This is a genomic window from Leptospiraceae bacterium, assembly GCA_024233835.1.
Classification (GTDB): Bacteria; Spirochaetota; Leptospiria; order Leptospirales; family Leptospiraceae; genus JACKPC01.
Window position 1 is genome coordinate 1 of the sequence record JACKPC010000004.1, and the last position, 55,000, is coordinate 55,000.

Consider the following 55,000-nt stretch of genomic DNA (forward strand, 5'->3'; position numbering starts at 1 on the left):
ATTCTGGTTTGCGGTAGTTATATTTCTGGTTTATACAACTTGTGCTGAGCGACTGCTAAGCAGGAGCCGAAGCATAGCGAATTAGGAAAGGGGGATAAGAGGGGGATAGGTAAAGACCTTTCAGGGTTCCCCGGCCGGAAAGGCCACAAGACGAAAGCCGATAGCGCTGTTGCCCTGGAGGTCCGAACTGGAGTCGCCCCGACTGGATGCGGCAAGGGAATCATCAAAGTCGACCCAGGAACCACCACGCAGAACTCGACTACATCTTTTCTGACCTCTATTGACCGGGTCTACCGACAATTCACCTCCTGTTTTTGCATAAAAATCTTTATCATAACAGTCCTCCACCCACTCCCAGACATTGCCCGCCATGTCATAGAGACCGAAAGCATTGGGTCTTTTTTTTCCTACGGGATGAGTTTTACTACTAGAATTTTCATAATACCAGGCATAATTCTCGGCTTTTTCAGCTTCATTTCCCCAGTAGTAGGTTGTTGTAGTACCTGCCCGGTAGGCATACTCCCACTCGGCTTCCGTAGGCAGGCAGTACTGGTACCTCGGTCGGGAAGGGTCGCTTACGTTTAGTTTTTTAATAAACTCCTGTATATCATCATAGCTTACGCGTTCTACGGGATGATCTTGTGAATCACAGTAGATCCAGAAAATACAGTCTCCGCGGAAATTAGAAGGATTTTTTCCCATGACCTCCTGCCACTGTTTCTGGCTCACCTCGAAGCGACTCAGGTAAAAGGGTTTCGAGATTTTCACCGGGTAACGACCCAGCATTTTAAACTCTCCTGCGGGGATCTCCACGAACTGCATTCCGAGAGAGTTCGTAATCACCTTTCCGCCGTGGGGAGGAGACGGGTATTTCTTTCTCGGACTACAGGCAAGTAAAACAGCGAAAAGAAAGAGAAGAAACTTTTTCAAAAGATTCTCACTTCTTAGCCGGTACAAAAACCGGTAGTCCGTTTTCCGCTTGAAGAAAAGCAGGAACAATGCTCTTCTCCTCAATGCCGCGCATTTTCAATTCCTGCACCAGGTCAAGATCTGTATTGTTACACTGTATCCAGATTTTATTTTCCACGATTTCAAAATGAATATTACAATCATGAACTCGAGTTTCTTTTTCCCATCCAATATCTATCAGCATATAATTTCTACTTTCCCTATCCACGATAACACTCGGTTTTACATCAGGACTGTTTATCGCCGGTGTTCTTCCATAATAACGAAGAAGCTCGATAAGAATGCTTTCCTGTTCTTTTGTTATTTCCATTTTAACCTTATACATTTTCTTCCAACCATTGAGCCGCTTTTCCGCTCGCATGTAATTCTCCGAAGTCTGTTGTAAAAATCAGGTACTCAGCCCGGCTATTTGTCAGATAAAATTCATCAATAGAAAACTCATCTAAGAACTCGCAGACGGACATGCCGGAAGAAAACCGGTAAAAGTTCGTATCTCTATACTTCTCAAAGAAAAGAATAACATCTTCTTTTCCCGTAAAAACATCTATCCAGCTCCAATCTTCACCTGTGTATGAAACCGAATCTACCCTATCCCAGAGAAAATTTCCGCCATTAAGTTTTTCTTCCCATCCGGAATGTAAAGGGTCGACAAATTTCTCCCGAATAGAAGTTCTCAGAGCTTCCCCTTCTTTTTCAGAAAAAACTTCTAATGTACAATGAAGCTTCTCTGCAATACCCAGTATCTTATCTTTCCATTTCATCTGTTCAACTCTCATGTCTGGAACTCCCGGATGATTGATTGGCTGATGTCGCGGAAGTAGAGTATCTGCAAGTTCGTTCGGCTGAGTTTTTGCAGGATGTCCACGGCACAGGCATCTAAGGCCGGGGAGTTTAGCTTCGGGATATGCTCATAATATGACATTCCCACCACGAGGGCGTTCTTTTCCGAGACCGGCATAGCAGGTTAAATGTAATTAGAATGGCAATCCTGTCAAATGATTTCTTCTTCGTTTAGGCTGATGCAATGACTCCTCTCTGAGATGCAAAGTTCCCTCTCCGGGATGCAAAGTTCCCTCTCCGAGATGCAAATAAAACTAATCCTCTCCGGCTTTTGAAGAAAACTTAATTCTGTTTGTCAAGCATGGCCTCTATCTCATTAAGAACATCTTCTTCATCTATCAAAGAATTCTTTGCGAACTCCTGTAACGCTTCTTCTTTTCTCTTTAGGAGTTCTTCTTTGGATTCTGTAGAAAAAGCCTGCATGAGCCTATCATACAGTTTTTCGGATTACATACAAGCTCTTTTTCTATTAGCTCAAAAGAGAAAACCTCCACCTCCCTCTTTCCTTTCAGGAGAGAGGGAACGAGGGAGAGAGGTAAAAAAAGCAGGGTTTAGACAAAAGATTGGTTAAGGTTTACATAAACCTCAACTCGATGCAGGTAAAACTAAAAATACTTGCTTTTTATTTGTTTAGTTTCGATTAATGAAAAATACGCAAAAATGAAAAGTAGTCAGATAAACTTCTATTTTTTACCGGAAGATATAAAGGAATTAGAAACCTACATTACCGAACGTCAATTCTATATCTATAATTCTAAGTTTTGTGAAGATGCACTACTGTCCGGGCATGAAAAAGAAGATGATGATGGTATCAAATACTTACTTCATTCTTTTCATAAAGAAACAATCATTAAATCTTTTTTGAAGAGGGAAAAACAGTTTTCTACGGAAGCTATAAACTCCCCCCTTATAGAGTTTCTCTATCCTATATTTCCTTATAACGGTAATAAACTACTTTCAGGAAGACTGTATTATGTAAAAGATATATTTGATAATACAGGGAAACTTATACCAAAAGATGAAAGCTTCCTTTCAGAAGCCGAAAACCTTTTTCGCTGGGTAAAGAAACACTTTAAAACCGAAATCTTTCCCGGCTTTGAGGGCTATTTAGTATCAAAGCGCAGCAAAAACTGGGTTCAAGCAGGGAAAGGAGAATTAGTCCTGAACAACGTATTATAACACCTTCCCTTAACCCATAACTTAAGTTGTGGGTTAAGAAAGAAAACCCTCCACCTCCCTCTTTCCTTTCAGGAGAGAGGGAACGAGGGAGAGAGCTAAAAAACGCATGACATAAAAAGCAGGTTCTGATAGAATATAGCTACTACGGTAAAGGAAACCACATGAAAGAATTAACGAGTCCGCAGAAAAGTTAGAGAAGTTTATCCTCTGGCTCTGGGGGGTATACACACCGGTAATCGGTCTCGGTTCAGGCTTTATTCAATATTTCACTTCTCTAAAATTCCCTTTCTATGCCTACCTTGTTCTTTCCTTACCCGTATTCAGTCTCATCTGGGTCTACCGCTATACGGTTCTCGCCAAATCGTCTGTTGAAGGAAAGCTCTACCCGGAAGTTGCAGAGAAGATAAAAGAGTTTTACGAAAATACAAAAGACAAGAAGTCTGAGTATTTACACAAAGCCAACCGGCTCGTATTCGCTTCCTGCATCCTGGTTCCTCTCTGCCTATTTGGCTCTCAAGTTTTCGTTCAGAAGAAGTCAGAGTCTGTAGACTTTACGGCAAAGCTTGAAAAACTAAAAACCGAAACCTCAGAGGAAAAGAAGCGTATCTCTATAGAAGGAAGCTTTCCCCCGGATACGAAGATACAATTTTTACTCTTCTCGGATCCCAATAAAGCCCCGAACCAAAAAGTCATTACTTCCGGGAAAAATGGCTCTGTACAGTATGATTATGAAATAAACACAAATAGCCGCTGGCTTTTGATTCAGGCCAAGTGGCTACAAAAAGAGGGAAAGAAAACCTTACTAAAAGTAGTGGAGGAATAAGCCTTAACAAACTCTACCTCAGTTCCCCTTCTCGCTTCTTTTAGCTTGAAAGGAAACTGTAACTTAAAAAAGTCCCGTTCCAAAAAAAGAAGACTTCCTTCCCGGGCTTAAGGATACACTATCCGGGAATCTCCCCTTATAAAACTCGATTCTTAAGAAATTTTTCATCTTCCTTATTCGGAAAAGTTTCATAGATAAAGTTTTCAAAAACATCCATCATATAAACATCCGTTAGAAAAAAGTAAACATTCCCATCCATACTCTTTAAGCCTACAATTAACTCATTCACCCCTTTCATTTCAAAGAAATAATGCGTCTTGAATACGGAAGCAACCTCCATACTTTTTAAATAACCCCTGGGAACAATAAAAACCAAATCTTCATTATACTCTATAGCTTTTTTGATTTGCACTTTCATTTCTTCCCACATTTCGATTCCTATCTTCTCATAAAAGTATTTATCTTTCAAGCTTCCTGCTTTAACTCTTTCCGCATCCACTAAAATTTCATAATCATCAAAATCATCATTTTCAAACATACACTTTTCTCCTTAACTAAGTTTGGAATAGTTTAAGATACAGGCAAATAAAAAATATATTTTACTACGTTTGCTTTGCTCTAAAAAGTGGATATTTTCCCTAATTATTTGAAAAAAATGAAAGAAAAACCGGAATTTTCTCTCGCTTAAAGTCTGATTACTTGCCCATTCTTTTGCTCGGCTTCCAATTGTAGGATTAACAAATCGTGCATTTGCCAGAGCATCTCCGTATCCGGCTTTTCACTTAATAGGCTGAGGTATATATAACCTATTAACTGAGAAACCATGGTTCGGGAAAGCCTGGGTTCCAGCTTTAAATGCTTTTGAAATATACGGTAAAGTCGCTTTTGCCAGAGTAGCAAATATTTCTTTGATAGATTACTCCGAAATACATCCCAACTCAATAAGATATTTAAACGGGTGGCTTCACATTGCTCGGCCAGTATCGAATAAAACTTATGGATTTTTTCTTTTTGGTCTCTTACACTACATATTCCCTTTACCAGTTCATATATGGATTTTTGAGAAATCCATTCAAAGAGTTCCAATAGGAATTCATCCTTATTTCGAAAGTAATGGTATAGCTTTCCGGTAGTAACACCTAAGTTGGAAGCAATGTCTCTCATTGACATTTCCAAAAACCCCTGCTTTTTTATCATTCGGCTACTTTTATAAAGCAGGTCTTCCCTAATTTTATCAAAGTCTACTACCTTTGGCATCGAATCTTCTCTAAGAGTTCCATTCCCATAACTATGCTCTCTATAATCACTTTTAAATAACATTTGTTATCTATCAAGAAAAAAACTATGGATTTTCACTTGATTCCCCAAAAACCTAAAGCTAAATGGTCATACAGGAGAAGTGCTTGCAAGAGAATATAGATTCAAAACCTCATTATACCTGCGAACAATGCAACTACAGCCGTGATAATGATGGTATACAAAAAATTTTTCAACATAGTGTATGGGGTTATATAGCCCTGGGCTGGGGCATAACATTACAACCCAAGAAAATCACCTTTTTCTGCCAGAAATGCAGAAAGAACGTAGACGAAACTACTGATCCGGAAGAAATTAAGAAATTCACCATATAACATGATAAAAATATTCAAAGACATACTTGAGGAATCCCTGGAAACTTTTTTCTTCATAGGCTACAACCGCCCGGGTTATTTGGTACGCAGAAATTTCTGGGAATTTCCCGAAATCAATTTCTCCATGAAAGGTAAAATTTGTCTGGTGACAGGTGGAAATTCAGGCATAGGGAAAGCAAGCGTACAGGGACTTGCCGGTCTGGGTGCAGATGTTATTTTTCTTTGCCGCGATAAAGAAAAGGCAGAAGAAACAATTCGAGAAACACAGCTTATTCATCCTTCCGCTTCCGTACAATACGAAGAAGTAGATTTAAGCCTTCGTTCCTCTATAAAGAAATTTACAGATGTGTTCATTAAGAAGTATTCACATTTAGATGTACTGGTAAACAACGCAGGTGTTTTTCTGGAGGATAAGAAAATCAGTCCGGAAGGTTTAGAGACCACATTTGCTACGAACACCCTTGCCTATCACCTATTGAGTCGATACTTAGAACCTCTTTTAAGAGGCAATGGCAATGCAAGGATCATTAATGTTACCTCAGGTGGGATGTATTTAACTCGCCTCGACGTTAACAACCTTCAGTTCTTAAACGGAAATTATAGCGGTCTCAAGGCCTATGCGCAAAGCAAACGTGCTGAAGTAGATTTAAGCTTACTCTGGTCTAAATACTATGCCAAAAAAGGTGTCACTGTAAATATGGTTCATCCCGGTTGGGTTGACACTCCGAGTCTTTCTCAAGCCCTGCCCTATTTCTACACCTTCATGAAACCTTTTTTAAGAACTCCTAAGGAAGGTGCAGATACAATTATTTGGATGGCTTCCAAACCCGATTGGGTTCCCTGGGATACCAGTAAATTATACTTCGATAGAGAAGAAAGAAAGTTAAATATATTACCTAATACAAATACACCGAATGGAGAAAAACAAATTCTCTGGGACTATCTTGAAGCCCTTGTGATATAAAAGAGATATAGTTTTTAGATGGGATAGTAAATGCTCGGTAAAGATTTCAAGGTCGATTTAAACCATTACCTGGAAAATCTTTTTTCCATCCACATCATTCCACTCATTGGTGAATTCTTTATTTTTGTTAAAGTTGAATACAACCAGATAACCTAGGTTATGACCTTTGCTATTTAGATAAGATGCCAGCTGTTCGAGTCCCTCAGTATGATACTCCCTGCCACGCCAAATTTTTAACTCAAGGATATATTCTTTTTTATTAAAGGCAATTATCATGTCGGAGCGTTTTTCGTAGCTATGCTGGCTTTCTACATAGTAAAAGCCCGTGCCATTTATAATGGGTTTGACGAAGGCGATTAATAATAAACGTCCCTGTCTTTCGTAAAAAACCTCGTCTTTATTGGAATACGTTTCCTTTACAAATTGCTGGAACTTTAAAAGAACTTTCTCCATCTCCAAATCGCCATTTTTATCTAGGAAGTTAGGTTGAAATACATTTCCGGTAACTTTACTATTTTCTCGATCCAGCTTTGCAATGATATGATTGTATAGAACAATTTCAAATATTTTGTTATGAATTTGAACTAACTTATTTTTATCGGATTTAAAAATTCCAAACATAGTTCCATAGGAAATGATTTTATCTGAGTGAACATAAGATATTTTATCATTTTCAATAAGTAAGCGTTTAACAAAAGATTCCAAATCATTATTATTTTCTATATTCTTTATTAAATCGTCCACTATCGTAGATTGAGTTTCAATGATTTCTGTTACTGCATCTTGAATTCCTTCTGTCGTCCAGTTTTTATTTAGTTTTTCATCAATCACCTTACATATCTTACTAGCTAAAAAGGGATAGCCATTAGTAAATTTATAGATTTCATTTGACATAAGAGGAATATCCATTCCGGTTTGCAGATCCTTTTCGTAGTCCATAAGCATGGTAGCAATTTCTTCCGGATGAAAAGATAAGTCCACATCAAATTCCGTAGCTATATTCCAGGGACTGTTAAATTGTTTTTCATCCTCGGGTCTGAGTTTTAGTTTGATATTTTTTATATCGTGGACTCCGGCAAGAATGACGCTGTGAAAGGTGAAATCCTTGCCGGTATCTCTTTTTAAGTATTTATTTCTAAGTATACCTAAGAAGTTTAAAAAGAGTCTGTAGTTACCGGCTTTGTCTACTTCATCAATTAAAAGAACAATTTTTTTTTCTGATTTCTTCACCAAATCGGAAATGAAATTTCCCAGCTCCAGTAGGGTTTCGGGTTGAGGAGCTTTTTTTATAGATTCAATCAGGACTTGTTCATTTATTATTTCCAGAGATTCTTTTATTAGAGAGATAAAAACTTTGGAAAGAGTGTTTTCATCCTGAAAAGATGAGTCACCAATTCCCTCAAAACTGGTTGAAATCAAAAGATAATCGTTTTCCAGTGCTTTTTCCAGGAGATAAAGTGTTGTCGTTTTTCCGAATTGTCTCGGGCGATTGATGGTGAAATATTTTCCTTTTTTAATTAGTTCGGTTATTTCTCCAATTTTTTTACCTGTATCAACCATATAATGCAGGTGAGGAATGCAGGTGCCCGTGATATTAAACTCTTTCATGATTATTTGATTAAAAATAGGATAAAATTATTTGTCAATAAACAAACATAAATCTCTAAGCACGCATTGTAATATGTACCTGTGAACCTGAAGAGAGTTCTTTACTTCTCCCTGGACATGAGGATTTCATTTACGAGTGCATCCATCTGATATACTTTCTCCAGACTTTCTATAATGGCTTTCGCATGAACGGAAATCGCCCGACCCCGTTTCATTGAGAATACATAATCCCAGGAATGACTGTAAGCATTTCCATCAAAGATAAGGGCCGAGTATTCAAGGTTTTTATTAAATACCGGACTTCCGGAATTACCACCGGTTATATCATTGGTACTTACAATATTTAAAGGAGTTTTAAGTTCCAGATCTTTTAAATTCTTCTTTATAAGCGGAGAAAGTTGAAACGGTGGTTCTTCCTCAAAAGATAAAGCCCTATCTACAAGACCGTAAAATGTTGTTTTATAGGGAAGTTTTCCGGTTCTATCCCTGTAGCCTTTTACAGTTCCGTAACTAAGTCTGAGTGAAAAGTTGGCATCCGGATATAATCTTTTACCGTATTTATAATACTTTAGTTTTCCATAAGCAAGATTCTCTTTTTCCAGTATATCACTCACTCTAAATTCATACCATTGACGAAACTTTCTCTTATAGGGTTCTAACTTTCGTACCCAGAGAAGCAAAGGATCTTTAGACTTCAATATAGATTCTCTTTTTCCCTCTAATAAGTTCTTACGAAAATTTGAATCTTGAAATGAAGTAGATTCTATAAGCCTTTTAGCAAGATTTTCAGGTTTTTCTTTTCCGAGAAGAATTCGAATCCACTCATGCTTTCTGCCAAGTTGATTTCTACTTTCTTCGAGGGATTTGGCAAAGGTAAATATTTCCAAATCTTTATAGATGGGTGCTTGAGACAGGAGATAAAACTTTAAGGAAGCAAGTCTGGACTCTCGGTATTCCGGATAACGTATAGAATCAGGTTTAGCGGTTTCTATTGCATATAAATAAAACATCATGGCATACGAAACTAATTTTGACTCAGGCAATGAAGTATAAAAGATTTCTTTTTTCTTCTTTCTCTTTTCATTCAGGGCTTTATCGATGCGGTAATAAAAAGGTCCCAGCTCTTTTTTATAGTTCCTATGCTTCTGTAAGAAATATTTTAGTTCTTTATCTTCTTTCTCTTTTTTTTGCATTACAGACTTTGAAAGAAGACCTTTCCACTTTCCATGAATCGCTTTCAAGCCATTCGAGATACGATAAATCTTATCCTGCACTTCTCTTTCTTTTTCCCTGGATTGAACTGCATACTGATGATAATTTTTCAGCTTTTTCTTCAGCATTTGAATTAGTTCCGGAAAGGCCTGGTCTCGTTCATAAACCAATTCAGAATAAGTTTTTCCCCTTTCGGTCTTTCCGGGATGTCCGGAAACAAATACAAGTTCTCCTTCCTTCAATTCCTCTTTCGCCCAACGAAAATAATATTTACTTTCAATAGGTTTATTATTCTCGTATATTCTAAAAAACGCATAATCCAGAGCAAAGCGAGGATAGTTAAAATTATCATAATCCCCTCCAAAAAAAGCAGCCTGCAATTCCGGAGCCATAACCAGTCGAACATCAGTATATTTTTTATACATATATATCCAGTGTTCGGCATGATTGTATAGGCTTACAATATCGGAACGATAACCCGTCTTCTCTTCGGCCTCACGGCTTAGACGAGAAAGAATTTCTTTCAGCCTTTTTTTTCTCTCTCCGGCGGTTTTTACCCCTCTTAGATACGCATCTACTTCAGGACTAATATTTTCATAGGCAAGAAGAACATTTATCTCCAGATCCGGACATTTTATTTCATCAGTTCTTTTTCTGGCAAAAAAACCGTCTTTCACAAAATTATTTTTGGCAGTTGATAGCTTCTGAACCTGACCTAAAGCAACATGATGATTGGTAATCACCAGCCCTTCGTCTGAAACAAAGGCACCCGAGCCTCCATCATTAAAACGAACTGAAGAAAGCCTTGCTTTTCTTAACCAGGCTTCCGTCAATGTAAAACCATATTTTCTTTTTATTTGCTCAACAGGTGGATTATCAAAAGACCACATCCCCTCATCTGCAAAAATGGGAAAATTAAAAAGAAATAGGAAAATGAAAATTTTCAATATTCACTTCCGATAATAGAGCGTTCTTCTTTCGGTACTAATTTTCTATTATGAAACCATGAATCCTCTCGTTTCAAATCCTGAAGGTCTTTTCCTTTCATGGCTTTCTCCTCAAGTGCCAGACTCGATTTGGAAATAATATAACTATCATAGATACCATCAAAGTTTGTATCTACCTCAGCCCGGGTACTCCAAAAAGTTCTATCTGCTTTTCCATCAAAATTCGTATCCACCTCTTTACGAACTTTATTTTTTAGAAAATTATAATATACAGTTGTTTCAAAATATCCATCCTTATCTTTATCTTCCTGGCTCATAGCGATAAAGTTATTTGGAAGCAACCACTTAATGGTATCAATTTTACCATCCAAATCTGTATCTTCTTCTTCATGAACTTTCACCGGGTCTTTGACTTTTTGGCCTTTTTTAGTAGCTGAACTTAATCCGGCCCAGATAAACGTATCTGATAAACCATCCAGATTTCTATCCATTTCCTGATATACAATACGATAATTATCGGGGTCATTCACCACATAAGCCATGGTATCCACTTTTTTATCATCATTTGTATCCTGCCGGCTTGAAATCATTTCATTACCAAAACGAAAGTTTTTCCCGGAAAATTCTTTCTTTTTACAGAAAGAAAGAAAAATGGAAAGAAATAGTATTAGCAATATATTGTGTAACATAATTCTCCTTATGAAAATTTATTTATAATACTTTCTAATTCTTGAATCGGAAGAGGACGACTGAAGTAAAAACCCTGAAATTCATCACAATGCAAATCCTGCAAGAAACGAAGTTGCTCTTCAGTTTCAATTCCTTCCGCAGTAACAGTTAAATTCAAGTTATGAGCCAGATCTATAATTGAACGAACAATCGCACTCGAATCTTTCTTATCCGGAACATCAACGATAAAAGAACGATCGATCTTTAAGTTGTCTATAGGTAAATTTTTTAAATAAGCAAAAGAGGAATATCCCGTTCCAAAGTCATCTATTGAAACTTTCAAGCCCGCCTGTTTCATCATCATGATCTTCTTAATATTTTCCTCCGTTTTTTCCATCAAAGTACTTTCGGTAAACTCAATCTGCAAGTGCTCCGCATTTATACCGGAGGACTGAATTTTCTGTAGTAAGATTTCAACAAAGTCTGCGCGACTAAATTGTATCCCGGAAACATTAAAAGCAAGGGAATATTCAGGATTCGTAGGAAGAAAAAATGTTTTTAGATCTCGCAAAACATAGTCTATAACAATTTGTCCTGCTTGAATAATTAAACCGGTTTCTTCCAATAAGGGTATAAAATAGACAGGGGATATGATTCCCTCATTCGGTTCATTCCAACGAAGCAAAGCTTCCCAACCACATATTTTCCCTGTTCTCAGAGAAATTTTAGGTTGATAAACAAGGAAAAACTCTCCATTCTGCAAAGCTTTTCGAAGCTTCAGTTCTAAGCTAAGGCGATTGTAAGTTTTTAAATTTAAGCCGGGGGAATAAAAATGAACAATGCTTTGCTGAGAAGGGCTATGTTTTGCCTGTAGTCTGGCCGTTTCAGCATTGGCAATCAAAGATTCCAAATTGCGGGTATCTTCCGGGTATACACTAATTCCCGCACTGATAGGTATATATAAAGACTCATTTTCAACCAGGAAAGGAGTGTTAAACTTTTCTATTAAACTTTCACAGATCAAAGAAAGAAAATTCAGATCAGATAAATCGCTCAAGATGATAGCAAATTCATCTCCGCTGATGCGGGAAATACTATGAGCTTTAGGTAAAAAACTTCTCAAACGGGAAGGAACTTCTTTTAAACAGAGATCTCCAATTCTATGGCCAAATTTATCATTGATGTAATGAAAATTTTTAAGGTCGATAACAATCAATACAAGAAACATCCCCTTTTGCAAGTCAGCGATTTCCTGTTGTAAAATTTCTCGAAATAAAAAACGATTATTCAAACCGGTTAGAGGATCCTTATGCAACAAAAAGTTAATTTCTTCTTCCTGTTTTTTCGAACGAGAAATATCTGAAAATATAGCTATATAATAAAGTATTTTAGTTTGAGAATAATCCTTTATAGAAGTAATGGTTAACCACTTTAGATATATCTCACCACTTTTTTTCCGATCCCAAACCTCTCCCTGCCATTGTCCTTTTTCAATTAATCCCCCCCACATGTCTTTATAGAAATTTTGATCATGCTTTCCCGATTTCATAACTCTTGGATTCTTACCGACGATATCAACCGGAATGTAACCTGTAATATTAGAAAATGCTTGATTTACACAAATAATGTTGCCTTCGATTCCGGTTATCATGATGGCTTCATTCGAACTATTGAAGATTTTCTGCAACATATCTATCTTTACATAAGCATCTTTGAGAGCATCTCCACTCTCATTATTCTGATAATGGCTTATGACTGTTTCTATCAGTCGATGGGTATGTAAAAAAAAAGGACTCATGAACTGGTATCGATTTTTTTTCTTATGGCAACAAGAGTAATATCATCCTGCTGTTCTGAATTTCCCATAAACTGAAGTATCTCTTTATTAATATGTTCTAACATAGCTTTAATACCCAGATGCTTCCATTTCTTAAAAGCATCCAATAATCTGTATTCTTCAAATAGTTCTCCTCTACGATTCATTGCTTCAGTAGCTCCATCTGTGTACATTAGAAGAATATCACCTTCTCCTAATTTAACAAAGGATTCATTAAAAAAGGAGCTTATATCGCTTTCTATACCGAGAATGATACCACCGGTAGAAACAAGCTCAACCTGATCTTCCTTGTAGCGATATACCGCAATATTTCCATGCCCCGCCCCGCTGAAAACAATTTCACTTGTCTCGTATTGTAAATGAAAAATAATCAGAGACATGAATCTTAAAATAACCGAATTTTTATAGTTATAATGCAGAAAGGTATTTACAGCTTTGATTATTTCCCAGGTAGAAGCTTCTTTTCGAACAATCGAATGTATTACAGTTCGAGCTGTAGCCATAACCATCCCTGCCGGTATCCCCTTTCCTGAAACATCTCCAATAGCCACAATGATATCCTTTTTATCAGGTGAGACAATAATGTCATAGTAGTCTCCACCGATTTCTCTTGCCGGTTTCATGAAACCGGCAAATTCATAATGATTATTTTCCGGCATAAATTGGGGTAATAAATTCAGTTGTATATCACTGGCAATTTGAACTTCTTTCTCCAGTCTTTCCTTTATGGCCATTTTTTGAGTTAGAAAAGAATTTTCGATAGTGATTTTAACCTGATTATAATAGTCTCTTAATAGTGCGATTTCATCTTCACTGAAATGCCTTCTCGTATTCCAGCCCATTAAAAAAACAAATTCTTTCCCATCTATGATAAAAGGAGGTAAAACAAGAACTTCAGCTCTTTTATATCCAAAACTAAATAAACAGGGATTATCCTTAATATGTAAAAGCCTTGCATCTTCATTCCGAAATAGTTTTTCAAAACTCTCCAATGAATTTGTTATTTCTAATTTATCTAAATCTAAAGATTCTAAGGTTCTTTGTAAACGATGAGCTGTTATCAGTTTTGCATCTCTGTCATATTCCAGTAAGATATTAATCCGTGTATTAATAAAACCTGAAATAGAAAGCAAGGTCATCTTAATAATTTCTGTACTATTATTTAAGTATAACTTATTTAAAAGCAGGCAAGCAGAATTTAGATTCACGTAATCGATATAACGTTTATTCGCTTTTGCATAACTAATTGCATTCTGGAGAGCAATTCCAAATTGGTGCAGGATAGGAGTAACAAGATGTGTATGCTGGAGAATTTTTTTAGCCTGTCCTATATCTTTGAAATCCAGTGAAACAAGTCCCAGTGCTTCTCCATTTGAAAAAACGGGTAGGATAATGCTATACTGGGTTCCGGTAATTCTCCTATAGAGTTCATCATAACGATTCCCTTTATGGACACTATGAAACACAACATCTCTTTTTTCGATACAGGTAGAATAAATATTATCAGGTTCTTCGTAGGCATACCTTAATTTCTGAGCCTTTCTCTGCATCTTTTTTTCTGAAGTATAATATCTCACGAGTTCATAGCTTTTAGAAAGATCATTTTTTAATATAATAGCAGACTGCTCAACTTCCAGCCTGGCATTGAATATCGATAAAAGCCTGGTATAAATTTCTTCAGCTTTTAAACCTGAATCAAAAATTGTAATAAATTCATTTAGAAGAGCGGAATCATCTGCGGTCCGAAAAAAGCTACTGATACGTTTTTTTTTCCGTTTCTCCAGAATCCACTCTTTACCGCAGGTGGAACAGAAAAATCTACCATTGCTTGTCTCTCCGTCAGGAATCCTGGATTCCTCACAGAGTAAACAGACCATATCATTGGAAGCGATGTTTTGCACTGAGAAAAGCATAAGAATGACAATCTTTTTTCGCAACCATTTATTTTCTATGGATTAAAGAAATAAGATACTTCTCCATCACCTTAATAAAAGCTTGTATTGAAGTTTTATATCGAGACTCCGATACTTTTAAAATAAGAACAGGATTCTGGAATGGATGAAGAAGTTAGAAAAAAGTTTGAAACCTACCAAAAAAGCAAGGAAAACAGTAATAGAATCGTTATTTTTACCATAATTGCTGTATTTTTAGGCCTGGCGGCCTTTTTTTACTATTTACAAAAAAAGGATCTGGTAGTCGAAGAAGAAAACTATGAAAAAAAAGCGATTGTTCAGAAACTCAAACTTCAAAAGGAATACCTTAGAGAAGAAAAACTCCTGGAAATCGATTCAAGCCCGGTCCTTGAATACTTTCGCCGAAGAATGCTTTACTACCACCAGGTAGCCCCCAAACGAGCAGAAGATCTATTGGTTCTGGACTTACAACGTGATTTTCCCGGAGAAAAAGGAAAAGTTCTTTCTGAATTATTGAAGCTTTACAACGAATATATAAAATATCTGGACCAAATCGATAAAGATGAAAAGTTAGATAGGTATCAAAAAATTATAGAAAAAGAGAAAGTAAAAAAAGTTGTCTGGGGGGAAGAATTGAGTAAGTTATTCTTTCCACCAAAAGATTACGATACCATTGAAAAATTCTATGCATACACAGAAAGATATTTGAAGAAAAATGCAGACAAAGATAGTAAAACAAAATCGAACCATATCCAAAAGGCCAGGCAGGAAATTTATGGAGATAATTACAAAAAACTATATACCTATGAGCCTTTCAGCCAACAGCTTAAACTGGAAATAAAAATTCATGAAAGAGAAATGAGTATCATGGATGAAAAAGAAAAAACGGTCTTAATCAACGATTTAAAACAGAGGCTTCGAGAAGCCTCTTATCAACAATAATTTAAAGACTCTCTTAATTTTTTATATACGCTTTCGAACCGGGTGGAACCTGATCTAATTCACAGGAAAAGGTTTTCACTTCGGATATGTTTCCGAGATTATCGATAGCCCTGTAGAAAATCTTATACTCCCCTGAATTTCCACTTACCCGGATCTTACCGGGATAGCGTTTCCAACCCCCATTGGCTGTAAGACTATATTCAATCTTGAATATTCCGGTTTCGTTATCTTCTGCACGTAAAAGAACTTCGGTATTATTTAAACAATAATTTTTTCCATTGAATTCACGAGTTACCGGGTTGGAACGAGCTTCCAAAATAGATGGTCCTTTTGCATCCACAAAAAATTCGACTTCTTTCTTTTTTGAAAGGTTTATAACTTTATCAAAGGCACGAATATAAAGTGTATACTTTCCGTGTTCAAAGAATTCTTTCTGGCTATCACGATAAGGTAAATTTCCCTGACCTTTATATTTCTGCTCTCCCTTCTTCCTTTCTTTGTCTTCTATGTTTACCAGTATTTCATAAACACCTGAAACCTTATCTGTAGCTTTCACAAACAGTTTCACACCGGGTTTATAATAAAGTCTGGTTTCCCCCATAAATGAAGGACCTTCAAGTGTATAATAAACTTCAGGAGGAGTTCTATCCACAGTAATATCATAAGACTTTTCCTCTTCAACATTTCCCAGTTTATCAAAGCCCTTATAATCCAGCCTGTATCTTCCTTCTTCCGAAAGAGAAATCGGGTAGGTATAAGCCTGGGTAGAATTTCCATTTATACTGTATTCGATATGAGAAAAAAGTTTTTCCGTCTCTTTCTTATCTTCTAAAAGTTTAAATTTATAACGTCCGTTCGTATAATAACGACCCAGTTCGTCTCTTTGTAAAACACCTTCTTTGAAAGAAGCTTTCATTAACTTCACAATTTCCGCATGAAAATCTTCTCGTTTCAATTTTTGCAATTCTTCCTGAGTTTTGATACTCAGCTTAGAATCTTCGAGGATTTGCTTTTCTTCGGAAAAAAGTGCATTCAAACCCAGAACAAATGAAAAGACAAACAATAGTTTTATTAGTTTCTTCAAATTAATCTCCCTTTTTCTACTCTTCTAAATCAATAAAGAAGAAGCTTCAAGTAATTTTTAGTCTTCGGTGGATAACTCAAGAAAAATATGCAAAACTACGCTTCAGTTTGAATAAATTCTGCCGGTAAAAATACATAAAATGTGGTTCCATTTGAATTGGATTCAAATTCTATTTTACCACTGTGTTTCTCAAGAATTCTCTGAACAATCCCGAGGCCGAGGCCACTCCCTTCTCCCTGTTCCTTAGTTGTAAAAAAAGGATCGAAAATTTTTCCCTGTATATTCTCCGGAATACCGGGTCCATTGTCCTTAATTCCTACAATAACATATTCGGCTTCTCTGTGTATACGAATATGGATACAACCTTTAAATTTCATCGCTTGAATTGCATTATGAACCAGATTAGTCCATACCTGGAGCAAATCATCCGGAAAACAATATAGCATAGGAAGTTCTTCATAGTCTTTTATAACCTCAATTCCCTTTTTTATATAATTGTAATACAACGTTAAAACGGTTTCAATATTTTCATGGAGTTGAACCAACTTTTTCTCCGTAGAAGTTTCAAAGCGTGAAAAGTTCTTTAAGGCATAGAGTATCTTGGAAGCCCTATCAACAGCAATCTGGATTGTTCTTGTATTTCTTTTTAAATTTATCTGTAAAAGAATAAAATCAATTAATGTAGATGCTTGTGGATGTAAAAAAACTTCAGGATATTTTTTTATAGCTTCGGATATACCGAAATCTACCATTGTATCTGCGATGATAAAGGCGTTTTCAAGGCCCATAGAATTTAATTCTTCTGTTAATTCTTTTTTCCGTTTCCTATATATGGATCCACTAAAATGTTCATTACTCTTATAGCCATCTTCAATTAGTTCATTTACTTTCCGAAGTTCTTGTTCTGAGAGACTATAAATCACAGGGAGCAGATCGGGAAAAATGTTTTGAATTTTCTCCAGACAATTTTCGCTGAGTTGATTGGATGCCAAAATGGCACCGATAGGATTATTTATTTCATGTGCAATCCCTGCAATTAACTGCCCCAGGGATGCCATTTTTTCTGTTTGAATTAACTTATCACGAGTATTCTGTAAGCGTTTTATTGTATGTTGTAACTCTTCTTTTTGTTCCTCAATCAAACGATTCCTAAGTAATATTGTTTTATTGGCTTCCTTTAACTTTTCAGCATATTTGTATTCACTAATGTCCTGTATATTTCCTAATATTTCTTTTGGCTTTCCATCAGGATCCCTCGAAAAAATAGTATCAATTTCCCGAAACCATATATATTTACCAGCATTATTCTTCAGTCTATATTCAATCGTAATCGATACACCATCTGCTAAATGACTATAGGATGCAATATGCTGTTTAATTTTAGTAATATCTTCAATATGCAGAATACTAAAAAAAAATCCTGGCGTATCTTCGATGAAATTTCTATCATAACCTAAAGATCTAAAAATACTCCGGTTCACATATATATTTTTATGTGTGTTAATATCACTTACATATACAATTGCAGGTACCGTATCTACAACTCTTTGTATGAATAACTTATTCTTCTCATTACCATCAATTAGGGACCTCATTTCCTTTTCTAGAGATTTTAATTTTTTCTCATTTTCTAAAAGCAAGTTCCATACTTCTTCTTTAGATAAGCTGTTATAATCCAAATCCATCTCTACACCTTTTCTAAGTATTCACGAAAAATAAGCTTAAGTCAAGGAAGTTCTGTAAGTTTTGAAAGATTAGGAAGAAAAAAGGAATAAACAAACCTTTATCGGTAAGCCCCCCTGAGAAAAATAGGCAGCTTCGCGTATGCAGGTTTCAGGAAGATGGGAATCAAAGGCCTTATAGCTGTCTTCATCCGGACAAAAAATAAAACCATAGAGCAAGTCTTTTCTTTTGTTCTGAATGGAAACCAGTTTCTTTGCGATCCGGGAATAGTTTTCACTTATCCTGCCCGCAGACAACATTCTCTTTCCATAAGGTGGATTTAATGGTACAAATAATTCTCCCACAAGTTCTGCTTCGAAATTTCCTTCCGAAAAAAAATCAGCTTTATATAAGGAAAATAGATTTCTTTCCGAAGTTCCTGTTTTCGAAAAAAGAGAAAGAAATTTTTGAATATTCGATTCAGCCACCTGCAAAGCTTCCGAATGAATATCAAGACCAATTATCTGTTTCGGTAAATAATTAATTCTTGATAGTAATAAATGGTTTTTTAGAAATTCATAATGCTCTTTTTGAAAAAAAGTTAGGGAAACAAGAGAAAACTCTCTTGTGAATTGTAAATTACTAACAGAATTAATAAAATTTAAAAATTCAATTCCGAAAGTCATAGAACCACAAAATGGAATAAAGACCCGTTCAGGCAAAAACTTAAGTCCATTTTTATCTAAAAAGGTTTTCATTCTTTGCATAGAGAGAATAGCTATATCTTCCCTGATGGGTGCGCTTTTAGAAAGAGTTATGCGGTACTGTCTTTTGTATAGTTTTTGACCGGCAAGAGACAGATATGCTGATATATACTTTTTATCCGCTTCGAGATAAATAGGAATTCCTCCTTCCTCTTCACGAATTTTAAGTTTATCTCCCAAAGCCCTTAGAAATAAAGATTTTAACTCCAGCATGTTGATATGCGAAAAAGAAGCAATGCGTGTATGAAGATGAATGCAGCTATGATTGTTTAGTATATATTCATACTCATAATTACCAAATTTTTTATCCAAAATAGATGGATGATTGGGGAAGCGATATAATAATAATCGAACATCTGCTAGAAAATTCGCTTTTAAAAGAAACTCTACATAAGAATAATAATGAAGATTTTTTATACGGATACGATTTCCATCCAGCAATATCTCAGGTGAAAAACGATGCTCTCGAAGAGAATTTACTAAACTTAATTTACAAAGTTCCAGGGTTTCCTCTAAAAACCCGGGTGCATATTCAAGGTATATTTCTTTTGGTTTAGACAAAAACTTTTGCTTTATTTTTCTAAGGGGTATTGCTTCCATATCCAGGTAATAGTATTCAGGAGGCCTCAATGGATGAAAGTCTTTTTCAAAATAATATCAGTCCTTTAGCTGCAAGGCTACGCCCGACACAATTTTCAGAAGTAATCGGACAAACCGGGGCCATTCACTTATTACAAAACCTCTACAAACCCACTTCTTTACTCCTATACGGCCCTCCCGGAAGCGGAAAAACCACTCTTGCTTTACTTCTAAGCAAAAAATGGAACATACCCCATGTTCATCTGAGTGCGATTTCCTCCGGGGTCAAGGAAATCAAAGAGCTTATCCAAAAAGCCAAAAAGACAGGCAGCATTGCCCTTTTTCTGGATGAAATACATCGCTTTTCCAGTTCCCAACAGGACAGCCTCCTCGATGCAGTAGAAAAAGGGGAAATCATATTGATCGGGGCAAGCACCGAAAATCCGGCTTTCCGTATTAATCGTCCTCTCCTATCCAGGATGAGAATTTATAAACTCGAAGCCCTGAACAAAGAAGCACTAAACCAAATTTTTGATAGAGGTCTAAAAGACTTATCTTTATCAGTCAAATTTGAATCGGAAGTCAGAGATTATTTGATTAGTTTAGCAGGAGGTGATGCCAGAAAACTTCTGGGGCTTTTAGAAGCCGTAGCTGAAAGCTGTTCCGAAGAGGATAAAAACATTTCTCTCTTTTCGATAAAAGAAAAGCTATCTTCCAAAGTATTAATCTATGATAGAAGTGGTGAAAATCATTATGACTTCATTTCCGCATTTATAAAATCCATTCGGGGAAGTGATCCGGACGCAGCCCTATATTATCTCGCCTGCATGTTAGAAGGCGGAGAAGACCCTGTTTTCATCATGAGAAGAATGGTAATCCTTGCCAGTGAAGATATTGGGAATGCATCTCTTTATGCTCTTCCTCTGGCCACATCGGCACTTAATGCTGTAGAAAGAATCGGAATGCCGGAAGCAAGAATTATTATGGCACATGTTTGCACCTACTTAGCGTCCTGCCCCAAGTCCAATTCGGCATATAATGGAATTGAAAAAGCACTTGCTTATGTTAGAAAAAATGGTCCTTCCATTACCATCCCCCTTCATCTCCGAAACGCTCCCACCTTTCTTCATAAAAAAGAAGGTGCCGGAAAAGACTATAGGTATCCCCATGAATATCCCAATCACTTTATAGAAGAATCTTATTTCCCGGAAGAGCTGAAAGAAGAGTCTCCTCAATTTTATTATCCTTCGGATCTTGGAGGAGAGAAGAAATTAAAAGAATGGTTACATTTTTTATGGAAAGATAAAAAAGAATATTTATAAAAATCTCCTATATTCGGGAATTCGAGTAATTATTTTTTTATTATATAGAGATAAAATATTTAAAATTTTATTGCATAATTTGTTAAAATTAAAAAACATTTTGTTAGCTCGAAAAATTGACTTTTATTTAGAGGTATTAGATGATCCTGGTTGTTGACGATTCTGAATTTATGCGAGAAACTGTTACTGCAGCTCTGTCTATTTTTAATTATGAAGCCATGTCGGCAAGCGATGGTCTGGATGCACTTAAAAAATATGAGAGCGGAGAATTTGAATTAATTATTACCGACATTAATATGCCTGAATTAGATGGAATCGGTCTAATAAAGGAAATCCGTAAAAAAAATCAGGATATACCCATTATAGTCCTAACTACAGAATCAGAAGATGATATTAAAACAGAAGCTTTAGAGATAGGCGCCGATGGTTGGCTCGTCAAACCCTTCCAACCTCCTCAACTACTTTCTATGATTCGGGAACTCCTTTAAAATGCTGAATAAAAAAGAAATAGACATTCTGATAGTAGACAACGATGAAACCATTTTAAAAAACTATAAAGCCTTTCTGGAAAAAGAAAACTACAGAGTCGATACGGCAAGTAGTATTTCTCAAGCCAGTCTGATTATCATTGAAACCGAACCTCATGTAGTCATTATTGATGCTGAAAATATCGGGATAGGAAACAATTTTCTCCGCTCCCTTCAAAAAATAGATATACATTCCCAGGTGATCATCAACTCTAATAGTATATCCAAAGATATTCAGTACAAACTTCAAACCGGTCTATGTTATGCCTGTGTAGTGAAACAAAATATGGTATCAGAAGAGTTGTTACAATATATCAAGCAGGCAGAGGAACTTTATCTCAAAGTTAAAAATATTTCAAGGGAACTAAATGAGAGAGATCAACCTTACAAGAAAGATATAGATTGGATTATCTGGCAATTAAGAAAAAAGCAGGATTCTCAGTATATCATGGGAATAGCCATTTTAGAAACTCTCGTCCATACTGTGTTTCAGGGTATGGGACTGGGTTCAACAATTTCTGTTTTAGACCTTATTCATATGAGTAAACAGGAGGATGGACAAAATACAATTATCAAAACCAATTTGATGAATCTCTTATTGAAAAACTCAGATCCTATGAGAAATATCAAAAGTAACCTTGATAATTTAATTCATTATTTAAAGTGTGAATATGATAAAGAAATAGTCACGGCTGCTGATATTGAGAATATAATTGATGAATCTCTCAAGAAAACAGATTGTTTCAGGGCAATAAAAGAGCAAAATGTGGTTCGAAGTCGAATCAGTTTCCCGGACACTCTTATTTCCAATAAGAAATTTTTAGGTGTATGCTTTAGGGAATTATTCACAAACAGTTATAAATACTCGCCACCTAATTCCAAGATTTTATTGACCCAGGGTTATTCTGATATAGGTCTATCGATTATTCTGATTAATTCGATTCAAAAATTATCCAAGGGTATTAGCGGAATTCCAAAAGAATATGAAAACCAGGTTTTTGAACCTTTTTTTAGAATTAACAAAATTTATGACGAGCGATTTAACTTAGAAGAGCTGGGCTTTGGTGTTGGATTGGCTATTTTAAAAAAGGGTTTTAGTTCTCTCGGAGGAAAGATATACATATACGAAGCAATGGATCATATTTCTTCATTTGAGCCTCAAAGAATCATTATTACCGAAATTATATTTCGGAGGACGGAAAAATAATCTTCATTTTACAAGCCATAAATTTGGAATATTCAGAATCATAACCATGCCTTCTTTGATATCAAATACTTTTGAGATATATTCTAACTCTAAAGAGTCAAGATAATCTTCAGCATCTTTTAAATTTTCTTTTTCTATTGCCATTACTTCCGGAAGGGTATCTGAGCTTATTGCAATAGATTTATCTTCATGTTGAAACCGAATCACTACATCCCTTATTCTTCCCTGTATTTTTTTTTTGTAAATGAGCGTCGGAAGTTCAAGCACCGTAATAACATCTCCTCGAAAATTAGCAACACCGGAAATGTAGCTTTGTGCATATGGTATTTTTAATATTTCAATATTTTTTTGCGTCTCTATACAATACTTAATTTCAGCACCATAGTATCGATCATCAATTTTCCAGTATACGATCTGCATTTTTTTATTTTTTTTCATACAGAAGCAAACTCCATTTTACTCATATTATCTTCGATATACTTTAATATTCTGGAAAAAAGTTTTTCTGAATCAATTAAAATAGTAAGCTTTTCATTTATATACGCATAACCAAGGGAAAATTCAGCTAATCGATTATCTGATTGAAAGATTTCAAGACTTTGAGTTATATCTACAATCTCATGAGCTATGATTCCAAAAGTAATCTCTTGGTATATTACAATTATAGTATATATGAATTCTTCTTTAAACTCAATATTTTTTTGACTATAGAAGGTTTTTAGCTCTACCAGGGGGATTACTTTATTCTCAAATTTCATTACTTTATTATTACCAATGCTCTGTATATCTTCAGGTAGCATTTTTATAACTGTATAAATGACTGAAAGAGAAATTGTAAACTGCTGACCTGATGCTCTAAAGACAAATTGGCTAAATTTGTTATCTTCCTTTACAGTTTCTTCTTCATTTAAATTAAAATTTTCTATGGTATAATGTATTTTTGAATGTTCCGCTATAGCAAATACATTTAAAACCAGGATCAATTTACCATCTCCTAAGACAGCTACACCATCATAAAGATTTATCTTTTTTAAATGCTCTCCGAGGGTTTTAATAACAATTTCTTCAATACCGATTAATTCATCAAATAAAATTCCAAATAAATAGTCTTCTGCCTGTATGATTGCTATATATTTCGGAGAAATATTATTTTCTTCCAGTAAAAGTAAAGTAGAAACATTTACCAGGGGAATCGTAGAATCTCTTAATTTATAAAATTTATGCTCTCCTGATTCATAGTAATAATCAGAATCTATATCAATTATTTCTAATATATCTTTTTGATAAATTGCCAACTTCATATTTTTTGCTGCAATGATCAAGGAAGAAAACACCGTTACATTTTGTGGAATCGTTGCAATAATAGCCAGCCCCTTTCCTTCTTCGTTCTTAATACTTACAGAGCCTCCTAATTTATTAAAATTAGTTTGCACAACATCCATGCCAACACCGCGTCCGGAAATCTCATTGATATTGGCTGCCGTAGAAAATCCCGGTAAAAAAATTAATTTTTCAATTTCAGAGTCAGTCATTTCCGAAATTTGCTCTGTTGTCAGTAATTTTTTCTCCAATACTTTTTCTTTGATCTTTTGTAAAGATAAGCCTCTTCCATCATCTTTAATTTGAATCTGAACATTACCGCTTTTTAAAGAAGCTTTAAGGTATAAATTTCCGGATTCCGGTTTTCCAAGACGAAGTCTTTCTTCAGTAGGTTCGATGCCATGATCTACAGAATTTTTTATAATGTGAATCATAGATTCACTGATGGAATTAATGATGGATTTATCAAGTTCTACGTCACCACCACTAAAATGAACTTTAATTTTTTTATCCAGTACCCGTGATGAGTCCCTGATTACCCGATGGATCTTACCAAATGTTGATTCAAGCTGTTGAAGGCGAACTTTTTTTATTTGATTATGTAATGATGTAATTAAACTACTTAAGCGGGTTAATCTGAGTTCTTCTTCTGAATCTTCTTCAATAGATAAACTCTCTACCAACTGATTCCTGGCTATAATTGTCTCACTCGAAAGATTATTAATAATATCTAATAAATTATTATCTACTTTTAGAAAAACCGGAGATTGTATTTTTTCATTATCCAGCTTTGTTTCGATTTCATTTGTATTTTCCGGAGAATAAAGTCTTTTTTGATAAATTGGCCGGATGAGCTTTTCTTTAAATATCGCTTCTGGATCCTGTGCTGTCAAAAATAATATGGTATAAAAAAAATTTGAACCTTTCTCCTGATTCTCAAAATCGGGTAACTTATCATACAAAAATTTCTCAAATAGAATAAAACCTCGAATACTATTTTTAAAGTGAACTATATCAGAAAGTGTTAAATCCGGATATCGATTGTAGTCAAGAACAATATACTCTAAATATTGTTGTTTTTCCACGGCCATTTGAATAAATTTGTTCACCTCTTCAGTTGATATTTCTATTTTTTTATGGTCAGGGACTTCTTTTGCTTCGCTGTTCTTTCTCTCGGTTACCGGTTTATCTTGCTTTCCTAATAAAAAATTATTCACTTTTTCAATTAATTTTTTGGGAATAAATTCAGCCTCTTTATCAACATTATTTAATAGTTCTTTAATAATATCCAGAGATTGAAACAAGAAATCTAACATTTCTCCTGATAAATCTATTATATTTCCTCTAAGCTTATCTAAAAGATTTTCCAGGCTATGAGTAAAATCACCAATATTATTAAATCCAATCATATAGGAATTTCCTTTTAAAGTATGGAAATCTCTAAAAACAGAATTAATTATATCACGATTAAAACCTTTTTCTAGTGAGATTAATTGAGACTCTAACCTTTCTGTTATTTCACTTCCTTCATATATATATTGGTTTAAAAACTTTTTTGTTAGTTCTTCCTCTTTCATTGCATAGTCTCCGATTTACACTCAATATCAGTAAAAAACTCAAAAAACTGAACATGATGAAATAATTCTTTGAGTGGTTCCGAAAGAATCAAAGTAACCTTACTATCTCGCTTCTTTATCTTTTGTATAAAACGCACGAATAATTGATAAATACTTATAGAAATTGTATCCTTATTGGAAATTTTAATTTCAACTTCAAACCCTTCCTGTATCATAGGAAGTATATTAGAAAGATTATTATATATTTTCTCTCCGGTAACAAAATCACCTTCATCAAGGAATATCTTAATAAATGCTTTATTTCTTTTCTTTACTATATTCATTTTTGTTTTCGTCTATTTCTCGTTATCATAATCCTGAGTTCTATGTTTTTAAGTTTTTAAAATATTAAAGATTCCCTTCTAACGATTTTATATTTTCTATTAATTGTTGCATTTGATTTTTCATATCTATTATTTTATCACTTTTATCTTTTTTATTTATTATAAAAAAGCTTACTACATCTAATAGGTTCTTTGCCTGGCTTTCCAACTCAATTCCACTTGCTGAAAGTTCTTCTGCTGAAGCAGAGTTTTGTAATGTAACGGAATTTATTTGTTGCACAGAAGCATTAATTTGGTTTATACTGGAATTTTGTTCTGAGCTACTATAAGAAATTTCTTGCAACAAATCCGTTATCTTTTGAAAATCTAAAACAATCTCCTTGATCTGTTTTTGAAAAGAAGTAATATTTTTTGTATTAGCACTTATTAATTCATTAATTACAATTGCAGCCTTCTGGCTTGTTACAGCTAATTTTCTCACTTCTGTGGCTACAACCGCAAAACCCGTACCGAATTCATCTGCGCGGGCAGCTTCTATAGCCGCATTTACTGCCAGTAAGTTTGTTTTATCAGCAATGCCATTTATCATAGATATTTTGCCTTCTACTTCTTTCATATCTAATACAAGTTTATTCAAAGACTCCTGCCCCAATAAAATTGATCCTGTAGTTTTCCTGGCAATATTTTCTGTTAGTTTCGCACTATTTGTAGTTTGATTTATAGAACTGGCCATTTGATCGATAGCAGCAGCAATTTGCTCTACTGCCGCGGCCTGTTCCACAGAACTCTGTGAAGTATTTTCTGCTGAAGCTGCGATAGCAGAACTTGCTGTTGTTAATTCTGAGGAACTTAATCTTATGCTTTCAATCATTTTCCTCAATTTTGAAATCATGTTTTCATAAGCAGCATAAACAGAAGCTATTTCATCTTTTCCTTTTGATTCGATCTGAAGCCATAAATTCCCCTCAGCTATTTGATTCGAAGAATTAACTAAGTCCTGTAGCGGGACAGTAATGCTTCTTGTTATAAAAAAGCCACTGAAAGAAATCACGAGTAAAAATAGAACACAAATACCCATAGTAGCAGAGAAAACCTTTAAAACTATTTTTATCACATATTCATGATCAGCTTTAGCACTTGCCGACAACAATTCAGTCGATTGATTCATGGCTTCCCGCATTATTTCAAAATGTTTCTTGTATTCAGTATCATAAATAGTTAAAGATTCGCGTAATTTCCCTTCCTTCAGTAGTTTTACTACTTCTACAGTAAGGACTTTAAATTGTTCGTAATGAGTTTGAAAAATTCTATCCTGCTCGATGAATTTATCTGTCCTGCTTACATTATAAATTTTTGCATACTTAGAATATCTGGTTAAGATTTGTTCCAGGTTTTCAATTACATCAGCTTCATATATTTTTCTCTGTTCGGCCGAATTGCTATGAATACTCTGGTAAAGAGCCAACCTGGACTGATAGGCATCTCTATCTGCTTCGAGTAAAAAACCAATGGCTTTTAGGTTCTTATTGAATAAATTAGAATTCAATTCTTTAATCGTACGAATATTATATAAAATAAACCCGGTTCCAATAAACACAATAAATGTAATCAAAGAAAAAGCCAAAAAAAGTCTTTTTCCTATACTAATATTTTGTAAATTCACATCCCTGAACTTCATGAATGGCTCCATTAACTCGAATTACTTTTCTGCTAAATTTTTTTAATTTATAATAGGGATTCATACACTCTTTTTTTTCAAGTGTTAAATATAAAAATATTTTTTTGAGTGGTTCCTTATATATAGTATACCTAATATTTTATTTGAATTAGATACTCCCCCATACTATTTTTAGTTGTAAGAATTGTATATCCTTAAAACAGTACGTGCGGATTTTTCTCTATTAAGCGTATGTCGTTTAGTGCATATTTTTCAAAAAGTCCGAAAAAAAATTTTATTAGCTCCCTGACAAGTGCCGAATATAATGCTAAAGGTCACGGATGACCACTATTTTTACTCGGATCATGGAGGAACCGAATGATAATCAATCACAACCTTAGTTCAATTAACTCTCACAGAGTGCTCAAGTTCAACAACGAATCTATGAGCAAGGATATGGAAAAGCTTTCTTCCGGCATGAGAATCAACAGAGCCGGTGACGATGCTTCCGGACTCGCTGTTTCTGAAAAAATGAGAGCTCAGGTAAATGGTCTCAGAAGAGCAGAAATGAACGCTGAAGATGGCATTTCTTTAATCCAAACTACTGAAGGTTGGTTACAAGAAACACAGGAAATCGTACAGAGAATCAGGGTACTTTCTGTTCAGGCTGCCAACGGTATCTATACCGAAGAAGACAGACAACAGATCCAGGTGGAAGTTTCTCAGTTAATCGATGAAATCGACAGAATCGCTTCTCAAGCTGAGTTCAACAAAATGAAACTCCTTACCGGAGCTTTCGGAAGAATGAACCCATCTGCCAGTATGTGGTTCCATATCGGTGCTAACCAGCATCAGAGAGAAAGAGTTTATATCCAAACTATGAACTCCGCTGCTCTGGGACTGAGAAACCCGACTGTATTAACCTTCATTTCTCTTTCAACTGCTGCAAGAGCTAACTCTGTAATCGGTTTAGCTGACGATGCTCTGAAAATCATTTCCAAGCAAAGAGCTGACCTCGGTGCATACCAGAACAGATTAGAGCATGCAACTAAAGGTTTAATGAATGCTTATGAAAACATCCAGGCTGCTGAGTCCAGAATTAGAGATACTGACATGGCAGAGCAAATGACCAGTTTAACCAGGTTCCAGGTACTGACTCAAGCCGGAACTGCAATGCTGGCTCAAGCAAACTCAAGACCTCAAAACGTGCTGCAACTCTTAAGATAAGAAAGCAGTTCGAACGGATAAATCTCCGTGCTATCGTATTAAGCCACAGTTTGCTGTGGCTTTTTTTGTTTTATAACCTTCGCTTATTCACAATTCGCTTAACTTTCTAAAATAAGTTTGCAAAAATCTCCTTTATAATTAATCTAAAATCGTTTTTATGAAATCCATCTTCGAAGAAAAAAAAGGAGAACTCAAATATACCTTCTATAAAGAAGGAGAGAACCTTTTATTAAAGCTACAGGGACCTTTAAATCATAAGACCATTTCAATGGCCTGGGGACCTATTTTAGCTAAAATACAGGAAGAGTTATATTATAAAATTCTTCGAATTAATTTTTCAGAACTGAAAGAACTGGATGGTTCCGGCATCGGTTTAATTTTTCAAATTCAACAGCTCTGTAAAGCAAAGGAAGTCTCGGTAGAACTTCAGGAATTGAATCCGGACTACCAAAAACTCCTCTCCTATTATCCGGCAGATGCATTTAAGGATTCTCCCTCTCCGGATTTAAAAAAAGCGAGTCGAGTCGAACGCATTGGAAGAAAAACAGATGAAGTTCTTGACAACCTGAAAGATTCCATAGAATTTTTAGGTGAGTCCTTTCTTACCTTCTATGAGACTCTAAAAAGACCTAAAAGCATCCGTTGGAGAGAGGTTTTATTTTTATCCGAACGTGCCGGGGTAGATGCTTTTCCCATTATTGCCCTGATAGGTTTTTTAATGGGCTTAATTACTTCTTTTCAATCGGCCATTCCCATGCAAAGATTTGGTGCTGTCATTTTTGTAGCCAACTTACTGGGTCTTTCTCTCTTCCGAGAACTGGGTCCTCTTTTAACAGCTGTTATTATGGCAGGTCGAACCAGTTCTGCTTTTGCTGCCGAATTGGGAACGATGAAAGTCAACGAAGAAATAGACGCGTTTACAACTATGGGTCTAAATCCGATACGCTTTCTTGTAATTCCGAGACTAATTGCAGCTATTTTTGTAACACCTTTTTTAACGATTTTCTTTAATATTTTCGGGCTATTCGGGGGAGCTATCGTTCTTTATACCTTTGATTATCCTTTTGCTACCTATATACGCCAGGTCTTTAAAATGGTACACTACTCGGATTTTTTCGGAGGACTTTTTAAAGCTACTATCTTCGGAGTTTTAGTAGCCGGTATCGGTTGTTTTCAGGGTCTGCGCACCGGAACTGGGGCCAGTGCAGTCGGGGAATCAACAACCGCTGCTGTTGTGCAGGGAATTATTTTTATAGCCATCACAGATGGAATTTTTTCCGTCTTATTCTTTATTCTTGGAATTTAAAATGTCTCGCGAAATCATTCGAGTAGAAGGAATTAAGGTGGTTTTGGGTGGAAACACCATCCTCGATGGAATTGATTTTTCAGTTCAGGCCGGGGAAATTTTTGTGATCTTAGGGGGTTCCGGTTGCGGAAAAAGTACCTTATTAAAGCATATGATAGGTCTGATGACTCCCCTGGAAGGAAAAGTCTTTATAGACGGAGAAGATATGGTACAGGCTTTTGGTCATCAAAAGAACCGTCTTTTAAATAAAATTGGAGTCATGTACCAACAGGGAGCTTTATTTGGTTCCTTGAACCTTCTGGAGAATGTCTCTCTTCCTCTGGAAGAGTTTACAAATCTACCACCTGAGGCCATAAAACTCGTTGCACAAATGAAATTGAAGCTTGTAGGTCTGGAAAACTTTTTATTTCATATGCCAAGTGAAATCAGTGGAGGAATGAAAAAACGGGCAGCTATTGCAAGAGCCATGGCCTTAGACCCTCTCATTCTTTTTTTAGATGAGCCTTCAGCCGGTTTAGACCCGATTACCTCGGCTGAACTGGATAAACTCATTATAAATTTATCCAGAAGTTTAGGAGTCACCTTTGTTGTAGTGACACATGAGCTTCCGAGTATTTATTCCATAGCAGATAGAGTGATTATGCTGGATAAAAGAGTCAAAAAAATTATAGCAAGCGGGAAACCCGACTTCTTACGAGATAATGCTGAAGACCCCTGGGTCAGGCAATTTTTCAACAGGGAAGCCGAAGTTTCTATACAAGGATAATATCATGGGAAAGAAAACGAATTATTATAAAGTGGGATTATTTGTGATTTCGGGTTTGAGTTTAGTTACTCTCCTCATTATTATGCTCGGAGCAAGAAATCTATTCCAGAAAAAACTCCAGATCGAAACCTACTTCGATGAATCTATCCAGGGTCTGGATGTAGGCTCTCACGTAAAATACCGGGGAGTCACCATAGGAAGTATCAAAGACATCACCTTTGTTCAGGATGAATACAACCTGGATCCAAAAAGTGAAAACTATCCCCAGGGCCGCTATATTCTCGTAAAAATTACTTTAAAAGATGTATTTAACGTCGAAAAGGTTTCCAGTGCAAGGTTGAGTCTGGAAAAAATGATAGAAGCCGGCCTCAGAATTAAAATCAACCCCCAGGGTTTAACCGGAACCTCCTATCTTGAACTGGATTATGTCGATCAGAAAACCAATCCCAGTTTACAGATTTCCTGGAAACCCAATAGTATCTATATTCCTTCTACTCAAAGTACCATTAAAAAAATCGGGGCTTCAATTGATGGACTGGTTCAAAAAATTGACAGGGCCAATGTAGAAAAAATGCTCGAACATATTGATAAACTTGTCGTAAGCCTGACGACAGCAGTGGATAGTGTAAAGGTAAACCATCTAAGCCAGGATGCAGGTAGTCTTCTGAAAGAAATCCGCCTGACAAATAACTCTCTAAGAAAAATCCTATCCAGTCCGGAACTTCAAAACGCTCCTCAGAAGCTAGATAAAGCCCTGACAGCTTTTGCGGAAACCACAAACCGTTTGAATACTATCCTGACCCATAATAATTATGATATAAACAGTTCTATTGAAAATTTACGACTGGTTTCGGAAGACATGAAAGAAATCACCGGAAATGCCAAAAAATACCCCTCTCTCATCTTCTTTGGTGAAAAACCGGGTTTAAGTATTATAGGTAAAAAATGAAGCAGTTTATATATCTACTGACTCTTCTCTCTTTATTTTCCTGTGGTTCTATTCTTCAAAAAGAATATCCGAAAAAGAAGTATTTCATTTTAGAAGCCAGTAAGGAAAAAGTTCCGCAGTATCCGGAAAAATTTAGGACCCTGAAGGTAATTAATTTCCGAACTTCCAGCCTCTTTGAACCCAAGGGCTTTGTGTATAAGTACCAGGATATTTCTTATGAAATCGATTTCTATAATGAATTTTTAATTAATCCAAACCAGATCTTTACAGAAGAAACAGGAAACTATCTCATGGCAACCGGACTGGTAAAGAATCTCGCAAACCATTCGAGGATGATAAGTTCAGAATTTTTTTTAGAAGGTTATATCAGTGAATTATCCGGGGAGTTTATAGAAGAAAATTCTCCTAAAGCTTCTATCGGGCTGGATTTTTACCTTTTACGTTCCGAAGACAATAAGATTTTTTTTCATAAGAAGTATATCAGCAAGGTACCTTTCAAAGAAAAAAATCCGGAACTCTTAGTAAAGGCCTGGAATGAAGCCCTTACAAAGATTTTAAAGGAATTTGCGGCTGATCTCAATAAAAAGGAACTTCCCATACCAAAAAAAGAGCTTTAATCTTATAGTGCTTTTAAAAATACAGTACTATACAGTACCTTGATAAATCCTATTGAACTCATATTTTCCACGATTCCTGTACCGGTAATCTATATTCTATATAGAAGATATTTTAAAGGTGCAGGCCAATTTCTTCATTATTTTGAATCTTTTTTATATGGAGTATTGCTTGCATCCGTTATACTGCTTATATCTCCGCTTACTTCAAAAGTACTTCATTTCAAAAGTCCGATTTTTACAGGTTTTATTAATGCGGCCCTGATTGAAAAAGCAGGTGCCTATATTCTAATTGCTATTTACATTTTAAAACTCAAAAAAAAGAAATACCAGGTTTTACAATATATCACCTTTGCCATGAATATCGGTCTCGGTTTTTCTTTTTTAGAAAACCTCTTTTATTCTATGGAAATTAAAAATTCAGCTGTAATCCTGGTTCGAATTTATAGTGCGGTTCCTCTACACGTTACAACCTGTGCTATCATAGGATATTTTCTTGCTTTAAGCGATCTCTGCCAGTCGAAGATCGACAGAACACGCCTCATTCTCACGGCTTTTATAGTTCCTTACCTTTTCCATGGGTTTTATGACACCAGTCTTCTTTTGGGAGGAAAGTTTACCTACTTAATCGGCCCTGAACTTGTACTATTGATTTTCTTTCTCGAATACCTGATAGCCAATTCTGTGAACTTGCCGAGCCCGGCAGACCTTTCCCGTAGCGGAATCTCATTTGAAGACTGGGTAACCATCCAGAGACAGAATCAGTATGACAGGTGGATTTTGCATTCTATGGGCAGAAGAAACGAAGAATATGTTCCTTTTTTTATGCTGCACTTTTCCAGTTCCAAGATAGTTTATTTAAGTCTATTTATATTTCTCTCTTTAACAGGTTATATTTATGGAGATTTAATTGTTGCAGAATACAAACTGTTTTTAAAAACAGAGGAACAGTTTACCCTCTTTTTTCTATTTCCTGCAACTATGGCCTTTAACCTCTTTTTAATCGGTTCTATAAATCCCCTATATTTCCAATACAGTATTATTCGAATCCCGATTATTTCCGATGTCCGAATCTTTTCCGGAAGTAATTTCGACCAGGTTACCTGCATGGATGTAAGTATTTTCAATACCTTCCTGAAAACCCTCGAACCCATGGGAAAAGGTACCGAATTAAAAGTGACCTTTCGATATACGAGTAATGAGTCTCCCCTTATAACCGGAAAAGTCATCTGGGAAAATCATGAAGATTTAATGCAACCTATTGGAAGTATTCTCAGAATAGAAGGTACTCCAAGAAATTTTAAGCGCTTTATTGGAAGTTATTATTTGTTTCGGGTTCTGAAAGGGATTATTTTCAACTCCAAACTACCCGGTTTTAAAAAAATTCGGAAATTATTTGTAAAAGAAACTACCGTAATGGAAGACTACAATTTCTTCCCTGCCGGTTCCATTATTTTTAAGGAAGGAGATGAGAGTAAAAAATTTTACGTCCTGCGTAAAGGAAAAATCGAATTACACCGAACTGCTAAAGATACAAAGGTCGTTCTGGGTCACATCATTCCCGGACAGGTTTTCGGAGAAATGGCTCTGGTAGAACACCAACCGCGAAATGAAACCGCTGAATGTATGGAAGATTGTGTAATTGCCATTGCAGATACGGGAAATTTAGAGGCTCTCATTGAAAATAATCCTACTGTATCCCTGAAATTAATAGAAAGTTTATCCAAACGGATCTTGAAAGCAGAAGACTCCTTTGCCCAGAAGTTAGAAGAAGCCCGGGAGGATTTTCATGTTTCCCTGAAAGCTATTGAGATTTATGAAGATATTGCTTCCATGATGGTTGAAAATTCCGTAGCCTTGCTGGCAGTAGGAGAAGATGGAACAATCGAAGCCTGCAATATGAAAGCTGTAACAATCTTTGATATTCCCTATAATCGCCTGGTCGGACAGCTTATATCCAGTATTATCCCCAATTTTATGCCATTTGGTGATCCGGAAATTATCCCGATAAGAAGAAAAAAGAAGAAAGAGATTCAGGTTCTAATGGAAATCAACCTGTCCAATGTGAAAGGAAAAATTAAGTATTTCATCACCTTTGATGAAAATATAAAATAATTTTCCATTTAAACTGCGTTTTTAGCACCACCTACAAATAGTTTCACCATGTAATCACAGCAGTCCTGGATATTAATTTTCTTTTTAATGGTCATCTGGGTTAAGATTTCTACAGCCGTTCCTACCATAGTCCAGGCTAAATATCGGGTATTACTGGTTGCAGGAAAAAGTCCTTCTTTTATCATCCCTTTTAAGTCTTTTTCCAGTTCAAAATAAATGCCTGTCATCTGGTTTCCTTCATAAATGGCTGAGCGAATCGGAAACAAATTTTTTGAAATAAAATTAAGAATAATCGGATTTCGGTCAAAATAATGCAGAAAAGAATAATAAGTATCGTAAACGAAGTCATCGGCTGTTTTAGCCTGAATCCTTGCAATTCGAATTTCCTGGCGAATGTTCAGGAGAAGATAATCCAGAATTAAAATAAAAATAGGTGCTTTGTCCTCAAAATAATTATAAAAAGTCCCCGGAGAAAGACCACTTTCTCTAACAATATCACGGATATTCGCAGCATCATATCCAATGTCAGAAAAAACTACTAAAGCCGAATAGATTATATGTTCCCTGGTTTTGTCTTTTTTGGGTCTTCTATCTTCATCGGGATTGTAATCTTCCGAGTTCTTTTGTTTAATGAGCTTATCTATATCCAGCCTGATATTCCGAAAAGAGGTCTTCATAATGGCATTCTTCCAAAAGCATGAGATTTCTCAATCTCTTTTATTTACACAAGCATGGTTATTACTATTTACTTAAAAATTTTATTCAGCAAATAGCTTCAATTAAAAGCAAGCAAGTCTTTTTGTTTCCCTAAAAAATGAGAACTTACAAAAAAAAGAAGGGAATTATAAGGTTTGCAATTCTGAAATAGGAAAAAAAAATGGGAAAAGGAAAATTAAATTTCTAAGCCAAAGAGAGGAAGATTATTAGATGAGAAATACAGTAAAAACTCTTGTTGTTTTAGCTCTATCAGTGAGCCTTTTAACCAATTGCGAAACTTTATCCAAGTATAAAGGAACTATCGGCGGGGGACTAGTTGGTTGTCTGGTTGGTCTCGGTCTGGGTGCTGCTTATGATGATGCTATGAACAAAAAAGCATCAAAGAAAAAAAGCGATCCAAAAACAATGGTTAGCGAGTGGTTTAAAAAGAAAAAAAGCAGCAACAAGGGAAAAATCGTAGGTCTTGCAGCCGGTTGTGCTACAGGCCTTGGAATTGGTTTCTACTTAGACACTATGGCTGATGACATGGAATCTCGTCTGAAAGAAGACGGAATCACCATGGAAAGAATCAAAGATGCTAACGGAGAAACTAAAGAAATTTATCTGAATATGGGTGAAAATGCTATTGAGTTCCAATCTGATAAAGCTGATTACAAAGACGCTGCAGGTTCTAATAGAATCGTTCAACGTTTAGCTGAAGCTTTCAAAGCCTATCCGGATACTCAAATTAAAATCAGCGGACACGTAAGTGCTGCTAAAAAAGATGCTGCAAACACTAAACTCAGCCAACAAAGAGCTGATGCAGTGAAGAATGGTTTAATAAACAACGGTATGTCTTCCGGACAGGTGTTCGAAAGTGTTGGAAAATCCAATGAAGCACCTCTTCCTGGAACAAAAACTACCGATGCAAGAAACAGAAGGGTAGACATTAGAATCATCCCTAAACAGTAATTTCTTTAAAATTCTACTTACTCAGAAACCGCAGAAATTTCTGCGGTTTTTTTATTTTAAATGATAGAAAAAGCCCATCTTGTACTTATTTTCTGTTTTTCTATTATAGTCGCAAGCTGTTCCTTTAAGGAACAAATCAATACAGTTAATAAAAATACAAACTCAGATATAGAATGTAAAAGTTTATTAGAATTATCTGAAGAAACTTTACTTCTTAAAAATACAAATGATAATAAAAAACGAAAACAAGTAGAATTAGAATTTCAGAATATTCGTAAAAAGGTAGAAACTGATAAGTTAGTTGGCCTCGGTTCTTATTGTGCTACAATCTTAGGAAAAGTGAATTACTTTTCTATGATGAAAGAAGACCTTAAAGAATTTGCAAAACATCAGCAAATACAAACACAAGAAATAAAAAATCAAAACAAAACCGAAAGGCTTATCTTAAGTCAAAAAATCCCCTTTCCTCAGGATAGATTTAATTTATCGACAGAATCCGAAGAGCTTTTAAAACCAATTCTTACAATTCTGTCGAAATACCCTGAAATACATATCAAGATCATCGCTCACTCTTCAGAAAGAAGAATCAGTCAATTTGATATCTGGCTAACAGATAAAAGAGCAAATAGTATAAAAAAGAGTTTATTAAAACAAGAGAATATACAAGACAGGATTCAAATGGTTAGCGGTTTCTCCTGCTTTCAACCCTTACCGGGTTTAAAAAAGGGCGACCCCGAAAACGAAAGGATTGAATTTATCCTGTTTCTACCCTGAAAAATTATGTTGATAGTAATTCTTAGAGTCTATTTAAAAATATCCTAATGTAGGTGGGAAGGTTGCTGAGTAAAACCACCGAAACGGGTTCAGCATGAATATTTCAATTTATCTCCGTAATAAATTATCAATAGAGGTTATATAAAGTATTTGCAATAATTCAATCTTTAAAATATACTTATAAAATCTTAAGGTAAAGAAGATGAAAGACACGAAAAAATTTTTTACAATTTTTGCCCTCAAATGTGATAGTTATATAGATGCAATCGTAGTTCCCCTCGGAATCGGTTTTGTAATTATAGGGGGAGACTACACAATAACCCAATCTCTCTGGTTAATCGCGAGTGCCACATTCTTTGCCTTACTTATATCTGTCATATTCAATATTATTCGATTTCGTATGCTGGAAACAATTAATAAAAATCTAAATTCAGAGGGTGAAAAACTCTATAAGCTCAAACTTCAAATATTAAATTTTCCACGAAAAGAAGTTTGGCTAAATACGATAAGGTGGACCTGCGGACTCACTATAGTTTATCTTTTTTTAATTACTTTTGCAGATCTTTCAACATTCCAGAGACTTGCCTTTTTACCCAATTACCTGTTATTATTGCCCGTAACAAATTGTATTATCTATTTTACAGTTGAAAACCTGATGTCCTTTTACCTGAAAGATGAACGAATTGCTGCTATACAAATTAGGACTGAAGATTATAAAGAATTTCCCCTATATCAACGTACACTTTACTCCATAATATCAATTATTTTAATTCCTATCATTATTCTTGGGTTTCTATTTTATACGACAGCAAAGGGAGGTATTGTAGTTCATCAAAATCCCGGAATTTCAATTTCCGCAGTTCTGTTAATGTCAACTGTAACTATAGGAATCTTAGTTAAAGAACTATTTGAAAATATCAATAATGGCTTACGGCAACTTTCTAAAGCCATGAATTCTTTAAAAAAAGGAGACCTTATCTTTTCCAACCTGCCCCTATTAGGAAAAAGTGAAATTGGAACTATGACTCTTAATCTTTCCGATTTTAAGGAGTCCTTACAGGAAACAATTAAAACTATTCAGACCATGTCAGACGAATTAAGTATTTCATCCAGAGATATGGCCGGTACAGCTGACTCCATATCCTCTCAAAGTCAGGAAATAGCCAGTTCCGTAAAAGAAATAACCGAACAATTAGAAAATATTTCATTAAGCAACAATAAAATATATGATATAAATGCCTATCAGCATAACAGAACGAAAATTCTCATCGAAAACTTCAATAAGCTAAACCAGATTGTAAATCAGGAAGAAGAAGAAATGGAAAAGGCTGTAGAAGCAAACAAAATATTGGATAATAGTGTTATAGCTGTACAGAAGAAAATAAAAGAAACCATTGAATGGATGCAAGAAGCTGTTAAAGATGCTGATGTAATGTTAGATCACACAAGACTGATAAATGATATATCCGAAAGGACGAATCTTTTAAGTCTCAATGCCAGTATTGAAGCTGCCAGGGCTGGAGAGTTCGGAAAGGGCTTTTCTGTTGTAGCCGATGAAATAGGAAAATTGGCTGATCAATCCACTGAAAATGTAAAGACCATATTAACCATTGTGAAGAAAACTAATAAAAGTATGAATGAATCCTTCAAGTCCTTAAATCTCGGTATAAATAATATTGAAAACATCTTTACAGGTCTTTCTACTTTTGGAGAATCCGTGAAACAGGTGGCCAAATTAACAACTGAAAATTTCACAACCAACGCAGAACTTCAGAAAGATTCGGTACATTTTCTTCAAAGAGCTAATGATATTATGTACTCAATGGAAGAGCAGAAAAAGTCAGTAAATGAAATCTCCGATTCTGTTGGAGTAATTAATAATTCAGCCCGACGTTTTTCCGACAATAGCAAGGATTTAATCAGTATATCAGAATCAATTGCTGAATCTGCGGTGAAGTTAAATCATGCAATTAGATTTTTTAAACTATAAATTCACCATTGCTTGAGCGACCCTTCGAAGGGTCGCTTGCAATTCCGAGTTTTTGGAAGGGATACTAATTTTACATATCTTACTGTAAAACAGAAGACAAATCTTTCTTGGGTAGAGTGACCGTAACAAGAGTTCCGCGAGGGTCATTCTTTTCTACTGAGATACTTCCCCCATTTTTCTCTATAAACTCTTTTGAAAGAATCAAGCCCAGCCCTGTTCCGGTCTCCCCGGCAGTTCCCTTGGAGCGGATCGCCTTATCGATCATAAAAAGATTCTCTCTCTCTTCCTGATTCATTCCGATACCGGTGTCACCTATCTGAATCTTTAAAAAATCCCCTTCGTCACTTTCTTTCAGTTCAATGATACCATCATACATGGAAAATTTAATCGCATTGGAAATTAAGTTTTCAAACACCATATTAATCATGTATCTATCACCGTATACAGTGGCTTCTCTGGATATATTGTTAATAACTTTTAAATTCTTATTTGTAATCTCTTTCTGATAGGGTTGCAAACTCTTATGGAGAATTCCCCCCATATTTAACTTGGTTATATTAATGTGTAGATTTTCGGTTTGAACTCTTGACCATTCTAAAAGGTTTCTTAAAAAGGCCATTGCATTGTTGGTTACTTCACTCAGGCTATTTGTAGCTGTCTGTATCGATTTCATGTCCTTGGCCAGAACGAAATCTTCTAAAAGCTTGGTTGCATTCATGATGGTAGCCAGTGGCTTTTTTAAGTCCTTGGCAATAATCGTAAAAAAACGATTTTTCTTATCATTCAAACTTTTCAATTCTCTCTGCAAGAAACTGTTTTCAAGATGAACCTTTACTCTCGAAATCACTTCGGCTTCTTCAAATGGCTTAGAAATATAATCAACTCCTCCAATTTCCAGCCCTTTTACTTTATTTGTAGTATCTGTCAGAGCACTTAAAAAGATAACAGGAATTTCTCTGGTTACAGGGTTTGACTTCAGCTTGGAGCATACCTGGTAACCATCCATATCCGGCATCATTATATCCAGAAGAATAATATCGGGTTTGTATTCTTCTATCATACTTAAGGCCGTTTTACCATCCATCGCTACCATTGTTTTATAGCCAAGGGGCTCAAATATTGTGACAAGTACAATAGCGTTATCCTGAACGTCATCGACAATAAATATAGTTGTTTGTTCTTTATCCATAATCCCCAGCTTTATCTATGTTAGAGTCCAGTATATGTTTGGATAAAAAATTCGTCAAGTAATAGTAAGAAATAGCCAAAACTACAAAAACAAAGACTTCTGAGTAAACAGGTATTTTTTATTTGATTATGTCCTTTTATGTCTAAAAAAAAAACCCGGCTTTTCCGAACTTCTTTATAAGGAGTCTAAAGCACAGGATGAATAAGCAAGCTAAAGTTGCAAACATAAGCCCGGAGAAACAGGCCTGGGAATTGTTTGAAGTCGGTTCTTATGAAGAAGTAATAGAATTCGCTTCCCGGTACCCGAATAACTCCCTTTTAAAACACCTTTCTGCAATAGCCATGTATGAAAATGGAGAAGGGAATGTCTCTGCCGGGGTTTTACAGGCAAACGAAGGTAAATCTGTTTTTTCTCCTCTTGCAAAAGCTTATATTCAATATCATCTCAATAATAAACTGGAAGCTGCTTCTCTTTTCAATGAGTACATCCAGACCCAGAATCGCCCCCTGTGCTTCAGTATTCTGAACTTTGGAGTAAAAGCTTCTTATGAAGCCAGGGCTTATGCCAACTGCCTCCAAACCCTCGAACTAAACCGTTCTGTGGCTTTAAGCGACTCCTTTATCCGGGAAAAACTAAACTGCTATTATTACTTAAAAAAATTTAAGGAATTCGTATATTTCTTTAAAACCAAATATAAGCTTATCGAAAAGGATTTTGACCTACAACTAAAGGCAGGTCTGGTTCTTCATAATCTGGGCAAATACAAAGAGTCTGAGCTGATTTTAAGCCGGGTTCCCGGAAAAGTTGAGCTTCCGAGTTTTGAAGAAAAGAAAAAAGACTTTGAACCGGTCATGAAAAAAATTAATGATTTGGAGAAAAGAGACGTTCTTTCTTTCGAAGAATGGAAAAACCTCGGTTTTGCTTACCTCTTCAACTCAGAATATGGCAAAGCAGAAGAAGCTTTTAAAAAAGCAGCTCTCGCTCTCCAGTAAGAAATTAAGCTATGATTTTACTCATAGCCTGCCGGGTAAAAGAATAATTACCTTACACATCTTTAAATTCTTTCGAGTCTCCGGATGAGATAAAAGCTTTACCGCATCTACTGTCGCAATAGAAAAATTTGTTTTTACCTCACCTGAAACCGAATTGGCAACCACAAAATACGGCTTATTTCCTACTCTTTTGTCTTCCATAGCGTGCATAGGGTCAATCTGGAATAGAGCCAGGCCCTGCTCTATTGCATAATCACGATTCACCAGATACTGAGAATAAATATCCAATCCATCATCTGTTTTAATTCGGGGGAAAAGTGAGGGTTTCGCTCCTTTTAGGTGCCGGGCATCCACAATTAATCCGGTGTATTTTACCGGATATTTGGCTTCCTGAAACACGGGAAAGTCCTCTGTACCCATTTCAAGGGCAACAAAATTCATAATTCCTCTTTTTCCGAGAATCGGAATATAAGAATCTACAGTTGCATAATTATTCTTATAGCTTACACTATAAAATCCTACGTCCTGGGTATGAATCTGATTAAAATTGATACGGAACTTTTCATCCGCGTGTAATTTATCTAAGATACTATATTTATCATCGAGTTGCAGGTTTTCAATAAGGCGATAAAGTTTTATTTTAACGTTTTCTCTCGCCTTATTCAAGCTTTTCGTTCTCGCTTCGGAAATATTAAAAGCAACTTCTTCTTTCCCAAAGTCCCTATCCCTGGTATTGATTACCACACGTGGCAATTTTTCCTCCACGGAAGCACTGACTTTCATATCTGACCAGTCCACACTGGCCTGAAAAAAATCCGTAACGGTGTAATGAGCTTTATCAAAAGCCAACAGAAAAAGACCAGGAAGCAATAAACAGATTAGAACGAAAATTCTTATAAGCATAGGTATATCCTCACTTATATTTCGGCAAGTTTTCAAACTCTTTTTTTAATTCTTTGAAAGAAAAGATCCGTTTTGCGGAAGGCAGGGCAGAAAGAATAGTTTTTCCGTAGAACTTTGTCTTAATCCGGGGATCCAGAATGGAAACGACCCCGGTATCGGTTTTTGAGCGAATCAAACGACCAAAACCCTGTTTGAGACTTAAAATAGCATGAGGAAGCTGAATCTCTTGAAAGGGGTTCCCATTTTCCTGCTTACGTAGTTCAATTCGGGCTTCCAAAACAGGTTCGCCGGGAGGTTGAAAGGGAAGACGGGTGATAATAACCGAGCGAAGCTTATCCCCCTTTACATCAATGCCCTGCCAGAAAGTAGAAACTCCAAAAAGCACACTGTTCGGAGTATCCAAAAAGGCTTCTTTAGCTTTCTTGGGTCCGAGTTCTAACTGGGAAAAAACCGGGTATTCCAGCTCATCTACAATTCCTTCGTAGACGTTTCTAAGAGAGCTATTCGAAGTAAACAAAACAAAGGCATTCCCCCCGCTGAGCTTCAGGAGCATAGGAATGAGCTTTTTTAAATCCTCATGGTATTCTTCACTCTCCTTACCCGGATCGTGCAGATTTTTCGGAATATACAGAAGAGCATTTTCCGGATAGGGAAACGGAGATTCGAGGATAAGGCTTTCAAAATCCTGAAAACCCACACTGGAACAAAAGAAATTAAAATTCCCTGCACCCGAACTCAGGGTTGCCGAGGTAAAAATAATGGAACTCATCCTCGGAAAAAACTCTTTTTGGATAAAATCTTTCGGACTGATTAAGCCGGTACAGAGGCTATAAAAATTATTCTTATCCTGAGAAGAAGGAGGTTCCAGCCAGAATACATAATTCGGGTTTTCCATCATTCGGAAGTTGAAAATCAGAGAATGGAGTTCCGTAAACCGCTTGATACACATATCCAGACCCAATATCACTTCCTGCTCTTCCAGAATCTGTGTGTTTGCATCATAAGAATCAAGGGTGTTCTGCAAAACTTTCACAAAGTTTTCGAGAGAAAGTTCCAGCTCTCCTCCATCCAGAACGGGTTTCTCTTTGATGCGACTGGCATTATACAGAAAAGGAAATTCCACTTTCAACTTCTGGTAAAATTGTCCGACCTTATCCGAGGTTTCTTCCAGAAGACGCAAAATTTTGTCTCTCAGGGCTTCCGAAAAGAGCTTATAGGCAAGAGAAGCTTTTTTATCTTTACCACTGATATACTGAAACAGGCGGGTAAAATCACTGTAGGAGGCTTTCCCGGCAAAAGCTTTCCCGGCTACCTCCGGAAAAGAATGGGCCTCATCGATAATGATGTATGAAAATTCGGGTAAAAGCTTAAAGTTACCGGCAATGTGACTGGATAATAAATAATGATTCACAACGAGGATATTCGCCTTTTTCCATTTTTCTTTCTCTAAAAAGTAATAGGAATGAGGAAAATTCGGACACTTCCGGCCGAGACAATTCTCCGGGTCGCGTGTAACCTTTCCCCAGAATTCTTCCGAGGCGAAACCATTGTATTCCCAGCGAATACCCGTCTCCGTCCTGTCTTCCCAGTCATAGAACTCTCTGAGATGATTTTCCATCTCGATTCCGAAATTTCCATTCGAAGTAACCTGCTCATAACGACGCTTGCAGAGGTAATTATTGGATCCGAGGGCTAACTCTGCCTGAACGGGTTGGTTAAGAATTTTAGAAAGAAGGGGAATATCCTTGTTTAAAATCTGTTGTTGCAGAGCCCTCGTTTCGGTAGAAATGACAACCGGCACCCCTTCTTTCAAGGAAAACAATAGAGCCGGGACAAGATAAGCCAGAGACTTTCCCACACCGGTCCCGGCTTCGACCAGGAGATGTTTGGAAGTCCGCAAACACTCATCCACTTTCTTTGCCATTTCTACCTGTTCGGGCCTTGTTTCATAGTCCTTCCAGGACTTCATAAACTCACCCGAAAAAATGGTTTCTATTTTATCAGTATTTACGTCCAAAATTTTTACCTTCGAGACAGAGAAATCTGCATAAACAGGCTGGCAAGTAAAATAGAAGATTTCTCTGAAAAGTCGAACGGATTAGCGACTATATACCTCGATTAGAGTATTCGAATTTGTCTTGGAATAGGATTGCAAACCCAAAGAATCATAGTGATAAATATAATAAGAATCCTGAATAATTCGACCGGCATCATCATAGACCCAGTAATAACTTGTTTTTAGCTTATTATCCCAGGTCACCGAATTGGTTGTAGTTTTCAGGGTATTGGTTTCTATCATATTCAAAAGCTGGTAAGGGTTCCTTGAATTAAAGTTAAGCGTATAATCCCAGGTCTGTTTGTCATTATCAGCTGAAGCCTGGGAATAAGATGTGGTAGAAGTTATTGTATCCCCGATAGACTTACAATACCCCCTGGTCTGAAATAACTTGGGATATAATACCGTATTAGAATCAGAAGTAGAGCCCTGAGCATTACAGCTCAAAACCGAGCTGGCTTTGGTAAGCTTTCCTGCACTCGTATTCAATGTATAAACCCTTGAACCTATCACTTTATCTGTAATACTTAAAGTTCTTGTATAGGGAAGGCTTGCTGATGATTGTGTACTCTGAACATAATATCCACTTGTAGTTGCTGTTATAGTATCCCCTGAATAAGCAAAATTCACTGTCACTACCGGATTCGCACTCAATGTATTCGAAAATAGCTTGGAGTAATCCCGAGAACCATCCGCATTAAAAGTTACAGATATATCAGAATTAACATATATTTTAATATCTGTTAATAAACCATTCGAATAAGTATATTCTTTCTTTTGTACGTAGCCTGGACCCTGTGCCTGGGTTCCATTACAGGTAAAGGTAAAATTTTCAATAACCTTATTGGCTGTTGAATAATCATAAGTCGTAGTTTCAACCACATCAACAATGGTTGGTGAAGAATTACTCGTAGGATTCGAGGGACAACCCGTCACCGGGTTTGACTGACCCGAATTGCTAACATAAGGACTATAACTGGTGCCTCCCAGTATTACCTTTGAAGCGGTTCTTGTTTTTTTCTCCCATCTACCGGCTGTATCATAGCTCCATTGCGAAACCACCGTAGTGCTGGTATTATTATGAGTTGTGGAAGGAACTACTCCAAAACCAAGTCCTTTTTCATCGCTTTTTAATTCGGTAGAAGAAAGACCGGCAAGGGTTTCATAAGCAAAAGTAGCCATAGCTAACAAAGCTTCATTGGCAAAAGATTGTTCTTCGATAAAACTTGTAGCGGTAGTAACCGATTGAAGGGGCCGACAAACCGCAGCCTGCCAGGGACTGTTCCCGGTACTCGGACCGGCTGTCTGAATCATTTGAGCAATAAATAACTCGGAAGAAGTATTGGGCTTTCCGCAAACTGAAGATGGAGGTGTATTAGCAACTATCACCGCTGCAGCTAATACAAGTTTTTCCTTCTCTTCTTTGTCCTTATCTTTCCTTCCGTGATAATGATTACAGTTCACAAATAAAGCCAGAGATACAATTATTCCAAAAACCTTTTTCATCGGTTTACTCCCTTAATATATATTCTATTTCTTACTCTTTCAAGACAGCCAGATTCACTTTTGCATCGAGACTTTGAAGTGCATCCTGTTTATCAATTATATACTGTTTTGCTAATAATTCTCGCTTGAGTCTGTATTCAACTTCATAACTATAATCTTCATATCGAATAGCCAGATTTTTCTTTTTCACATCATATACCTGTATAACTAAAAAACCATTCTTGACGGGCATAGGTTCCGGAATCCAATCTCCTGTTTTGGCTGCATCCAGAGCCTGCAAATCGAGTAAATCCTGTTTATCCTCTTCACCCGGTTTCGCCGGATAAACTTTCTTCGGTTTTTCTAATGATAATTTATAGCTTTTTTTATACTTCTTAGCCTCTGCTTCAAAACTTTTTCCCTGCTTTAAAGCATTCACCAGACTCTCTGCATCTAACTTCTCAGCAAGGATAACACGACTGCATAGAATATATTCAAACCCTAAAAGACTATCCCGAATTTTATAAAAATACCTGTACAACTCGGATGGATGAAACTGTATAGGAATTGATTCTACCGGATAAATTCCCTTATCTACACGGGCGTATCTCGCACTATTATATAAGTCTGCAACAGCAGCTTCATCCATAAATTGAAAATCCTTTTCTTTTACATTTAGTCTGTCTTCATATTCCCGGTTGAGAAGAGAAGATAGGTATAAAAATAAAACTTCTTGAAACATTTCTTCCTGTTTTTTACCTCTATAATTTAGAAGTTCTTTAATTTCCTTATCTAAAAGATAAGCTGTAAACTCCTGTAAACTCACTTTACCATATTTGGTTTGAATAAAAAACAGGGAGCCGGGTTCGATCTTTTTCTTGGCAGAATAAATGTTGTGCAAAAAAGGAATCGGTTCTTTTGTAAAGCTTAGTTGAAAGTGATTTTGTAAGACCCGGACTTCCTCCATCCTTAGCTCTCGGTTCCATTTTTCTTTAAAATACTGAGACGCGGCTGTTTTGATTCGGGCTTTTTTTTCCAGCATCAAGAAATCGAGATAATTCCTGTCCTGATACATGCCGTATAAGACAGCAATTTTCCTTCTGGCCAATAAAATTTTTATTCGCTCTATAATTTTCTCATTCGATAAAGTAGGATAATACAGAGTTTTTATATAGATAAAAGTTCCTTTGCTTATATTCCCTTCCGTACTCTGTAAAACATAGCCACCTTTACAGCTATAGAGTAGAAAAACGAAAAGAGCAAGCAGAACTTTCATAAACTAAATTAGTATTTTTCAATATTTCATCTGGTAGATACTCGAAGAAGAACAGGTAGAAGCCACCCGGCACCTTCGTAAATCCATCACCGCTTTTTCATACGATAAGGCAATCCCGGCGATAGCACTATTCACGCTATACTTCATCATGTTCGCTCTGGTAGTGTTATCTGTATTCACCACCACATCGTGTCCACTACGTTTTCTTAGAGTATAGGTTAACCAGGCATTTTCCATTATGATTTCATCAAAACCATCCTGATACCTCTTTACCCTACTATTCGTGAATGCCTTTGCATCTTCTTCAAAGTTCTCAAAATTAAAGGCCGTGTTCGTAGCTCCATCTTTAAACGGATTCTTTTTCGCACAATTGGTACTGCTGTTACAGGGAATTCTTCTTCCGTAGGATTGATCGGCATAGGCTTCAAACTCCGAATGGTTATTGCCGAGAGTAGACCAGACGTGCATGGGCTGGTTTATATCTCCTATCCAGTGCATACCCACAGCTACTCCTCTCAAATCAAAGGGTGTTACCGTATAATACCTGCCAACTACAGCCGAAGTCTGTAGGCTATTCAAATTGCTACCGCTATGACTCGTCCCTCCTTCAAGAAAAACTTCGTTATAAAAAAAGGTAGCTGCATTGTCGGCAGGTTCATAAATAATCCAGTCCTGATCGGCATAGAGAGTATCTCCCTCTCCCGGAGAAGTATTAGGGATTCGATACTGCCAGCTTGTGCAGGCCCCGAAGGTAGTATCATAACAATGATACCAGCCCTCATCCGGACAGTTACCGCTTATCTTCATATCGCTATAACAATTATAATTGGAACCTATCCCTTCCGGAATTTTTTCTCCACCACTCCCCGGTGTTCCAACAGGTGTAGTAGATTTATTTTGCTTATAGCTCGTCGGAGGATTCGCCCAATCCACCACCGAATAAAAACCGCCCTCTCCGCTGCACTTGGTACAGGCCTGAATATCTATAGTCATCTGGGCATTATTAAAAGCAACAGCCACCCCATAATCCTTGCCGGTTCCCTGACTGAAGAAGGAGGAATAGTTCCAGCAGGCGTTGTACGAGTATCCATCATAATCATTATACACATTATATACCAGAGGCTGATTATCGGAACCGGTAGCATAATTACTATTTACAAGGTTGATAAAGTGAAAGGCAGAAGAAAAATTCAAATCTCCCATTTTTGTAAAATCCGGAGCAGTATATTTCCAACTACCCGAAGTTAAAAAACCTCCCGTGATTCCGCTACCGTGCCAGAAAGTATCCCGGAAATAATCAGGACCCACTCCCCCGGCACGGGCAATTCCCATAATCCCACATCCGACTCCGACAAACGGACCCTCCGCCGGAGACTTCAGAAGAGCAAAATCCTGTGGATCAAAACAGGACTTAGTCTTATCCCAGGGAGAAACCCTGACAGCAGGAGCTGAAATAGTAACCCGATTTTCCACACCGGCTGTTCCCACATCGATATTCCCATAAGGATCTCCAAATTTTGGTCCGGCAATATTTTTTGTAAAACCTCCTAGCGTATCGCTGTAATCCCCCTGATTTCCCAGACTATCCGTATATCGCCCCCCGGCACGGGCCTTGAGGTAATCGACAGCCCAGCTTTGCTGAATCGAACCATAGGATTCCATGTAGATAAGCGCATCTTCCGGCATATTCTGATGCGAATTGTCCACAAATGCAAACATCCCTATAGAAAGAGTGCATATCATAACCATTAGAATAGTAGTATATATTACTTTTTTAAACATCTTACTTACCTGCCTTTTTTAATGGTTTATCTGGTGTGATGCTTACGGGAACGCGGAATTCTCCCTCATTCAGCTCAGATAGATGAGTGCTTTCCCTCGAACCAAGCTTTACAATTCCGGAAAAACTTCCCTGTAACTCCACAAGAGATCCCTTACTGCTTACAGGAATTGTATTTAAATAGAAAACAAGTCCCTGCATTTCCTTACTCACAGAAACTCCCTTTCCTTTCCAAATTCTCTCTTCCCGGCTCAAACCTTTCCAGTCTTTGCTTTGTTCATCCGGGCGTAAAACAACAGCCGGATAAATAAGAAAACCTCCATCCGGAGAGTTAAAAAAAGCAGTCAGGCTGTTATATTCCGAAGAAAAATGGTTTTCCGAATGGGATAAACTTGCATTATAATTCACAGATATACTAAATTTAATCTTTTGCTCGGTATCAAGCAAATCAATAAATAGTTGGCTATTCCCTCTTCGGGTTTCCAGGACACATTGCACCCGGGAAGGGATATAGTATTCTTTTCCATCTAACTTAAACTTTAAAGCCCCCAAGGGTAATTGGGAAGGATGCGAGAAGACCTGTGAAAGAATACCCAGACTGCAAAATAGAATTAGAAATCGCTTCATGCTTTACTCCTTCCTCTTAATATTAAAAAAACCATTTGTCAGAGTAACGGTATTACCCGTTTCATTCACAGCCCGTAAGGTTCCGGTAAATGTACCTTTCATATACTCGTTGTATTTCCCTATAGAAGTGATTACCACAGAACCGGAAGAGCCGGATTCATTTTCACCGGCAATGTAGATCGTTCGATTACTATGATTGTAAAAAGATAGGATTAGATTATTCGTAGACCAGGTTCCCGTAGAACTGATTGCCGTCTGGTTCTTTGCCTGACTGCTTACCTTCAAGTTGAATACACCGTAGTTCGATGTGGCTTCTCCTTTTACTTCCACAAAATACCAGCCCGCTGTTAAACTCTGAGAAATCTTTGCATGTGTGGCGGGTGTGCCTCCACCGGAAGTCCAGGCTACCACTTCCGTTCCGGAACTATTTAAAAGACGCATCTTCGTATCCAAATTTTTTGCGTTATAGGCACCGGGGCTATCTTCAGTTTGTAAAATTATTGTATCGGTAGCAGATACATAAAAATGAAAAAGAAGCGAGTGGGAAGGTTCATAACCACCCGAAACGACACCTCCTCCTCCGGGGTCAGCCCCTCCCCCCGTTTTTCCTCGAATCACACTCTGACAGGCACGGCTATCGTTTAAGGACTCAAATAAAGCCCCCTTAGCCACATCTCCATCGATTAATACATAATTAGAATGCCTGTGGTAGTAAGAACTACAACCTGATTTATCCGAAACGACAATATTCGGAAGGCTTAGTTGAGATGTATCATCTGCATGAATATAAAAGGAAGAAGCAATATTCAAATCATTACTGTTTCTGGAAGTAAAGGTATGCCCCCATTTTTCTGTTAGAAACTTCTCATAAGTCTGTCGCGTATAATGATTAAATGTATAGGAAACACCATCTATCTTGACGTAGATACCTTCCGGATCCAGAGAAATAGAACCCAGATCCTTGCTTAAATTATTGCCCACACTAAACGTAGCCGAATAACAGGAAGTAGTATCTTCATAGCCTTCTACCGAACAGGATAGGGTATAGGCCTGATTATTTTCAAAAGCTCCGACAATTGTAAAATTACCGGAAGAATCAGTAACGGCAGTTCTTGCTGTTCCGTTTTGATCATTAACAGACACATTGACTCCCGCAACGATCAGGCTCGTATCCTGGGAGTTCACCACCTTTCCGCTCAAACATTCACTTCCATTTGCTCCCGTGCAGGCGACTTTCTGGATAAGGGTAACATTCAGCGTATTATCTCCGGCTACAAGAGCAGCTGTATCCACATTTTTCGTTTCACAACCCGGACTTCCTGTACTAGTAAAAGTAAGGGTATACGTTTTTCCTTTTTGAAAACTATTCCCGTATTCCGTGAGAATATTATCGATAGAATAAGTGCTGCCCGAACTAAAAGACTGACTTAAATCCACTCCACCGGCAGTTTTTATATCCTCTGAAGTATCTTTATCTTTCGCTTTCACCGTAACACTTCCGCAATCAGCAATATTTAAGGTTCCGGTAATCTTTCCACTAATATACAATTCATAAGGATTTTGAGCCAGGCTATTGGCACCGGTACCGGAGATAGCCACTTTAGGGCCGGCTGAAGTATAACCCGTTTTCGAGATAGAAACAGTATAGTCTTTTCCTAATAAAAAATAATTACTACTCATGGTATATACCCCGGAACTCTCTACCGCATTTACTGTCGCATTTTTAGAATCTACTGAAGATACACTAGCACCGGATAAAGAAAACCCTGTGTGATCATCTAAAAGAGAAAGAGAAATACTTCCATAAGAACGGGTCAAAATAATATCACCCGCCGTGTTACTTGTAGATGTAATACTTACCGAGGTACTTGAATCGGAGATATAATTTGTTTTACTCACTGAAATTGTATAAGAACTTCCTAAACTGAGTTTGGAACTCTGTAGACTGAAGTAACCATTAGAATCCGAAAGAGCTGTTACCGGACTCGAACCACTTACAGTAATTGAAATGCTGACCGCACTTAAAGGTGTATTATCGTAGCCATCATACACCCTGCCCGTAATTTTATATTCAGTGCCTCCTTTTGCCAGCTCTATGGTACTCGCTTCAGAAGAAGTATATAGAGTAATATCCCCCAAATCGACTCTTAAGTTGGCTAATTCAAAAAAAACCGAACGGCTCGTTCCGGCATAGCCTTCTTTCGTAAACCCGGCTGTAAAACCTTCGCTTCTACTTACACCCGGTATCTGAAGTGTAAAGGTTCCATCTGAACCTGTTATCGCTGTATTTACCCTTCCTTTTGCATCGAGGCTTACCTGCACATCAGAAATGGGATTCGAGTCCATACCTATCAAACGACCTGTCACGACCCCGAAACTTTGCTGATTGGCTGAAGCAGCAACTCCAAGAGCTAATATAGGAAGAAACACTTTTTTCTTTTTTTTCGTGCAGGAAGAAGCTATAAAAAAAATAAGCAATATCCCGGCAATAAATTGAAGCGGCTTCAATGTCATGTAGTTACCCCGAATAGATTCAACCATGATTCAAGAAAAAAGGAAAAATTGTAAAGGAATAATATTTTTTAAAACTGTTATTTTAAGGAAAGAGAAGTTTTAAAACTGCTTTTTGAAGACGATTCGAACCTTCTCTCCAATTGGCTGCCCATTCATTACTTCCGTTTTCACTCACAAGGTTTGTAATGGTATAGCAGGCTGTAAAAGGCACCGAAAACTTATAAGCAACAAAAGCCAGACCGAAGGCTTCCATATTTTCCACTTCTACATCATACAAATAATCGATACATTCTTCCAGTTCCAGATCGGTGACCGTGATATAATTTGTGGAATTCGTAGAAGCTTTTCTAAAATGCCTGAGTAAGGGACCCAGAGAATCATCTTTCTTCGTAATGATGTTTCTCCCTAATTTATGCGGAACTTTCACCAGGCCTTTCATTTCCGCAATCTCCCGGTAAACAAATGCGTTAGAATAAACCAGTTCACCGGTTCGAATCTGGGAGTGAGGATAAGCACCGGCAGAGCCTACAAACAGCACCGAGTTTATCTTGCGATTCCGAAGTAAATTGTACTGTAAATTGAAGGTTGATTCATAGGAGCCTATACCGGTTTTAACAACATTCAGGGAAGGAAACTTGCTGAGAATATCTAATTCTCCTTCAAAAGCCCCGCAAATCAGGAGTGAGCTTAGATCGATCATGCCCTCTCCGGATCCCAGAGACCCTTCTCTTCCCTTTTATCTTTGACTAGTTTATAGTAGGCCTCTTGTTTCATCCATTCCCAGCATCAGGTTTATATTTTGCAAGGCCTGTCCCGCAGCCCCTTTCACCAGGTTATCAAGGGCTGAAACGATTACGAGAACTTTGCCTTTAAGCTGAAATGAGAAATCAAGATAGTTTGTATTCTGAATATTTGCAAGCTGAATATCTTCAGGTCTTTTATAGTAACGGACAAATTTTTCGTTCATAAGCTTTGAATAAGCTCTGTGAACTTCTTCTTCCGAAACCTCTTTAGAAAAGTAAACAACAATTGTACTCAAAATTCCCCGATAGACAGGAAGTAAATGCGGTGTAAAGACAATTTCCGGTAAATCTGCCTTCAAGCCAAACTGTGCATATTCCTGAATTTCCGGTGTATGTTGATGTGATAAGATTTTGTACGCTCGAAAATTCTCATAAACTGAATTAAAACTAAAACCGGCATCTTCTACCCTGCCCCCGGCACCACTTACACCCGACTTTGCATCGATAGAAATAAATTGGATCGCTTCTCGCAAATGGGAAAGGCCAAAAAGAGGTAAAATTGCGGAAGTAGAATAACAACCCGGATTGGATACAAAATCTGCATTCTTTATTTTATCCCGAAAAATTTCCGGTAAACCAAAAACTACCTTTTCCATCAGGGAAAAAGCCGAATGCTTCATCTTATAAAAGGTTTCGAATTTTTCTTTATCATGCAGGCGAAAAACTCCCGAAAGATCAATTAACTTATGTCCCTTTTGTAGATAAGTTTCTGTCAAATCCATAGAAGCCTGGTTAGGAACTGCCAGCACAACAAGAGAATCTTTTGGAATTTCAGCCGTATGGTCTTCAAATACCAGATCCTTTTTCACTCTTAGACCCGGAAAAACCTCTGATATCTTCTTTCCTTTTACTTTATCACTACTAATATGGTCCAGCTCAACTCCCTCATGGAAATTGAGTAAATAGATTAATTCTTTACCGGTTAGGCCGGCTCCACCGATTATTGTTATCTTTTTCATAAAAAAAATGCCGGGTTATAACCCGGCCTCAATAGTTTCTAAAAAGAAAGCCAAAATTAATTATCTTCTTCCTGCTCTTTCGCAGCAGGTGGTTCACCTTCTACCGGAAGCTCATACAGGTAACGTATCTGTTTTTCAATTTTATCGGCGATTTCCGGATTTTCAAGCAAGAAAGTTTTCACCGATTCCTTTCCCTGACCGATTCTTTCCGAATTATACGAATACCAGGAACCTGCTTTGGCCATTATATCATTTTTCACAGCCAGATCAATCAAAGAGCTTTCCCGGTTTATACCATTATTAAAAATTATATCAAACTCAGCCTGCCGAAAAGGGGGAGCTACTTTATTTTTAACAACTTTCACCCGTACCCTATTTCCTATAGACTCTTCTTTCTCTTTAATAGTTTCTATACGACGAATGTCAAGTCGAACACTGGAATAAAATTTTAGAGCATTCCCACCGGTAGTAGTTTCCGGTGAGCCAAACATCACCCCGATTTTCATCCGGATCTGGTTGATAAAAACCAGTGTCGTATGGGTTTTAGAAATACTTCCGGTCAGTTTACGAAGTGCCTGGGACATAAGTCTGGCCTGAAGTCCCATGTGGGAATCTCCCATTTCTCCTTCAATTTCCGCCCTCGGAACTAAAGCAGCTACCGAGTCAATCACAATTATGTCAATGGCATTACTTCTCACCAGAGATTCGCAAATTTCGAGAGCTTCTTCTCCATTATCCGGCTGAGAAACCAGAAGGTCATCTATATTTACACCCAATTTTTTTGCATACGAGGGATCCAGTGCATGTTCAGCATCGATAAAAGCGGCAATCCCTCCCTTTCTCTGGGCCTGGGCAACTGCAGAAAGCATAAGAGTTGTCTTTCCGGATGATTCCGGTCCGAAAATTTCTACAATTCTCCCCCTGGGTAAACCTCCGATTCCGAGGGCAATATCTAAATCCAGAGACCCGGTAGGAATAGCGGGTATTCTCTGGGCAACATTATCTCCCAGTCTCATGATGGAACCTTTTCCAAACTGCTTTTCGATTTGCCCCATGGCGTTTTCAATTGCCTGTAATTTTTCGTTATTTTTAGGGCTGGCTTTCTCTTCCTTGGCCTTTTTCATGTAACAACTCCTGCGTTAGTATCTATATATATAAGGTTTCAAAATGTAAAGAATGATTAAAAAAAATTCCTTTAAAGTGGACTTTTTGGATACTTATTATAACTTTTTTCCGGACAAAATAGAATAGGAAAATCACAAAAATACAATAATATTTTTGCTACTATTTTGTATAGTCTTTTTTAATCAATTAAGGAGTCTTTGGGTCTCTTATCCTGAATATCCCTTTTATCATCGAATTCGGGAAAGAAGTCAAAAAATAATTTTCTCGGAACAACCCGGTAATGAGAGGGATTATGAAAAAAATAGGTCTGGGTAAATTCTACTGTA

49 protein-coding genes (1 of these 49 cut by a window edge) are annotated in these 55,000 nt (G+C 36.7%); 17 read left to right on the forward strand and 32 right to left on the reverse strand.

Features of this window, described 5'->3' with window-relative positions:
- Positions 1–120: 120 nt before the first annotated feature.
- The 5 genes from H7A25_17805 to H7A25_17825 form a co-directional block, all read right to left on the reverse strand.
- Positions 121–822 carry a formylglycine-generating enzyme family protein gene (locus H7A25_17805; GenBank protein MCP5501763.1) on the reverse strand — a complete coding sequence of 234 codons (702 nt, stop codon included), beginning with the start codon at positions 820–822 and terminating at the stop codon, positions 121–123.
- Positions 823–937: 115 nt separating this feature from the next.
- A complete protein-coding gene (locus H7A25_17810) occupies positions 938–1,279 on the reverse strand; it encodes a XisI protein (protein MCP5501764.1) in 342 nt (113 codons plus the stop codon).
- A 7-nt stretch (positions 1,280–1,286) separates the two neighbouring features.
- Positions 1,287–1,745 carry a hypothetical protein gene (locus H7A25_17815; GenBank protein MCP5501765.1) on the reverse strand — a complete coding sequence of 153 codons (459 nt, stop codon included), beginning with the start codon at positions 1,743–1,745 and terminating at the stop codon, positions 1,287–1,289.
- Positions 1,742–1,927 carry a hypothetical protein gene (locus H7A25_17820; GenBank protein MCP5501766.1) on the reverse strand — a complete coding sequence of 62 codons (186 nt, stop codon included), beginning with the start codon at positions 1,925–1,927 and terminating at the stop codon, positions 1,742–1,744. Before H7A25_17820 ends, H7A25_17815 begins: the two co-directional genes overlap by 4 nt.
- 164 nt (positions 1,928–2,091) lie before the next feature.
- Positions 2,092–2,232, reverse strand: coding sequence for a hypothetical protein (locus H7A25_17825; GenBank protein MCP5501767.1), 141 nt, complete (start codon positions 2,230–2,232; stop codon positions 2,092–2,094).
- A 237-nt stretch (positions 2,233–2,469) separates the two neighbouring features.
- Between H7A25_17825 and H7A25_17830 the strand changes: the two genes are divergently transcribed.
- Positions 2,470–2,988, forward strand: coding sequence for a hypothetical protein (locus H7A25_17830; protein MCP5501768.1), 519 nt, complete (start codon positions 2,470–2,472; stop codon positions 2,986–2,988).
- Between the two features lie 959 nt (positions 2,989–3,947).
- On the opposite strand, the gene H7A25_17835 is transcribed toward H7A25_17830, so the two are convergent.
- Together H7A25_17835 and H7A25_17840 are read right to left on the reverse strand one after the other, a co-directional pair.
- Positions 3,948–4,349, reverse strand: a complete 402-nt coding sequence (locus tag H7A25_17835; protein MCP5501769.1) for a hypothetical protein — start codon at positions 4,347–4,349, stop codon at positions 3,948–3,950.
- Positions 4,350–4,495: 146 nt separating this feature from the next.
- Complete coding sequence (locus H7A25_17840) at positions 4,496–5,131, reverse strand: TetR/AcrR family transcriptional regulator (GenBank protein MCP5501770.1); 636 nt, start codon at positions 5,129–5,131, stop codon at positions 4,496–4,498.
- An 83-nt stretch (positions 5,132–5,214) separates the two neighbouring features.
- Here H7A25_17840 and H7A25_17845 point away from each other — a divergent pair, with 83 nt between their 5' ends.
- Complete coding sequence (locus tag H7A25_17845) at positions 5,215–5,442, forward strand: hypothetical protein (protein MCP5501771.1); 228 nt, start codon at positions 5,215–5,217, stop codon at positions 5,440–5,442.
- A 1-nt stretch (position 5,443) separates the two neighbouring features.
- Positions 5,444–6,406 (forward strand): SDR family NAD(P)-dependent oxidoreductase, encoded by a 963-nt coding sequence (locus H7A25_17850; protein ID MCP5501772.1) that lies wholly within the window; start codon positions 5,444–5,446, stop codon positions 6,404–6,406.
- Positions 6,407–6,463: 57 nt separating this feature from the next.
- Here H7A25_17850 and H7A25_17855 read toward each other — a convergent pair whose 3' ends face one another.
- From H7A25_17855 to H7A25_17875, 5 genes are all read right to left on the reverse strand, one after another.
- A complete protein-coding gene (locus H7A25_17855) occupies positions 6,464–8,014 on the reverse strand; it encodes an AAA-like domain-containing protein (GenBank protein ID MCP5501773.1) in 1,551 nt (516 codons plus the stop codon).
- A gap of 101 nt (positions 8,015–8,115) precedes the next feature.
- Positions 8,116–10,173: a S46 family peptidase gene (locus H7A25_17860; GenBank protein ID MCP5501774.1), complete on the reverse strand. Its 2,058-nt coding sequence runs from the start codon at positions 10,171–10,173 to the stop codon at positions 8,116–8,118.
- Positions 10,170–10,862, reverse strand: coding sequence for a hypothetical protein (locus tag H7A25_17865; protein MCP5501775.1), 693 nt, complete (start codon positions 10,860–10,862; stop codon positions 10,170–10,172). The genes H7A25_17860 and H7A25_17865 overlap by 4 nt, the downstream gene beginning before the upstream one ends.
- 8 nt (positions 10,863–10,870) lie before the next feature.
- Positions 10,871–12,640: an EAL domain-containing protein gene (locus H7A25_17870; protein ID MCP5501776.1), complete on the reverse strand. Its 1,770-nt coding sequence runs from the start codon at positions 12,638–12,640 to the stop codon at positions 10,871–10,873.
- The gene (locus H7A25_17875; protein MCP5501777.1) at positions 12,637–14,580 is read right to left on the reverse strand and encodes a serine/threonine-protein phosphatase; all 1,944 of its coding nucleotides are present in this window, start codon (positions 14,578–14,580) and stop codon (positions 12,637–12,639) included. The genes H7A25_17870 and H7A25_17875 overlap by 4 nt, the downstream gene beginning before the upstream one ends.
- A gap of 153 nt (positions 14,581–14,733) precedes the next feature.
- On the opposite strand from H7A25_17875, the gene H7A25_17880 reads away from it, so the two are divergent.
- Entirely contained in the window at positions 14,734–15,534 is an 801-nt protein-coding gene (locus tag H7A25_17880) for a hypothetical protein (GenBank protein MCP5501778.1), read from the forward strand.
- Positions 15,535–15,547: 13 nt separating this feature from the next.
- Here H7A25_17880 and H7A25_17885 read toward each other — a convergent pair whose 3' ends face one another.
- The 3 genes from H7A25_17885 to H7A25_17895 all read right to left on the reverse strand — a co-directional run bounded on the left by H7A25_17885 (position 15,548) and on the right by H7A25_17895 (position 19,644).
- Positions 15,548–16,618, reverse strand: coding sequence for a hypothetical protein (locus H7A25_17885; GenBank protein ID MCP5501779.1), 1,071 nt, complete (start codon positions 16,616–16,618; stop codon positions 15,548–15,550).
- 95 nt (positions 16,619–16,713) lie between these two features.
- On the reverse strand, positions 16,714–18,303 hold the full coding sequence (locus tag H7A25_17890; protein MCP5501780.1) for a PAS domain-containing protein: 1,590 nt from the start codon (positions 18,301–18,303) through the stop codon (positions 16,714–16,716).
- Between the two features lie 69 nt (positions 18,304–18,372).
- Positions 18,373–19,644: a hypothetical protein gene (locus tag H7A25_17895; GenBank protein MCP5501781.1), complete on the reverse strand. Its 1,272-nt coding sequence runs from the start codon at positions 19,642–19,644 to the stop codon at positions 18,373–18,375.
- Between the two features lie 29 nt (positions 19,645–19,673).
- Between H7A25_17895 and H7A25_17900 the strand changes: the two genes are divergently transcribed.
- From H7A25_17900 to H7A25_17910, 3 genes are all read left to right on the forward strand, one after another.
- Positions 19,674–20,945 carry a replication-associated recombination protein A gene (locus H7A25_17900; GenBank protein ID MCP5501782.1) on the forward strand — a complete coding sequence of 424 codons (1,272 nt, stop codon included), beginning with the start codon at positions 19,674–19,676 and terminating at the stop codon, positions 20,943–20,945.
- A gap of 140 nt (positions 20,946–21,085) precedes the next feature.
- Positions 21,086–21,433, forward strand: coding sequence for a response regulator (locus H7A25_17905; GenBank protein ID MCP5501783.1), 348 nt, complete (start codon positions 21,086–21,088; stop codon positions 21,431–21,433).
- A 1-nt stretch (position 21,434) separates the two neighbouring features.
- Positions 21,435–22,679 (forward strand): response regulator, encoded by a 1,245-nt coding sequence (locus H7A25_17910; protein MCP5501784.1) that lies wholly within the window; start codon positions 21,435–21,437, stop codon positions 22,677–22,679.
- A 3-nt stretch (positions 22,680–22,682) separates the two neighbouring features.
- On the opposite strand, the gene H7A25_17915 is transcribed toward H7A25_17910, so the two are convergent.
- The 4 genes from H7A25_17915 to H7A25_17930 all read right to left on the reverse strand — a co-directional run bounded on the left by H7A25_17915 (position 22,683) and on the right by H7A25_17930 (position 27,577).
- Positions 22,683–23,117 (reverse strand): chemotaxis protein CheW, encoded by a 435-nt coding sequence (locus tag H7A25_17915; protein ID MCP5501785.1) that lies wholly within the window; start codon positions 23,115–23,117, stop codon positions 22,683–22,685.
- Positions 23,114–25,576 carry a chemotaxis protein CheA gene (locus tag H7A25_17920; protein ID MCP5501786.1) on the reverse strand — a complete coding sequence of 821 codons (2,463 nt, stop codon included), beginning with the start codon at positions 25,574–25,576 and terminating at the stop codon, positions 23,114–23,116. The genes H7A25_17915 and H7A25_17920 overlap by 4 nt, the downstream gene beginning before the upstream one ends.
- The gene (locus H7A25_17925) at positions 25,573–25,899 is read right to left on the reverse strand and encodes a hypothetical protein (protein ID MCP5501787.1); all 327 of its coding nucleotides are present in this window, start codon (positions 25,897–25,899) and stop codon (positions 25,573–25,575) included. The genes H7A25_17920 and H7A25_17925 overlap by 4 nt, the downstream gene beginning before the upstream one ends.
- Before the next feature lie 64 nt (positions 25,900–25,963).
- Positions 25,964–27,577 (reverse strand): methyl-accepting chemotaxis protein, encoded by a 1,614-nt coding sequence (locus tag H7A25_17930; GenBank protein MCP5501788.1) that lies wholly within the window; start codon positions 27,575–27,577, stop codon positions 25,964–25,966.
- Between the two features lie 357 nt (positions 27,578–27,934).
- On the opposite strand from H7A25_17930, the gene H7A25_17935 reads away from it, so the two are divergent.
- The 6 genes from H7A25_17935 (at position 27,935) to H7A25_17960 (ending at position 34,533) form a co-directional block, all read left to right on the forward strand.
- Positions 27,935–28,783 carry a flagellin gene (locus H7A25_17935; GenBank protein MCP5501789.1) on the forward strand — a complete coding sequence of 283 codons (849 nt, stop codon included), beginning with the start codon at positions 27,935–27,937 and terminating at the stop codon, positions 28,781–28,783.
- Between the two features lie 343 nt (positions 28,784–29,126).
- Positions 29,127–30,089: an ABC transporter permease gene (locus tag H7A25_17940; GenBank protein MCP5501790.1), complete on the forward strand. Its 963-nt coding sequence runs from the start codon at positions 29,127–29,129 to the stop codon at positions 30,087–30,089.
- A 1-nt stretch (position 30,090) separates the two neighbouring features.
- Positions 30,091–30,855: an ATP-binding cassette domain-containing protein gene (locus H7A25_17945; protein ID MCP5501791.1), complete on the forward strand. Its 765-nt coding sequence runs from the start codon at positions 30,091–30,093 to the stop codon at positions 30,853–30,855.
- 4 nt (positions 30,856–30,859) lie between these two features.
- Positions 30,860–31,804 (forward strand): MCE family protein, encoded by a 945-nt coding sequence (locus tag H7A25_17950; GenBank protein ID MCP5501792.1) that lies wholly within the window; start codon positions 30,860–30,862, stop codon positions 31,802–31,804.
- The gene (locus H7A25_17955) at positions 31,801–32,421 is read left to right on the forward strand and encodes a hypothetical protein (GenBank protein ID MCP5501793.1); all 621 of its coding nucleotides are present in this window, start codon (positions 31,801–31,803) and stop codon (positions 32,419–32,421) included. The genes H7A25_17950 and H7A25_17955 overlap by 4 nt, the downstream gene beginning before the upstream one ends.
- A 39-nt stretch (positions 32,422–32,460) precedes the next feature.
- Positions 32,461–34,533: a cyclic nucleotide-binding domain-containing protein gene (locus H7A25_17960; GenBank protein MCP5501794.1), complete on the forward strand. Its 2,073-nt coding sequence runs from the start codon at positions 32,461–32,463 to the stop codon at positions 34,531–34,533.
- Between the two features lie 8 nt (positions 34,534–34,541).
- Here H7A25_17960 and H7A25_17965 read toward each other — a convergent pair whose 3' ends face one another.
- Positions 34,542–35,210 carry a TetR/AcrR family transcriptional regulator gene (locus tag H7A25_17965; GenBank protein ID MCP5501795.1) on the reverse strand — a complete coding sequence of 223 codons (669 nt, stop codon included), beginning with the start codon at positions 35,208–35,210 and terminating at the stop codon, positions 34,542–34,544.
- A gap of 250 nt (positions 35,211–35,460) precedes the next feature.
- Here H7A25_17965 and H7A25_17970 point away from each other — a divergent pair, with 250 nt between their 5' ends.
- From H7A25_17970 to H7A25_17980, 3 genes are all read left to right on the forward strand, one after another.
- Entirely contained in the window at positions 35,461–36,201 is a 741-nt protein-coding gene (locus H7A25_17970) for an OmpA family protein (GenBank protein MCP5501796.1), read from the forward strand.
- A 60-nt stretch (positions 36,202–36,261) separates the two neighbouring features.
- On the forward strand, positions 36,262–36,975 hold the full coding sequence (locus tag H7A25_17975) for an OmpA family protein (protein MCP5501797.1): 714 nt from the start codon (positions 36,262–36,264) through the stop codon (positions 36,973–36,975).
- A gap of 202 nt (positions 36,976–37,177) precedes the next feature.
- Entirely contained in the window at positions 37,178–38,965 is a 1,788-nt protein-coding gene (locus tag H7A25_17980) for a methyl-accepting chemotaxis protein (GenBank protein MCP5501798.1), read from the forward strand.
- A gap of 79 nt (positions 38,966–39,044) precedes the next feature.
- Here the strand turns inward: H7A25_17980 and H7A25_17985 are convergent, their stop codons facing one another.
- Entirely contained in the window at positions 39,045–40,154 is a 1,110-nt protein-coding gene (locus H7A25_17985; GenBank protein MCP5501799.1) for a hybrid sensor histidine kinase/response regulator, read from the reverse strand.
- 197 nt (positions 40,155–40,351) lie between these two features.
- Here H7A25_17985 and H7A25_17990 point away from each other — a divergent pair, with 197 nt between their 5' ends.
- Positions 40,352–41,146, forward strand: coding sequence for a hypothetical protein (locus tag H7A25_17990; protein MCP5501800.1), 795 nt, complete (start codon positions 40,352–40,354; stop codon positions 41,144–41,146).
- A gap of 21 nt (positions 41,147–41,167) precedes the next feature.
- Here H7A25_17990 and H7A25_17995 read toward each other — a convergent pair whose 3' ends face one another.
- The 11 genes from H7A25_17995 to H7A25_18045 all read right to left on the reverse strand — a co-directional run.
- Positions 41,168–42,049 carry a hypothetical protein gene (locus H7A25_17995; GenBank protein ID MCP5501801.1) on the reverse strand — a complete coding sequence of 294 codons (882 nt, stop codon included), beginning with the start codon at positions 42,047–42,049 and terminating at the stop codon, positions 41,168–41,170.
- Positions 42,050–42,059: 10 nt separating this feature from the next.
- The gene (locus H7A25_18000) at positions 42,060–44,066 is read right to left on the reverse strand and encodes a DEAD/DEAH box helicase (GenBank protein MCP5501802.1); all 2,007 of its coding nucleotides are present in this window, start codon (positions 44,064–44,066) and stop codon (positions 42,060–42,062) included.
- Between the two features lie 81 nt (positions 44,067–44,147).
- The gene (locus tag H7A25_18005; GenBank protein ID MCP5501803.1) at positions 44,148–45,611 is read right to left on the reverse strand and encodes a hypothetical protein; all 1,464 of its coding nucleotides are present in this window, start codon (positions 45,609–45,611) and stop codon (positions 44,148–44,150) included.
- Positions 45,612–45,642: 31 nt separating this feature from the next.
- Complete coding sequence (locus H7A25_18010) at positions 45,643–46,866, reverse strand: hypothetical protein (GenBank protein MCP5501804.1); 1,224 nt, start codon at positions 46,864–46,866, stop codon at positions 45,643–45,645.
- Positions 46,867–46,884: 18 nt separating this feature from the next.
- Positions 46,885–48,648: a hypothetical protein gene (locus H7A25_18015; protein ID MCP5501805.1), complete on the reverse strand. Its 1,764-nt coding sequence runs from the start codon at positions 48,646–48,648 to the stop codon at positions 46,885–46,887.
- Position 48,649: 1 nt separating this feature from the next.
- The gene (locus H7A25_18020; protein MCP5501806.1) at positions 48,650–49,273 is read right to left on the reverse strand and encodes a hypothetical protein; all 624 of its coding nucleotides are present in this window, start codon (positions 49,271–49,273) and stop codon (positions 48,650–48,652) included.
- Positions 49,274–49,276: 3 nt separating this feature from the next.
- Entirely contained in the window at positions 49,277–51,787 is a 2,511-nt protein-coding gene (locus H7A25_18025) for a carboxypeptidase regulatory-like domain-containing protein (GenBank protein ID MCP5501807.1), read from the reverse strand.
- A gap of 82 nt (positions 51,788–51,869) precedes the next feature.
- On the reverse strand, positions 51,870–52,487 hold the full coding sequence (locus tag H7A25_18030; GenBank protein MCP5501808.1) for a hypothetical protein: 618 nt from the start codon (positions 52,485–52,487) through the stop codon (positions 51,870–51,872).
- A 51-nt stretch (positions 52,488–52,538) separates the two neighbouring features.
- Positions 52,539–53,549, reverse strand: a complete 1,011-nt coding sequence (locus tag H7A25_18035; protein MCP5501809.1) for an N-acetyl-gamma-glutamyl-phosphate reductase — start codon at positions 53,547–53,549, stop codon at positions 52,539–52,541.
- Positions 53,550–53,605: 56 nt separating this feature from the next.
- Positions 53,606–54,673 carry a recombinase RecA gene (gene recA / locus H7A25_18040; GenBank protein MCP5501810.1) on the reverse strand — a complete coding sequence of 356 codons (1,068 nt, stop codon included), beginning with the start codon at positions 54,671–54,673 and terminating at the stop codon, positions 53,606–53,608.
- 179 nt (positions 54,674–54,852) lie between these two features.
- On the reverse strand, positions 54,853–55,000 hold the 3' portion of the coding sequence (locus tag H7A25_18045) for a hypothetical protein (protein MCP5501811.1). 629 nt of this gene lie beyond the right edge of the window; the window shows 148 of its 777 coding nt (coding positions 630–777); its start codon lies off the right edge, out of view; it ends in the stop codon at positions 54,853–54,855.

Excerpts from the sequence above, each read along its gene's own strand:
- H7A25_18005 (MCP5501803.1), bottom strand. The coding sequence starts at position 45,611 with ATGAAAAAGGTTTTTGGAATAATTGTATCTCTGGCTTTATTTGTGAAC.
- H7A25_17815 (MCP5501765.1), bottom strand. The coding sequence starts at position 1,745 with ATGAGAGTTGAACAGATGAAATGGAAAGATAAGATACTGGGTATTGCA.
- H7A25_17965 (MCP5501795.1), bottom strand. The coding sequence starts at position 35,210 with ATGAAGACCTCTTTTCGGAATATCAGGCTGGATATAGATAAGCTCATT.
- H7A25_17925 (MCP5501787.1), bottom strand. The coding sequence starts at position 25,899 with ATGAATATAGTAAAGAAAAGAAATAAAGCATTTATTAAGATATTCCTT.
- H7A25_17905 (MCP5501783.1), top strand. The coding sequence starts at position 21,086 with ATGATCCTGGTTGTTGACGATTCTGAATTTATGCGAGAAACTGTTACT.
- H7A25_17980 (MCP5501798.1), top strand. The coding sequence starts at position 37,178 with ATGAAAGACACGAAAAAATTTTTTACAATTTTTGCCCTCAAATGTGAT.
- H7A25_17950 (MCP5501792.1), top strand. The coding sequence starts at position 30,860 with ATGGGAAAGAAAACGAATTATTATAAAGTGGGATTATTTGTGATTTCG.
- H7A25_18030 (MCP5501808.1), bottom strand. The coding sequence starts at position 52,487 with ATGATCGATCTAAGCTCACTCCTGATTTGCGGGGCTTTTGAAGGAGAA.
- H7A25_17810 (MCP5501764.1), bottom strand. The coding sequence starts at position 1,279 with ATGGAAATAACAAAAGAACAGGAAAGCATTCTTATCGAGCTTCTTCGT.
- H7A25_18025 (MCP5501807.1), bottom strand. The coding sequence starts at position 51,787 with ATGACATTGAAGCCGCTTCAATTTATTGCCGGGATATTGCTTATTTTT.
- H7A25_17930 (MCP5501788.1), bottom strand. The coding sequence starts at position 27,577 with ATGAAGTTCAGGGATGTGAATTTACAAAATATTAGTATAGGAAAAAGA.
- H7A25_17840 (MCP5501770.1), bottom strand. The coding sequence starts at position 5,131 with ATGTTATTTAAAAGTGATTATAGAGAGCATAGTTATGGGAATGGAACT.
- H7A25_17880 (MCP5501778.1), top strand. The coding sequence starts at position 14,734 with ATGGATGAAGAAGTTAGAAAAAAGTTTGAAACCTACCAAAAAAGCAAG.
- H7A25_17805 (MCP5501763.1), bottom strand. The coding sequence starts at position 822 with ATGCAGTTCGTGGAGATCCCCGCAGGAGAGTTTAAAATGCTGGGTCGT.
- H7A25_17835 (MCP5501769.1), bottom strand. The coding sequence starts at position 4,349 with ATGTTTGAAAATGATGATTTTGATGATTATGAAATTTTAGTGGATGCG.
- H7A25_18015 (MCP5501805.1), bottom strand. The coding sequence starts at position 48,648 with ATGTTTAAAAAAGTAATATATACTACTATTCTAATGGTTATGATATGC.
- H7A25_17830 (MCP5501768.1), top strand. The coding sequence starts at position 2,470 with ATGAAAAGTAGTCAGATAAACTTCTATTTTTTACCGGAAGATATAAAG.
- H7A25_17990 (MCP5501800.1), top strand. The coding sequence starts at position 40,352 with ATGAATAAGCAAGCTAAAGTTGCAAACATAAGCCCGGAGAAACAGGCC.
- H7A25_17920 (MCP5501786.1), bottom strand. The coding sequence starts at position 25,576 with ATGAAAGAGGAAGAACTAACAAAAAAGTTTTTAAACCAATATATATAT.
- H7A25_17955 (MCP5501793.1), top strand. The coding sequence starts at position 31,801 with ATGAAGCAGTTTATATATCTACTGACTCTTCTCTCTTTATTTTCCTGT.
- H7A25_17870 (MCP5501776.1), bottom strand. The coding sequence starts at position 12,640 with ATGAGTCCTTTTTTTTTACATACCCATCGACTGATAGAAACAGTCATA.
- H7A25_17970 (MCP5501796.1), top strand. The coding sequence starts at position 35,461 with ATGAGAAATACAGTAAAAACTCTTGTTGTTTTAGCTCTATCAGTGAGC.
- H7A25_17900 (MCP5501782.1), top strand. The coding sequence starts at position 19,674 with ATGGATGAAAGTCTTTTTCAAAATAATATCAGTCCTTTAGCTGCAAGG.
- H7A25_17910 (MCP5501784.1), top strand. The coding sequence starts at position 21,435 with ATGCTGAATAAAAAAGAAATAGACATTCTGATAGTAGACAACGATGAA.
- H7A25_18020 (MCP5501806.1), bottom strand. The coding sequence starts at position 49,273 with ATGAAGCGATTTCTAATTCTATTTTGCAGTCTGGGTATTCTTTCACAG.
- H7A25_17985 (MCP5501799.1), bottom strand. The coding sequence starts at position 40,154 with ATGGATAAAGAACAAACAACTATATTTATTGTCGATGACGTTCAGGAT.
- H7A25_17945 (MCP5501791.1), top strand. The coding sequence starts at position 30,091 with ATGTCTCGCGAAATCATTCGAGTAGAAGGAATTAAGGTGGTTTTGGGT.
- H7A25_17975 (MCP5501797.1), top strand. The coding sequence starts at position 36,262 with ATGATAGAAAAAGCCCATCTTGTACTTATTTTCTGTTTTTCTATTATA.
- H7A25_17820 (MCP5501766.1), bottom strand. The coding sequence starts at position 1,927 with ATGCCGGTCTCGGAAAAGAACGCCCTCGTGGTGGGAATGTCATATTAT.
- H7A25_17895 (MCP5501781.1), bottom strand. The coding sequence starts at position 19,644 with ATGGAAGCAATACCCCTTAGAAAAATAAAGCAAAAGTTTTTGTCTAAA.
- H7A25_17855 (MCP5501773.1), bottom strand. The coding sequence starts at position 8,014 with ATGAAAGAGTTTAATATCACGGGCACCTGCATTCCTCACCTGCATTAT.
- H7A25_17915 (MCP5501785.1), bottom strand. The coding sequence starts at position 23,117 with ATGAAAAAAAATAAAAAAATGCAGATCGTATACTGGAAAATTGATGAT.
- H7A25_18010 (MCP5501804.1), bottom strand. The coding sequence starts at position 46,866 with ATGAAAGTTCTGCTTGCTCTTTTCGTTTTTCTACTCTATAGCTGTAAA.
- recA (MCP5501810.1), bottom strand. The coding sequence starts at position 54,673 with ATGAAAAAGGCCAAGGAAGAGAAAGCCAGCCCTAAAAATAACGAAAAA.
- H7A25_17935 (MCP5501789.1), top strand. The coding sequence starts at position 27,935 with ATGATAATCAATCACAACCTTAGTTCAATTAACTCTCACAGAGTGCTC.
- H7A25_18035 (MCP5501809.1), bottom strand. The coding sequence starts at position 53,549 with ATGAAAAAGATAACAATAATCGGTGGAGCCGGCCTAACCGGTAAAGAA.
- H7A25_17890 (MCP5501780.1), bottom strand. The coding sequence starts at position 18,303 with ATGGATTTGGATTATAACAGCTTATCTAAAGAAGAAGTATGGAACTTG.
- H7A25_17865 (MCP5501775.1), bottom strand. The coding sequence starts at position 10,862 with ATGTTACACAATATATTGCTAATACTATTTCTTTCCATTTTTCTTTCT.
- H7A25_17995 (MCP5501801.1), bottom strand. The coding sequence starts at position 42,049 with ATGCTTATAAGAATTTTCGTTCTAATCTGTTTATTGCTTCCTGGTCTT.
- H7A25_17850 (MCP5501772.1), top strand. The coding sequence starts at position 5,444 with ATGATAAAAATATTCAAAGACATACTTGAGGAATCCCTGGAAACTTTT.
- H7A25_17825 (MCP5501767.1), bottom strand. The coding sequence starts at position 2,232 with ATGCAGGCTTTTTCTACAGAATCCAAAGAAGAACTCCTAAAGAGAAAA.